The organism is Deltaproteobacteria bacterium HGW-Deltaproteobacteria-18, from assembly GCA_002841885.1.
GTDB lineage: Bacteria > Desulfobacterota > Desulfovibrionia > Desulfovibrionales > Desulfomicrobiaceae > Desulfomicrobium.
Genome location: PHBE01000021.1, coordinates 1 through 57,671, shown reverse-complemented (window position 1 = coordinate 57,671; position 57,671 = coordinate 1). Strand labels below are relative to the sequence as shown.

The following is a 57,671-nucleotide window of genomic DNA, read 5'->3' as shown; positions in this document are numbered from 1 at the left end:
ACGGACACGCCGGTCACGTCCTTGCCGTCGGCCAGGACCTTGCCTTTGGACGGGCGGTCAAGCCCGGCCATGATGCGCAGGAGTGAGGTCTTGCCGGCCTGGGTGCGGCCCAGCAGCACATAGCGCTGGCCAGTTTCGAAATTGAGCGAAATGTCTTTGAGGTGCATTTCGCCGTCCACAATTCTGTCAATGGAATCAAGCTGAAGCCCCATGCGGCTCCTCCGTGGCAGGATATGAAGTCCGGTTTCTGGATGAGGGCCGGATCGTGTTCAAGAGCCCATAACAGACGAATTTTTTTTTCTCAACTGAAAAAGAAAATTGGTCAGCCAACCTATTTTGTTCGTAAACGTTCAGTTTTCCGGCCCTTCATCGACGTGCAGTTTCACGTTCCCGCGTTTCATCTGATCGAGAACGCTTGCCGGCGGCGTCTTGTCCGTGAACAGGACGTCGATTTCCTCGATGTTGCCCAGGCGCACCATGGCGTTGCGCCCGAACTTGGTGTGGTCGGTGACCAGGAAAACCTGCCTGGAATTATCCATGATGGCTCTGGCGGCGCGCACTTCCCGGTAGTCGAAGTCGAGCAGAGTGCCGTCCATGTCGATGCCGCTGATGCCGATGATGCCGAAATCGACCTTGAACTGGCGGATGAAATCTATGGCCGCCTCACCGACGATGCCCCCGTCGTGATGACGGATCAGGCCGCCGGCCACGATGATCTCCACCTCCGGGTTTCCGGTCAGGATGGAGGCGACATTGAGGCTGTTGGTGATGACCCGCAGATTCTTGTGTCCGCCCAGGGCCCTGGCCACCTCTTCGGTGGTGGTGCCGATGTTGATGAAAAGCGAAGATTTGTTGGGGATGGCCTGGGCCACCATTTGCCCGATGACTCTTTTTTCGGACAGGCAGAGCACCTTGCGGTCCAGATAGTCCAGGTTTTCCGTGCTCAGGCATGGCCCCGCCCCCCCGTGATAGCGTTGCAGGAGACCCTTGGCGTTCAGGGTGTTGATGTCCCGGCGTACGGATTGGGGAGTGATGCCGAAATGATCGGCCAGGGACTGGATGGTGGCGAATCCCGTCTCCCGGACCATGCGGATCATTTCGGCATGGCGTTGACGGACCGTGACGTGCCTGGCTCCCGTGTCCTGACCGTCGGCTTTGCCGGCAGGAGCGTCATGCATAAATTCTCCTTTCGTTTTCGAAAAAAAAACTACGTGAAGTGTCGTTTTAAGAAAAAAAATCTGGCAGAATGCAACGGCTCATGCTAGAAAATCTCCCCAGAAGGCGGCATGCTCCGCGAAAGCTGTTAACATGGCTTGTTTCTCATTGCCAGCATGATTTCACCCGTCTCGGGCTGCAAGGCGATCGTGCGCACGGAACATATTGTTCTTTCGTTCCTTTTCGGTTTTCTTGATTTTGCAAGGACATTCATGACCATTCTCACAACCCGGGTTCTCATCATCGGCGCCGGTGTCACTGGCGCGGGATTGCTGCGTGATCTGGCCCTGCGCGGCGTGCAGGCTCTTCTGATCGAACAGCACGACGTCAATTCCGGTGCGTCCGGCGGAAACCACGGACTGCTGCACAGCGGCGCGCGCTATGTGGCTTCCGATGTCGAGGCCGCAGTGGAATGCAGGGAGGAAGGCGACATCCTGCGTCGGCTTGCGCCGCAATGCATCGAGGACACGGGCGGACTTTTCGTGGCCGTGCGCGGAGACAACGAGCGCTATGCCTCCGATTTTCCGGCTCTCTGCGCCAAAAGCGGCATTCCCTGCCAGGGCCTTGAGCTGCGTACCGCCCGTGTCATGGAGCCCGCCCTGTCGGAGAATCTCATCGCCGCCTTCGCGGTGCAGGACGGCGCGGTGGATCCGTTCATGCTCTCCCTCGACAACATCTCCCAGGCCTTGAGTCTGGGCTGCACCATGCGCCGCAATCTCGCCGCCGTCTCCATGGAAGTGACGGACAACCGTGTCACCCTGGTGCGATGCCGGGACATAACCACCGGCGGCGAAGTCCTGATCGAGGCCGAACTGGTGATCAACGCCTCGGGGGCCTGGGCCGGACGGATCGCGGCCCTGGCCGGTGCGCACATCAACATCCTCTATTCCATGGGCAGCCTCATCATCACCCAGGACCGCATCGCCACCCGGGTCATCAACCGGCTGCGCCCCCCTTCCGACGCGGACATCCTCGTGCCCGGCGGGACCGTGTCCATCCTCGGCACCACCTCCATCCGCGTGCCCACGCCCGATGGATGCAGGCCAAGCGTGGCGGAAACGGACCGCATCATCGACGACGCCCGCGCCATGCTGCCCATCCTGGACCGCACCCGCTACATCCGGGCCTACGCCGGGGTGCGGCCGCTTGTCTCCATGGGTCCGGCCGGTGATGACCGTGCGGTCAGCCGGGGCTTCTCGCTCATCGACCATGCAGGCGAGGGCGTTGAAAATTTCATGACCATCACTGGCGGCAAGCTCACCACGTATCGGCTCATGGCCGAAAAAGCGGCGGATCTGGCCTGTGCGAAACTAGGGGTTTTTGCGCGTTGCCGGACCCGCACGGAACCATTGCCGCCTTCCAGCATGGGCAAATGGACCGAGCCCGGGCGGGGTCCAAAGAGCTGGGTGGAGAGCCGCGCCGAAGACGACATCGTATTGTGCGAATGCGAGATGATCTCGCGCAGCGTCATCGATGCCATCGTGGACGAGGCCAAGGACATGCGCGGCCGCTCCATGCTCAAGGCCATCGGCATGCGCAGCCGGGTCGGCAAGGGTCCGTGCCAGGGCGGTTTTTGCGGACCGCGCATAACCGGCCATCTTTATGACCGCGAAATCTCCACCGGAACCCAGGGGCTGGCGGAGCTCAAGACCTTCACCGAGCGCCGCTGGAGAGGTTTTTCACCGATACTCTGGGGCGTGCCACTCATGCAGGCCGACCTGCAGGAGGCCCTGCATTGCGGGGCCATGGACCTGGAGTTCGGACCCGCCCCTTCGACCAGGGACGAGGATAGCGAAAAATGCCCTGCCCCGGCCTTCAAGGAACAGTCATGAAAACGTATGATGTCATGGTCATCGGCTCGGGTTTTGCCGGGATGGCCGCAGCGCTTTTCGCCGCCAGACGAGGACTGTCCGTGGCCCAGACAGGAGCCACGGGCGGCATTGACTTCAGTACCGGGTTCATCGATCTTTTGGCCGTGCATCCCACCGAAGAGCAAAAAGTCTGGGAGGATCCCTTTGCCGCACTGGCCGCACTGCGCCGTGATCTTCCGGACCACCCGTACTGCCGGGTGAGCGACGCGGAGATTTGCCGGGCACTGGAGGACTTCACCACTTTTCTTGGCGAACACGGGCTTTGCTATCGGGGCCGCGCCGGGAAGAACACCCTGACCCTGACCGCCGCCGGAACCATGAAGCCAACCTATCTGCTGCCCTGCACGGCCTGGAACGGGGTCGAGGCCTGGGAAATGAAGGCGCCCACGCTGATTGTCGATTTTCACGGGCTCAAAGGCCTGAGCGCAAAGCAGATCGCACAGGTGCGGAAAGATTCCTGGCCGGCTCTCAACGTGACGCGGGTAAAATTTCCCGGCATGAGCGGTGAACTCTATCCCGAACACATGGCCTGGAGCATGGCCGACCCGGCACGCCGGTCGGAGCTGGCCCAGACCGTCGCACCGCTCATTGCGGACGCGCAATACATAGGCTTTCCGGCCATTCTTGGCATGACCGACACCGTTGCCGTGCTGCGGCACATGGAAGAGCTGCTTGGCAGACCGGTCTTTGAAATCCCCACCCTGCCTCCTTCCATCGCCGGTCCCCGGCTGCGCGCCGCCTGCGATCGTGGCCTTCCGGCCCTCGGAGTGCGCACATATACGCAGAAAATGATCACGAAAGCTGCATGTTCCGACGAAGGATTTCATTTTACCGCCGGAAGCGGTTCGACGTCCGTTGAACTTTTCGCACACAACGCGATTCTTGCCAGTGGGCGTTTCTTCGGTAAAGGCTTGAGGGCGGACCGTCACCGCATTCATGAGTCGGTCTTCGATCTGCCCGTCTGCCAGCCAGACAACCGGAGCCTGTGGCATCGCCCCGAGTTTTTCGACCCGAAAGGACACGAGATCAATCAGGCCGGAATAGAGACTGATCAAAACTTGCGGCCATTGGATGCGCAGGGCCGGGTCTTTCATCCCCGCCTGCATGCCGCAGGAGCGATCCTGGCCCATCAGGACTGGATGCGCATGAAGTGCGGAGCCGGTTTGGCCATCGCCACCGCCTACAAGGCGGTATCCTCCTTGTAATTTCCAGCCACGGGAGCCTGCATGGACTTTTTTTCCATCGGTCTCGCCCTTGCCCTTGCCTGCGCCCTCATGGGCGCTCTTCGGCGGATGCGGGGATGGTTCAGACACGGGGCCGCCATGGGACGGCCGGAGCAAGGCAAGCCGCGCCCTGGCATGCTTGGCGTGCTCCGTGGCGGAATGGCAGACCTTGTCCTTTTGCGCCGCACCCTGCGCCAGAGTCCCTTGCGCTGGACCGGTCACATGCTCCTGATCCTTGGCTTTGTGCCTCTCATCGTTCTGCATGCCATGGACGGGGTCGTGACCCGTCCCCTCTTTTCCGGGTACGAGCCAACCCTCGATCCCTGGCAATTCCTGCGCAATCTTTTCGGCCTGATCTCCGTACTCGGCTTGACGATTTTGCTCCTGAATCGCTGCACAAAGCTCAAAAAATTCAGCAACCTGCAGGATTGGGCCCTTCTCGCCGTGGTCCTTGGCGTGCTCCTCTCCGGCTTTTTTCTGGAATCGTTCAAGATCATGTCCGCCGGGGATTTCAAACGCATGGCGGACGATTATTTTGTCGAGGCCGAGCCCGAGGAACTGATCTCCCTCAAGGCCTATTGGGCCAGGGAAAACGGGGTGCGCTTCAGCCAGTTTCTTCCGTCGGCCCCGGAATTGCTTGAACTTGGCGCCCAGCTTCACGAGGACCGCTGTGCCGGTTGCCATTCCCCCACGTCATCGGCCTTCGTTTCGCGCTCCATGACCGCGCTGGTGCCCGCCTCCCTGCATATTGCCGATCAGGGACGCGACTTGTTCTGGTATGTGCATGTCGGCCTGGCCTTTCTGGGCCTTGGCCTTCTGCCCTGGGGCAAATTCTTTCATCCGGCCGCGACCGGCATCAATCTGCTCATGCGCGCCGGATCACGGGACAGCGAAGCAGGCACGCCGCCACGCCCTCTTGCCCGGGGACTGGCCCTGGACGCCTGCACCCGCTGCGGGCAATGCAGCCTGCACTGCAGCGTGGCTCCCGCGCACAGGGTGCTTGGCAATCCGGACATCCTGCCCATGGACAAGCTGGCCGATCTGTGCAGTCATCTGGACGACAGGCTCTCGCCGATCCGTACCGCCACGCTGGTTGAAGGAAGCCACATCTGCACCGAATGCCTGCGCTGCACGCAGGTCTGCTCCGCCGGCATCGATCTTCAGGATCTGTGGATTGCCTCGAAAAAGGCTCTGACAGAGGCCGGCCGAGCCGGAGTGGACGGAGAGATGCGCAAGCGCACTGCCGGAGAATGGGCCAAGGAGCTGGCCTCAAGGGATCTGGGCAGGGTCGGCGGCACGGGGGCAGGCCTTGCTGATCGGGCCGAATCATTCTGGGGTTGCGTACAGTGCACAACCTGCACGGGCGTCTGTCCCGTGGTTGCGGTCAGCGAAGACCCCTCCAGGGATCTGGACCTCGCTCCGCAGCAGATCATGAACCTCCTGCGCATGGGCCTAAAAGCCCAGACTCTTGGCGCCCGCATGGTCTGGAGCTGCACCACCTGCTACAAATGCCAGGAGCACTGCCCCCAGGGCGTCCCCGTAGCCGACATCCTGTACGAACTGCGGCAACTGGGCGCGGAAACCCTGCGCAAAAAAGAGGGCCGGACATGAAATACGCCTACTTTCCGGGCTGTAAGATCGCCCATCATCTGCCGATGCATGGCCAGAGCGTTGAGGCCGTCTGTGCCCGCCTTGGAATTGAGCTGGTCAAACCCGAGTTCAACTGCTGCGGCTATCCCGTGCGCCACGAGAGCCGGGACGCTTCGGTCTATTCCGCCCTGCGCAACCTGGCCCTGGCGCAAAGTCTCGGCCTTGAGCTCATGACGCCCTGCAAATGCTGCTTTGGCAATCTTCAGCACGCACGGCATCAGGTCGACAATGATGAAAAGTTAAAGTGTCGCATGAAGGATTTGCTACGTGAAGACGGGCTCGATTTTCCCGGAAAGGTCCGGGTCCGGCATTTTCTGCAGGTTCTCGATGACTATCCCGGCGGCGTGACGAGCGCCGTGAGCCGCCCGCTCACAGGTCTGAAAGTCGCCTGCCATTACGGCTGCCATGCCCTGCGCCCCGAAAATATCACCCATTTCGACGATCCTCTGGCACCGACTATCTTCGAACGTCTGGTTGCCGCCACCGGCGCCTCTCCCCTACCCTGGGATCTGCGCCTTGAGTGCTGCGGCTATCCACTTCGCGGCCGTGACGAGACCATCGCGGATCTGCTTGTGGCGAAAAAAATGGCCGACGCGAAATCAGCCGGCGCGGACTTGCTGGCCACGGCCTGCACCTATTGCCAGCTGCAGTTCGGGAACGAGAACCGGAAAAGCCCCCAGACCATCCCGGCCGTCCTCTATTCCCGGATTCTGGGCCTGGCCCTGGGGCTTGACCCGGACGAGCTTGGCATCAAACCCGGCGACCTGCTGGCCCGCTTCGTGGTTTGAGAACACATGAAAATTCTGTAGGACGAACGAAACACCAGAGCAGGAGGAGAGCACATGGCCCGCTACGTAGGCGCAGTCGATCAGGGAACCACCAGCAGCCGCTTCATCATCTTTGACGAACGCGGCCGTATCGTCGGCATGGACCAGAAGGAGCACGAGCAGATCTATCCGAAGCCCGGCTGGGTCGAACACGATCCCATGGAGATCTGGAACAACACCCAGGACGTCATCCGGGGGGCCTTGGCAAAATCCGGGATCAAGGGCTCGGAGCTATCGTCCATCGGCATCACCAACCAGCGCGAGACCACGGTGGTCTGGGACCGCTTCACCGGCAAACCCTACTACAACGCCATCGTCTGGCAGTGCACCCGTACCCACGAAATCTGCAAGCAGCTCATCGCCGACGGCGGCCAGGACCGTTTCAGGGCCGTGACCGGGCTGCCGGTTGCGACCTATTTTTCAGGCCCCAAGATGCGCTGGATCCTGGACAACGTACCCGAGGCCCGTGCCGCCGCAGGCAAAGGCAACGCCCTCTTCGGCACCATCGAGACCTGGATCATCTGGTGGCTGACCGGCGGTCCCAAGGGAGGCGCGCACGTGACCGACGTGACCAACGCCAGCCGGACCATGCTCATGGATCTCAAAACCCTGGCCTGGGACGAGGAAATCCTCAGGATCATGGACATCCCGCTGCAGGGTCTGCCGCGCATCGTGCCGTCATCGGACAGCGACACCTGGGGCCCCACCAGCGAGGACGGTCCCATCGGCGCGCGCGTGCCGGTCTGCGGAGCCGTCGGCGACCAGCAGGCCGCCCTGGTGGGCCAGACCTGTTTTGCCCCCGGCGAAGCCAAGAACACCTACGGCACGGGCTGCTTTCTGCTCATGCACACGGGCCACGAGCCCATCCAGTCCAAGCATGGGCTCATCACCACCCTGGCCTACCAGTTCAGCGGCCGCAAGCCATCCTACTGTCTGGAAGGGTCCATCGCCATTGCCGGGGCGCTGGTGCAGTGGCTGCGCGACAACCTGCAGATGTTCTCTTCGGCACCGGAGATAGAGACCCTGGCCAGACAGGTCGAAGACACGGGCGGCATGTACATTGTCCCGGCCTTCTCCGGCCTCTACGCCCCCTACTGGCGACCCGACGCACGCGGCGTCATGGTCGGCCTGACCCGTTACATCAACCGCAACCACTTCGCCCGTGCCGTGCTCGAGGCCACCGCCTACCAGGCCAAGGACATCGTCCTGGCCATGAACAAGGACTCCGGCGTGGAGTTGAAAACGCTCAAGGCCGACGGCGGCATGGTCTACAACGAACTGCTCATGCAGTTCCAGGCCGACATCCTGAACGTTCCGGTCATCCGCCCCAAAGTGGCCGAGACCACCTGTCTTGGTGCGGCCTACGCGGCGGGAATCGCCTCGGGCTTCTGGTCCGGACGCGAGGAACTCTATAACAACTGGGAAGAGGACAAACGCTGGATCCCGGACATGGCTGAAGAAAAGCGCGCAGAACTCTTTGCGGGATGGCAAAAGGCCGTGACCAGGACCTTCGACTGGGTGGACTAGGATTTTGTGGGATCTGTGTGGGGGGCGTTGGGAATGGCGCACGGGTGCGCGTGGGTGGCGCGTGGGGAGGGCAAAATGTTTTTTGCCCCTACGCGATCAACTCTTGCATTCCTTGCAGGCGGTGACGATGAAGCGTTTCTGCAGCACCAAGCCAGTATCCGTCCTGAAGAAAAGCTTGCGGCCGCCGTTGCCGCCGACGCTGGAGGCGCTGACGGTCACGCCCTCCTCGGCCAGGACTTCCATGGCGACCTTGACGTTGCGGTTTCCGGCGGAGGTGTCGCAGTGCTGATGCAGCGGCGAGGCCCCGCCAAAAATCTTGCATTCGAGGCTTTTTGCTGAAATTCCCGATTTGGCGAATTCCCGGAGCAGACTCCAGATGGATGAATCGACGTAGCGATACTGATCCCCGGTTGCCCTGCTCCCTGAAAAATCTTCGATGCGCGGCAACAACGCGTGAAAAATTCCGCCCCAGCGATATTTTGCGCAGTACATTGTCACGGAAACGCACGAACCGAGCACCGTCTGTACCAAAGTCGGGCTGCTGTAGATCCCTCCCTGACCCACCAAAAGGTAGTCATGAGGAAGTTCCCGGCAATCTTCGAGGCCGTTGATGGCCTGTTCCGGGATGATCATCCTGTTTTTTGCGATTCTTTGCATTGCCGACTTGTAAACCTTGGGTGTAAGTTGAAACATCATCCACGTTCTAGGTAAAAGTAACCTTTCTCCATGCAGATGTCATCAGAAGAAAACACTTTTCGCTCAGGCCTGCGGCTGGAATTGCCTTATCTTGTCGATGCATTGGGCAAGGACCACGGCTTTCTGCACGACGCCCGGCAGTTTGAATTCCTGGCGGAAATCGTGGCCGATCATCATCGCCACGGGTCATCTCCGCTTTGCTCGTTCCTCGTGGCCGGATGTGATCGCGGGCTCGACGCCTACAGCTTGTGCATCACCCTGCTGGAAGAGGCCAAGGAGCACTCCGGGCTCGAATTCTCCATTCTGGCCACGGACTTCCTGCCCGCCAACCTGGACCAGGCCAAACGCGGCGTGTATCCTTCAGCCAGCGTCCGCAGCGTCCCGCCCGTTATGGCCAGGCGCTATTTCCTGCGCAGTCGCGATTCCGGCAAGGATCTGGTGCGCCTGAAGCCCGGGGTGCGCGAAATGGTCAATTTCAGGTGTCAGGACATTTTCGAATCCTTCTCCCTGCGCGAGCCGATGGATGTCATCGTCTGCCGTCAGGTGCTGCATCATTTTCATCCTGCCCTGGCGCTGGCCCTGGCCGGACGGCTGCGGCAATATCTGACCCCGGGAGGCATTCTGGTCCTGGGGGCGCGCATGCCGCGCATGCCGGGTTTTCGTCATCTGGATCATGCACTCTATCAAGCAGTCTAGGCACTGCGCTTTCATTTCCTGATTTACTCTCTGATCTTAACGGTATATAGATAAAAAATCCCGTTATTGTGTGTAAATCAGGAGTCCGCATGCATGAAAGATAAAATACGCATCCTCATTGTGGATGATTCGGCTCTGGTCCGCCAGACCCTCACTTCCATCTACGCTTCGGATCCGGAGATAGAGGTCATCGGCGCGGCGGGAGACCCTTTCGCGGCGGCCGAAATCATGCGCGACCATACGCCGGACGTCCTGTCCCTGGATGTGGAGATGCCGCGCATGGACGGGATCACGTTCCTCAAGAAGATCATGACCCAGCATCCCATCCCGACCATCATCTGCTCCACCCTGACCGAAAAAAACGCCGAAACAACCATGAAAGCCCTGGAATACGGGGCCGTATCCATCATTCAGAAGCCCAAGGTGGGTACAAAGCAGTTCATGGAGGAATCACGGATCATGCTCTGCGACGAGGTCAAGGCCGCAGCCAAGGCCAAGGTGCAGAAATACGTGCCCCGGACCCTGAAGATCAGCCAGAAACTGACGGCCGACGCCATGCTGCCCAAAGCCGCGTCCAACGCGATGATCCAGACCACGGAGAAGGTTGTCGTGGTCGGTGCCTCGACAGGCGGAACCGAGGCCCTGTTGACCCTGCTGCAGTCCATGCCGGTGGATTGCCCTGGCATCGTCATCGTCCAGCACATGCCCGAGAAATTCACGGCAGCCTTTGCCCAGCGCCTGAACTCCCTGTGCGACATCGTGGTCAAGGAAGCCACCGACAACGATACCGTGCTGCGCGGCCAGGCCCTCATCGCTCCGGGCAATCTGCATATGCTGCTCAAACGCAGCGGCGCCAGATACTACGTACAGGTCAAGGAGGGGCCGCTGGTCTCGCGGCACCGCCCCTCAGTGGACGTCCTTTTCCGTTCGGCCGCAAGGTATGCGGGCAAGAACGCCGTGGGAGTGATCATGACGGGCATGGGCGACGACGGCGCCAAGGCCATGCTCGAAATGCATCAGGCCGGAGCCGTAACCGTGGCTCAGGACGAGCATTCCTGTGTCGTCTTCGGCATGCCCGGCGAGGCCATCAAGCTGGGCGGGGTGGACAAGATAGTGCCACTGACCCAGATTGCCCCCCTGGTTTTGCAGTTGTGCCGATCCTGAACACCGGACCGGCACAAACGTATCAGACCAGACCCAGTTTACGCAGTTCCTCGATAATCTTGCGCCGTTCGATGGGTTTGACCAGATAGGCCGACGCCCCGCCCTGGAAAAAGGACTGGGTCACGTTCTTCACGTCGTCCAGCGCGCTGGTCATGATGACTCTCACCTCTTTTTGGGGCGTCACGCCGCGTTCCTTCTCCTTGTCCCTGATGATCTTCAGGGCCTCATGCCCACTCATGTTCGGCATCATGATATCCAGAAACATGACGTCGTAAGGCTGCTCCACCGCCCAGGCCAAGTCGAAAGCCTTGACGGCCTCGACTCCATCCACAGCGACATCGCACTCTCCGTATTCGAGCAGTAACTGGTGCATCACCTTGCGGCCGACAAAATCATCTTCCACTATCAGTATTCGCATTCAAACCTCTCCGTATTCTGCTGTATATCCATCGGGGTCGGCTTATTCAGCACGAGTGCATCCGGCTGAAAAGAACCGAAGTCAAGGTCAACTATCTCTAATCCGTGTCTCACTCCGTCCGCCATGCCCCCCTGCGCGGCAGGGAGATGACTCTGGCTATCTCCAGGTTGATTTTGCAAAGGTCAAAAGGCTTGCTCAAATAACCATCCATCTCGGCTGCCATGAATTTCTCCTGATCTCCGGCCATGGCATGAGCGGTCAGGGCGATGATGGGGATGTCCGACACGTGCGCGAAGGACGCGGCGTGCCGGATGGCCCGGGTAGTCTGGATTCCGTCGAGAACAGGCATCTGGATGTCCATCAGCACCAGATCGAACTCCTTGATCATGAGCACTTCAAGCGCTTCCTGACCGTCACGGGCAGTTGTGACCGCATACCCCGCCTTTTCAAGAAGCTTCTGACCGCAAAGCAGATTGACCGCGTCGTCCTCGACCATGAGCAGCCTGAGACCGGGAACCCCCTCGCACTTTCCGCACCGGGCGCGTTCCACTCCGGAGCGTCTGGGCGGCAGCTCGAACGGCAGGGAAACGTAAACAGCCGTGCCCTGGCCGGAGGCTGAATCCAGGCACAGGCTCCCGCCCATGCGCTGTACGAGCTTGCGCACTATGGTCAGCCCCAGCCCCACTCCCTGATGCTTCCTGGTGTAGGAGCCGTCGCTCTGGATGAAGGGTTCGAAGATATCCTTCTGGGTTTGCTGCGACATGCCGAGCCCCGTGTCGCTGACCGAAAAAAGCAGACGAAGAGGAGCTTTGGCCGTGAACGGCAGGACCGAGACTTCTACGCAGACGCGGCCCTGGTCGGTGAACTTCAGAGAGTTGCCGACCAGATTGAAAAGCACCTGGACCAGCCTCGCCTCGTCACCCAGGACCTGGCTAGGCAGGCAGGGGTCGCCCCTGAACTCGTAGGCAACGCCTTTTTCCTTAACCGCCTGCCCGAACAATTCCGTGAGTGCCTTGTCGACATCCTTGATGTCGAAGGCATGCTTGCGGAAAACCATTTTGTCGGCCTCGATTTTCGAAATGTCGAGGATGTCGCTCAACAGCCGGGTCAGACGCTTGGACGATTTGATGGCCGTGTGCAGACAATGGCTCTGCGTCTCGTCCAGTTTGCTGCTCTGCATGAGCTGCAGCATGCCGAGGATGCCGTTCAGGGGCGTGCGGATTTCATGGCTCATGTTGGCCAGGAATTCGGACTTGAGCTTGTTGGCGGCCTCAGCCTCGTCCTTGGCCCGGCGCAGGGAATCCTCGATTTTCTTCAGATGGGTAAGGTCGTTCAGGATAGCGTAATAGCCGCCTACGATCCCATGGTCCGAATAATACGGGATGAGGTAGACATCGACAAAGCGTTCACCCACGACCGGATACGTCAGGGTGGCTCCGTAATGCACGGTCTTGCCCTGGAAAACCTGATCAATATGCCCCCGTGTCGCCTCAAAGGCCTTTTCGCCGATGACTTCCGGGACGGTACGGCCGATGAATTTTTTGTCCGAAAAAAAGCTGGCGTACGCTGCATTGACGAAGCGATAGCAAAGATCCTTGTCGATATAGGAGACCAGCTGCGGCAGGATGTCCACGATTTTCTTGAAGTTGATGTCGCGCTTGCGCAATTCCTCTTCCGCATGGCGGCGCTGGGTGATGTCCTCCTTGATGGCCACATAGTGGGTGATCCGGCCTTCGGAGTCGAGGATGGGCGCGATGAGGGCGGATTCCCAGTAGAGGCTGCCGTCCTTGTGGCGCGGAATTCGCCCCGCCACTGCTGTCCGGATTCGATCGTGCTCCAGAGTTCCTGGTACTCTTCGCGTGATTTGTAGCCCGAACCGAGAATGCGGGGATTTTGCCCCCGGACTTCATCAAAGGAATATCCCGAAAGCTCCGTGAATTTGGGATTGACGTATTCGATGCTTCCTTGCGTATCGGTCATGACGATGCAGGCCGGGCTCTGCTCGACCATCTGCATCAGCGAGTGCATCCGCTCCTCGGTCTGCACGCGTTCGGAAATGTCCCGCACAATGCCCCATGCGTACTTGACGACGCCATGGTCGTCGTGGACCACGAAATCACGCAACTCCACCGGAAACACATGTCCGTCCCTGTGGATGTACTCCTTCCGGTAAACCCCGGTGTCACCGGACTTGAACAGCCTCGTCCATATCTGGTCCTTCTGCCAGTCATGCCATTTTTCAGGGGTGATGGCATAGAAATCGCCAAGGGCGCGCAGCTCCGGAAGCGAATAGCCCGTCATGTCGCAGTAGGCCTTGTTGGCGTCCAGAAAGCGGCCATCCGGGTCGGTCAGAATGTACCCGTCACGGCTCAGTTCGAAAAGCGCCCGGAAATGCTTCTCGCTCTGGCGCAACTGCCGTTCGGCCTCCTTGCGTCCGCTGATGTCCCGACTGAAGGCCAGTACGCAGGAGCGTCCGTCGATACTGGCTCCGGCCGTGGTCACCTCCACGTCGAAGGTCGAGCGGTCTTTTCTGCGATGCCTGGACTCGAAAACCGAATTGATTTGCGAAAAATCGGGATAAAGCTCTTTCACGATCGCTTCGGTCATGTTCGCTTCAAAGTCCCAAGTGTGCAAATCCAGCACCTCAGCCTGTGAATAGCCGAGCATGTCCGCAAAGCGTTTGTTGGCTTCGATGACGCGATGATTCTGGTCAATGATGACTATTGCGTCCAGACTTCGGTCCATGAGCATCCTGCGCATGTCGTCCATCTTCTGCCTTTCCCTCTTTTCCTCCAGAAGCATGGTCTGCTGGTAGGCTTTTTCGGACAGGGAGTTGGCGATGACAAAGAGGGCCTCGGCCACACGGCGGAATTGCCCTTCTTCCATGAAGGGCACCTGTTCCATGGCCTCGCGGTATTCCTGGGGGGCGACCCCGATGGTCCGCGCATAGCCGAGCATTGCGTCCTCGTCATCCAGGCTGGAGCGCACCTGCCCGATGAGCCAGTTGGCGACATGTCGTCCACCCACGGTGATGCTCACGCCCGCGTCCCACAATCCGCCGCTCATGCAGCGACTTATGTTCGGGCCATCCGGATTGTATCTTCCAAGGAAGGCGTCGGAGCGCATGCAGTTTTCAAGTCCCGTCCGGGAAGCACGGATGACCTCGCTGCATAGCCGCGTAAAATTGGTCGGCCGGGTCAGGGGACGACCATCGGGAGCGGTTATGAGGGCTGCCACGCCAGTGGCCAGGGCAAAATTGTCCTGAATCTTCTGGACTTCCTGCAGGTCGAAGAAGTCCTCGAAACGCAGCTCCGCGTTATTTTTCAGGCTCATTGTTCTGGTCATGGGTGGATCATTTCCAAAATTGATAAAAGACAGGGTTGACTCATGTTTTAACACCTAATGAACTCCAAGCCTGTCCAAAATGGCAAGCAGTTCGGTCGCGCTGACGGGCTTGGCTATATAGTCGTCCATTCCTGCTGCCAAAAAATTTTCCCGGTCGCCGCTCATGGCATAGGCCGTCATGGCAACAATGGGTATGCGCGATTTGTCGCCGAGAGAAGCATCTTTTCGTACCTGGGCAGTGGCCTGCAAACCGTCCATGATCGGCAGCTGCACATCCATGAGGATGAGATCGAAATCGGCTTCCCGCAGGCTCGGCACGACCTCGCTTCCATCGACGACCCCGGTGACCGTGTGTCCGGCTTTTTCCAGTACGCTCCGGGCTGCGAACATGCTCACGGCATCGTCCTCGACAAGAAGAATGTTCAATCCTCTGCCCAGACCTTTTGAAACAGCCGGCTGGGGAACACTGCTCGCCTTTGCAGTGGGATCTGCAGGCAGGGCAATGGAGAAACACATGACCGTTCCTTTTTCCGAGCTGTCCACGCAGAGGCAACCGCCCATCAGGCCCACTATACGCTTGACGATGGCCAGTCCAAGGCCGGCACCCTGATGGTTGCGCACGTAGGAGTTCTCGCCCTGCACGAAAGCCGAGAAGATTCCGTCCAGCTGATGGTCGGGGATGCCTGGTCCGGAATCACTGACGCAAAAAAGAATCTGTGATGACGAGCATCCCGGCACAGGGTTGACATCGACACGCACGAAACCGGTCTGGGTGAACTTGATGGAATTGCCCACCAGATTGAAAAGCACCTGCCGAAGCCTGGATTCATCGCCCACCAGTTTGTCGGGCAGATCCGGACTCAGGATAAACTCAAGCCGCAACCCCTTGCTGCCGGAAGTCGGGGCAAAAAGTCCCAGAGTTGATACCCGCAGCTCCTCAGGATCAAAAGGCGCGGCCTTGATGACCAGTTTGCCGGATTCGATCCTGGCCAGATCCAGGATATCCGACAGAAGACCGTTCAGGCGATCGGCCGAGGTTCCGGCCAGCTCGACAAACTTTTTAACATCTCCAGAAAGCTCCATGGACTCAAGCAATTGCAGGATGCCCACGATGCCGTTCAGCGGTGTGCGGATTTCGTGGCTCATGTTGGCCAGGAATTCCGATTTGGCCACGTTGGCGGCTTCGGCGGCTTCCTTGGCCTGACGCAGGACCTGCTCATTGCGCTTGCGCTCCGAGACATCCGAAAAAATGCAGGCGAATTGCATGGGTGCCGGGCAAAATGCGGTGACATGGAAAAATTTGTCCTGGGCTGCCGCGTATTCCTCGAACAGCGCCGGTTCGCCCGTCAGAGCCACCCGGCCGTAGGTGTCTATCCAGACCTGCTCGATGGCGGGCATGACTTCCCGTACGGTTTTGCCCCGGATGTCCTGAGCCAAAAGGCCGGTGTGGTGTTCAAAGGCCGGATTGACCTCAATAAAACGGTAGTCCACTGGGCGGCCTTCTGCGTCGCAGATGATCTCGTGCAGTGCAAACCCGTCCAGCATGTGCTGGAAGAGGGTTTCGTAACGATGCTCGAGACTTCTGCGCTCGGTGACATCTTCGAATATGCCGAGCACCTTGGACACCTTGCCATCTTCCTGGATGGCCTCGGCCCTGGTACGGATTTGCATTTGTTTTCCATTGACCGAGACGAAGGGGACGTCCAGATCAAAAGAAACGCCATGGTCAACGCATCTGGCGAAAGCGTCGAGTATCCTGACTCTGTCATCAGGTTCATAGCAGGACAGGCTCAGCTCGATATGCTCGGATGATCCAGGGGCGAGCTGCCCGGGAACCAGGCCGTGGAGATGATAGAGTTCCCGCGTCCAGAGCATGGTTTTTTGTTGGACATCCCACAGCCAGCCGCCCATCCCGCTCAGACGCTGGAGCATGTTGAGCAGGGCCTCGCTTTTAGCCAGCTCTTCCTGTGCGCGCTTGTATTCCAGGATTTCCCACAGCAGATTGCCAAGTTCCGAGAGGATCTGCACATCCTGATCGGTGTAATTTGTCTCCTTGTTGGCCAGTGCCAGAATGGCCACGATTTTCTTGGCGCGCAAGATGGGCAAAAGCACCACGCGGATCAAGGGAGGATGTCCGTCGGGCAAGCCTTTTTTGCGCTCACTCATGGTCTCGCTATTCAGGATGACGGGCCGACGGGTGCGCAGACACTCCGACCAGATCCCGGAATTCGGAATTTCCAGATTCGAATTCTGCGGCAGGACCGAAAAACCTGTCTGCAAGGTTTTGGTGGACCAGGCCTGCATGGACAGGATCCTCTGTTCCTCGTTCAGGAAATGCAGAAAACTCATAGCGCTTCCGGTCAGGCTCTCAGCCTCATCGAGAGCCATGCGCAGCAAATCGTTCAGGGAATGATTGATGGCGAATTCGCCGATCCGCTGGCGTGCGATGAGCAGATTCTCGCGCCTCTTGCGCTCGGTTATGTCCACCGCGAAGGTAGCAATTGCCGCCACCGAACCGTCGGCTGCGAGCACCGGGCTCAAGCTGTGCCGCATCCAAAGCCCCTGCCGTTCATCCTCGAAGACCAGGGGCTGCGCGTTGAGCACCAAGTCCTCGACTATGCGTTTGCGCGAAAGCGCGACTTCTGGGGGAATGAAATCATAAATGGATCGACCCAGACATTGTTCCACCGTCTTGCCGACCCGTTTGGCAAAGGTCTTGTTGGCTGTTATGACCCTGCCGTCCGGCTTCAAAAGCGCGGCGGATTCATCGATGGAATCGAGCAGCGAGGCCAGGTTTGCCTGGCTGACGTGCAGGGCACGGATGCTTTGGACCTGCTCCGTGATGTCCACATTGGTCCCCAGAATCCCGAGCAGTTCATCTCCCATGCGGACCGGGACGACAATGTCGCGGTAAAAACGCGTCTCGCCGGAGGGCAGGACGTATTCCTTTTCGCCCTGCACTATCTCGCCTGCGTAGGCCCGGGCATTGATGTCCCTCCATTTGTCCCGAATCTGATCCGGAACATCCGCCTCCTTGACCGTGGTCGCGGCCAGATCTCCCCACAAATTTACGGAAGCGTCGCTTTGCATGATGATCCTGCCATCAAGATCCCGAGCCCAGAAATCAAAAGGCAGGTTACGGAGGATGGCCTGCATCAGGGCGTCCTGACGAGCAAGCGTATCCTCGGCCTGCGCCGCCGCATGGGCCATGGCCTCCAGCTCGGCCACCCGGCTGCGCAGCGATTCAAGCTCGCTCAGCAATTTTGCGGACTCCTGAACCGGTTCGGAGCTGTTTTGCGAATCGTTTTCTTTTGCGACCATCATGCATCCTCGGGCTTTGGTTCCAAAGCGTCGTTTTCGGTCAGAGTGTCATCCACGAATGCGTTGCGCCCTTTTTTTTGGAAAACGACATCGGAAATGATTTCATAAAGAGTCGCACTGTCCAGCGGTTTGGCAATATAGCCGTCCATGCCGCCAGCAAGAAATTTTTCGCGGTCGCCGCTCATGGCGTAAGCGGTCATGGCCACTATGGGGATGCGTGATTTTTCCCCCAGGGTCTGATCACTGCGGATAGCTGCCGTGACCTCCATGCCGTCCTGGACCGGCATCTGCACATCCATGAGGACAAGGTCAAAATCCATCTCCCGGAGCAATTCAAGAGCCTGTCCGCCGTCCGAGGCCGGGGTGACAACATGCCCCGCCTTGCCCAGAATCCGCTGTGCTGCGAACATGCTCACCGGATCGTCCTCGGCGATCAGAATGCGCAGTTTCCTGTACCCGCTTTTACCGGGCCGCTCGTGTTCGACGGTTGTCTTGGCCGAGATCGCCGGGACCTTGAACCTCAGGGAAAAGCATATCGTCGTGCCAGTGTCCGAACTGTCGATGGCCAGCGATCCGCCCATCATGTGCATGAGCCGTCCGACAATGGCCAGACCAAGCCCCGCTCCCTGGTGGCTACGCACATAGGAACCCTCGCCCTGTACGAAAGGGTCGAAAATAACGGGCAAGAGTGAGTCGCTGATGCCTTCCCCGCTGTCCTCGACAGAAAAAAGAAGCAGGCATTCGTTGTCGGGCCGTCTGGACAGCATGCTGATCTGAGTGCGCACGAATCCCTCGCGGGTGAATTTGACCGCGTTCCCGACCAGATTGAAGAGGATCTGACGCAGCCGCAGATCATCCCCGATCAACCTCGAAGGAAGATCCGAAGCCAGCTCAACAATGAGCTCTACACCATTTTTTCGCGCCGGGATTGAAAAGAGGGTTACGATGGAATCACGCATTTCCTCAAGATCAAAATCGCGTTCAGTCAGCATGAGCTTGCCGGCTTCGATGCGGGAGATGTCCAGGATGTCGGACAGAAGCGCGGTCAGACGTCGGCCCGAAAGATCGGCCATGTGCACGAAGTTCTTCTGTTCCCCGCTCAGGGAGGAAGAATCAAGGAGTTGCAGCATGCCCATGACCCCGTTCAACGGCGTACGGATCTCATGGCTCATGTTGGCCAGAAAGGCGCTCTTGGCGACGCTTGCGGCCAGGGCCGCGTCACGTACGTTCACAAGTTCGAGCTCCATGGCCTTGCGTTCGGTGATATCCGCGTGCGACCCGGCCAAGCGACATGGCACGCCGTCCTTGTCGCGCAGGCAGGTGCCACGGCCCATGATCCAGCGGTAGGTGCCGTTCTTGTGCCGCAGCCTGTATTCAACGACGAAATGGGACGCGTCGCTTTCAAAGAACTGGTTGTTCACCGACAGCACCCGCTCCCTGTCCTCGGGATGAATCCTGCTTCGCCATTCCTCCAGGTCATTGTGCAGCTCGTGGTCCTCGTAACCGATGATCTCCTTCCAGCGCGGGGAAAAATAGACCTGATCGTCAACCCGGTCCCAATCCCAGATGCCGTCATTGCTGCCGGCAATGGCCAGGGACAGGCGTTCCTGGGTCTGGCGCAGGGCATCAAGGATCTGGCTGCGTTCGGTCACGTCCCGGAAAAGGCCCACGGCGCAGGACATTCCATCGTTTTCGAGCAGAAAGCTGCGGATATCGGCCAAAAAATGGCTCCCATCCCGTCGCAGGCAGGGCAGCGCTTCCACAGTGCCTTTTTGCCCCAGGGCCTGAACTCTGAAATTGCCGAGAACCTCATCAAGCTTGTCCTGCGGATGAATGTCATCCACCCTCAGCGCCCGAAATTCCTCCTCGGAGTAGCCGAACATCTGGCACACGGCAGGATTGGCGAAAACAAAACGCCGGGTAATGATGTCAGCGGCCAGTATTCCATCGGCATTGGCGTCGAAGAGCGCCCTGTAGCGCTTTTCGCTGTCCTTGATCCGGACCTGGGCGCGACGCAAACGGAATATCCGGCTGATCAGTGCCGCCACCAGTACCATCTGCACGGCCAGGGCCACGGCCGCGATGCCAATCTCTGCGCCATATTGGGAAAGGATGGAGAAAGGCTTGCCCCGGATTTCACTGCCCGGCGGCAGCAAGGACTCCTCGATGCCGAAGCGGGTCAGCACCGCATGGTCGAAGACATAACGGTTAGCCTCGCTGCCCTCGACCACCGGTATTGAATGGGCAGGCGTTCCCGCCAGAATTTTCAGGGCCAACCGTCCCGCTATGCGCCCCTGCTCCGTGTGCGAGATGATCCTGCCGCCAAGGATTCCTTGCCCGAGTCCATGTTCCCAGAGATGCACCACCGGTACGCGTGCGTGCTTCAGGATGAATTCCAGGGCATCTTCAAAAGACCTGGTCGCCAGATCCCGGTCACGGTATGCGGAAAGCAGCAGCACGGCCTCGTCCTGATTCAGGGCGGAAAGCCTGTCTTGAAGCCCGCTCCAGGTCATTGCATCAAGTGCGAGCACCCGAAGGCTTTTCCCGGGAAAAAACTCACGTTGCGCCAAATAGGTGCGCAGGTCTCCCTGGCCACCGGGCTCCCCGTCTGCCAACGCATAGATCGTTTTCAATCCGGGCTTCATGCGCCACAAAGCTTCGAGGGTCTCGCGCATTGAAATCGATTCAATGACCCCGGTCATGTCGGGGGTTCCGCTCAAGGAGTGAGCCAGATCCTGATTGTTGACGCCGCAAAAAATCACGGGCCTTCCGGCAAACAGGTCCTGGCGGTTGTCCAGGACGAATTGCAGCGCCGCGTCATCGGCGACGATGAAGGCGTCGTAGGCAGGAACTTTTCCAAGCTTGAAACGCAGGTTCTCCAAAAAATGCGCCTCATAGCCGGTTCCGGAAAAGCGCTTTGTGTCCATGAATTCGACATCGAGCGTGATGCCGGCCGGCACCAGTTCCGCGCGTAGCCCATCGGTCTGCTGGAAGAAAGTCGGAAAACCCGGATGATAGGAACTGATAAAGAGCACCCGTTCCCCTTCCGCCCGGGCGCAGAGAGGAAGCAGGCAGAACAGCAGGAGGGACGGCAAGAGCCGCACAACGCAACGCAGCACCGGCGTGAATACGTTGTCGGTCAATCTTGAAATATTCATCCAATCCCCCACAATGGCTTCGATCATGTCCTGTCGAATTGCACCACTCTGTCCATGGCTTCAAGCAGACTGTTCAAGTTCACGGGTTTTGGAATGTAGTCATCCATGCCCGCATCAAGAAAGCGTTCCCTGTCCCCGGTCATGGCGAAAGCGGTCACGGCGATGATCGGAATCCGGGCCTTGCGGCCAAGGGACTGATCCTCCCGAATGCGCCGGGTCGCCTCCACCCCATCCATGACGGGCATCTGAATGTCCATGAGGACAAGATCCATCTCCTCTTTTTCCAAAATATGCAGCGCTTCCAGGCCGTTGCCGGCCGGAGTGACGTCGCAGCCGAGCTTTTCCAGCAGGCGAGTCAACATGGCCATGTTCGTCACGTCATCCTCGGCGAGCAGAATATTCAGGTTCCGCCCTGGCTCCCGCACCACGTGCCCGACGTTTCGGGCTGCACTGTCGGTCTTGGTCCGCTCCGTCGACGGAAGGTTGACCAGGACGTGAAAACGGACCGTTGTTCCGACTCCCGGAGAACTCTCGATCCCGACATCGCCGCCCATGAGATGGACCAGGCGCTTGATGATGGAAAGCCCAAGACCGGTGCCCTGACTGGTGCGGACCAGTCCCTGCCCGCCCTGGATGAAAGGCTGGAAAAGATCCGGCAACTGCTCCGCACTGATACCGATTCCGGTGTCCGTGACCTCGAAATCAAGCCGTGCCGTTTCAGGGGGAAGGTCTTTTGTCGCTACGGAGATCCTGATCGAAACCGCGCCCTCGTGCGTGAACTTGACCGCGTTGCCGACAACATTGAGCAGCACCTGCCGGATGCGGCTCGGATCCCCCACGACCGTGCGCGGAACATCCGCAGCAATCACGATGGAAAGATCAAGTTTTTTGGCAAGGCTCTGTTCCTTGAAAATGGCCGGAATTGAGCGGCAGAGTTCATCAAGCGCAAAAGGAGTCTGGGCAATGTCGAGCTTGCCGGCCTCGATCTTGGAAAAATCCAGGATATCGTTGATGAGGGTCAGAAGACTCTGCAGGGCGGAGGAGCCTATCTGGACATATTCCTTTTGTTCGGCGTCCAGATCCGTGCCTTCCAGCAATTGCAACATCCCGTGCACCCCGTTCATGGGCGTGCGGATTTCATGGCTCATGGTCGCCAGAAACTGGGATTTGGCTATTGTGGCGGCCAGAGCCGCATCCTTGGCCTGAAGCAGATCGGCCTCAGCCTTTTCACGCCGGGCGATGTCGCGCACCATTTCTGCGTTCATGCGTTCAAGCTCTTCGGCCTGGGTCAGGATTCGCTCCCGCCCGCGCAAGAGATGGAAAATAAGCCCTGCGACAAGCACTCCGAGCATGGCGACTAGAAAGTATCCACCCTGGGCCACGCCCCAGAGATGGTCTTCCCGGGTCGAGACAGTCAGTAGCCACTCCCCTCCAGGAATGGGCAGGGATCGTGTCAGGGCAAGCTCTTCGACAATGTCTGCCTCGGATCGGACAATGAGCGTTTCGTCCTTGTCCGTCTGCAGCTTGCGGTTCAGAGTGTAGGAATAGCCATCCGCGTCCAATGACTTGAAGTCAAAAGTTTCAAGCACGGTTTCCCAGTGGATCAGGGCCACGACCATTCCCCAGAAATGCCGTTCTCCGTTGTCGTTCCAGAACACAGGCTTGCGGGCGAAAAGTCCGACCCCGCCCTGACGCATGTTCACCGGCCCGGCCAGAACCACCTGATTGGAGTTTATGGCTTCGAGGACCTCCGTCTTGCGCTCAGGGTCCTTGAGCAGATCGTGACCGATGGCGGCCTCGTTGCCTGCCAGGGGATAGGCGGTCGCGACCACGCCGTCCGGGACCAGAAAAAGGGCGCCGACAAAAGGATTCTCGTGCAAAAGGTGATTGGCGTACTTTTCGAATTCGTCGAATTTCCCGCGCCCGACGGTCAGGATGTCGGCCAAGGTAAAAAGCGGTGATTCGGCATTACGGAGTGCGGTCTGAATGGCGTTGAGTTGTTGCGACATTCTGTGGGTCAGGGCCAGCCGGTCGCTTTGCCGGATATTGTCCACAAGGATGCTCAAATAGCAATGCCCGAAAAAAAGAACTGCGATCAAGGCAATGGCTGAACATAGAAAGGGAATCTGTCGTCTAGTCATTGGGCTGTTTCCTTGGTCGAATACCTTATAACGTCAATGTCTGGCGCAAGGACGATTTCAAACAAATTTCAATACTCCGGCGTCACCGCAAAAAGTAGTCATCCCTTTAAAGAAAAGGACACATGCCTTTAGACTATCCGAAGAGCACGGATTTCGAGCCTGTTCGGAGTGATTCAGGCTGCGCGTCATCCGGTTCCATGATTCCGTCCTTGCTGCCGTGCAAACTGAAAATTCCGAACCTCTCATGGCTAGTATGAAGTAGCCACGAATTTGCGGTCAACATTTATTTCCAGACAATCCCAACTTGTCCGAATAAAAGATCAATTCAGCGCAGGCCCGGGGCTTTGGTCACACACCCCTGCCAAACCGGGAAGTTGAATGAGATTTTATCATTTGTCCGACAAGAGCCCGCTCAAAATATTTTAACTCTTGTTGCAGTCCTCCATATTCAAGAGCAGAAAAATAATATGCGTGTCCGACAAAAAAATACTTGCCTCAAAAAAACTGACTACCATATCATAGACACATGAGCGCACTAGGAAGTTATCTCACCGAGCGCAGAAAAGCACTCGCCGCCAAACATTCGGGGTATTCAATCCGCAGTGTGGCCAAGCGCATCGGCATTCATCATTCCTACCTGAGCAAACTGGAACGAGGCGAAAACGCGCCTCTGACCGAAGAGCGCATCCACGCCCTGGCCAGGCTCCTTGGAGAAGACCCCGACCTGCTCATGGCTCTTTCCGGCAAGTTGTCCGACCGCATCACCGGACTCATCCGCTCAAATCCCCTGCTTTTCCTGAGTAGCGTCGAGGCCCTCGAAAGACAGGGCAAAGACGCTTCCGATGTCGTGCCTCTGCGTCTGGACCAGCGCAAAAATGAACTCGAGGAGCTGACCCGCCTGCTGCGTGACGAAATCCGCGAACGCCAGGTCCTTGAATCCCAACTTCGTGAACAGCAGCGGGTGCAGCGGACCATCCTGGAAAATCTGCAGGATGTCTCGGTGACCCTTCTGGACTCCCAGTTCCACATTATGTGGTCAAACTCCCCGGTTACCGAAAACCCCGCTAATTTCCTGAATCACCATGGCATGGAAAGCACCGGTGCAGCGCTTCGAACTGATCGAAACGAAACCGAATCGGGAGCTTTCAGCACAGCCTGGCGGGCCATGAAGACCCGCACGGTGCAAAACGGGACCTACAGATCCCCGGACGGCAAGCACTGGCTGGTACGCAGCGCCCCGGTGCTCGACTCCCATGACGTCGTGACCCAGATCGTGCACATGCAGTTCGAGGTCACGGAACTGATGCATGCCAAGCAGGCCCTGGAGGCCAGCGAACAGCGCTGGAAATTTGCCCTGGAGGGGGCCCAGGAAGCTGTGTGGGATTACGATGTCCCCTCCGGCAGGCTGCAATGTTCGCCCACCTGGTACACGATGCTCGGCTACAGGGATGGCGACCTCGATCCGACCATCACGCAATGGGAAGCCCTGCTGCACCCCGAAGACCGAGTGCCGGCCTTGAACATGCTCTCGGCCCATTTTCGGGGGGAAACGGATTTCTATGATTTCGAATACCGTCTGCGCTGCAGCGATGGTTCCTACAAATGGATCCACTCCCGGGGCAAGCTCATGGAAAAGAGCAACATCGGGACACCCATGCGCATTATCGGCACGCACTACGACATGAGCGAGCGTAAGGCGGCCGAAGAGCAGATCCTTGCCAACGAGGCCTTTCTCGAAAATCTGCTCGGCAGCATCGAGGAGGGGATCAGCGTAATCGCCCCGGACATGACCGTACGCTACGCCAACCAGACCATGACACGCTGGTATGCCGAGGAAATGCCGGTCGTTGGCAGGAAGTGCCATCAGGCCTTTCATCGTCTGGGCGAGTGCTGCTCCCGCTGTCCGGCGGTCAAAACCCTGCGCACAGGACGCAACGAGTTCGAGATACTCGAGATCATGTCCTCGACGGCCTCGCGCGCCATCGAATTCAACGCATATCCCATCAAGGACGCTCAAAGCGGCCAGGTCACCGGCGTCATCGTCTTTGTGCGCGACATCACCTCCAAAAGACAGATCCAGCAGGCGCTGGCCGAAATTGAGAACAAGTATCACACCATCTACGAGGGTGCGCCCGTCGGCATGTGCACATTGGATGCCCGCGGCCGGTTCATGTCCATGAACCCAAGCTACGCCCGCCTCTACGGCTACGAGTCACCGGGCAAGTTGATGAACTCCGCGCGCTCGGCGTCCGAACTCTTCGAGTCAACCGAAGATTGGGAACGGCTAGGTCAGTTGATCCAGGAGCAAGACGAAATTTTTGGATTCGAATGCCGCATCCGCCGCGCCGACGGGTCCACGAAATGGACTTCGCGCACCATCCGCGTGATTCGGGACGCTCGGGGCCAACTTTTGCATTATGATGTTTTCGTTGAGGATATCGAAGCCCGAAAAACTCTTGAGCTGCTCACGGGCGGTTCAGAATGAGGTCCGGTTTCACTTTTTTCTGGCTTTTGATCAATAAATCCGTGTAGGAAGAGACTTGCGGCTTGGCATCGGCCGAGGACCCGTCAAGTCCATCCACCCGGAGCGTGGTGCAGCCTTGCAGGCGAATTTTCGCCGTTTCACTCACAAGGAGGGGGGAATGAAAAACATCAAGTTGGGGATCAAGATCGGCGGAGGTTTCGGAGTTCTGATTCTTATCGCATGTGCTTTGGGCGGATTGGCCGTGTTCAACATGAAAACCGTCGAGGGAGATTCCATCCGCCTGGCTCATGAGTATGTGCCTGAAGTCGGCGTCGCCAATGAGTTGGAACGTTCCTCCCTGCTGACCATGTACGCATGGCGTGGCTACGCCTTCACGGAACAGCAGTCTTTCCTGGATGAGGGGCGCAAGCAGCTTGCCGCAGTGCAGGGTGTTTTGGCCGATGCTGAAAAGCATTCTCAGGCCTATCCCTCTCTGGTCAAACTGAAAGAGCAGTTGGTGCAGGCCAAGGCAGTGGTCGCCTCATATGCAGCCCAGTCCGACCAGACCGTTGAACTGATCGAAGAGATGAATGCGGACCGCAGGACACTGGACCAGGGCGCGGCGTCCTATATGAAGAACTGCGTGGATTTTCTCGATAGCCAGAACGAGGCCATGAAGCGTGACCTCGCTGCAGGGGCCAGCCCCGAAGCACTGACCGAACGTCTCGAAAAGATCACGCTGGTCAACGACATAATCGACCTTGGAAACGATACCCGCATAAAGGTCTGGCGCGCCCAGGCGAACCGGGACCCGAAAATTATAGATGAAGCCTTGAAAAACTTCCCGAAAATGGACGAATTTTTCGACAAACTCAAAGCGATCACGAGGCTGGAAGCAAACATCAGGCAGATCGCAGGCACAAAAGATGCGGCCATACAGTACAAGATGGCCATGACCAGTCTGAACGAACACTGGAAAGAACTTGCCGAGCTTAACACCATGCGTACGAAAACCGGCACGGAGGTCCTCGCTGTCGCTCAGGATACGGCCGTGGCGGGCATGGAAGGTACTCAAAAGATCGCGGACCAGGCAGTAACCAACCTGAACTCGGCCTCCACGGTCATGATCGGGGGCCTGAGCGTTGGCGTCATCATCGGCATCCTCACCGCCATCTTCCTGACCAAGGGCATCACCGGCCCGGTGCAGTTGGGCGTGGAATTCGCCCGCAAGCTGGCCCAGGGCGACCTGACCGCCAAACTGGATGTGGAACAGAAGGACGAAGTGGGCATCCTGGCCCAGGCGCTGCGCGAAATGGTAGCCAAACTGCGCGAGATCGTGACCGAGGTGCAGTCGGCCTCCGACAACGTGGCCTCGGGTTCAGAGGAACTGAGCGCCTCGGCCGAGCAGCTCTCCCAGGGCGCGACCGAGCAGGCCGCCTCCGTTGAAGAGGTTTCGTCGAGCATGGAAGAGATGGGTTCCAACATCCGCCAGAACGCCGACAACGCTTCCCAGACCGAAAAGATCGCCCTCAAGGCCGCTCAGGACGCCGAAGCCGGCGGCAAGGCCGTGGTTCAGGCCGTGGGTGCCATGAAGAACATCGCCGAGAAGATCTCCATCGTCGAAGAGATCGCCCGTCAAACCAACCTGCTGGCTCTTAACGCCGCCATCGAGGCTGCCCGCGCAGGCGAGCACGGCAAGGGCTTCGCGGTGGTCGCGGCGGAAGTGCGCAAGCTGGCAGAACGTAGCGGCACGGCTGCGGCCGAGATCAGCGAGCTGTCCTCCTCCACCGTGAGTGTGGCCGACCAGGCCGGTCAGATGCTGACCAAGCTCGTCCCGGACATTCAGCGCACGGCAGAACTGGTGCAGGAGATCTCCGCCGCCTCCAACGAGCAGAACGCCGGTGCCGAACAGATCAACAAGGCCCTGCAGCAGCTTGACCAGGTCATCCAGCAGAACGCCTCGGCTTCCGAGGAAATGGCCTCGACCTCCGAGGAACTGTCCAGCCAGGCCGAACAGCTGCAGTCCTCCATCTCCTTCTTCCATCTGGGCGCAACAGCGGCCCGCGTCACCCGTCAGACTGCTCAGCGCGGACGGCCACAGCCCGCTCGCAAGGCAGCTCCCAAAGCTCTGGCTTCCAAGGGCTCGGCCAGCGGACTGGCCCTTGATATGGGGCGTGATGATGAAGACGATGAATTCGAACGATTCTAACCAAAGGTCGAGGTGACTCATGAGTGACAACACTACCCTGCAGTACCTGACCTTCGGTCTCGGCGAGGAGGTCTTTGCCCTGGAGACGGGTTCCGTGCGCGAGGTCATCGAGCTCGTGTCCGTGACCCGCATCCCCAAGACGCCGCCCTACATGCGCGGGGTCATCAACCTGCGCGGCCATGCCGTGCCCGTGGTCGATCTGCGCATCAAGTTCGACATGCCGAAGGCCCAGGACACGGTAAACACGTGCATCATAATAGTAGATGTGGAAGTTGAAGGCGAAAACTGCTACATGGGCGCGATAGTTGATTCGGTCCGCGAAGTATTCGAGATGACCAACGACCAGATCAACCCGCCGCCGCGCATGGGCACGTCCATCAGGGCGGACTTCATTCGGGGCATGGGCAAGCAGAACGAGGAGTTCATCATGATCCTCGATATCGGCAAGGTCTTCTCCCCCGAAGAATTGCAGGTTCTGCGCAGCACTGAAGAAATGGAAGCGTAAAACGAGAAACAACGCGGGCCGGAGTCCAGCTCCGGCCCGCATCATGAACAAGGACCGGTCCATGCCTGAAGACGAAAAAGCGTATCCTCTCCATGAACTTGGGTCTGTTATGGAGGAATGCGCCAACAGCCTGCCCGCCCTCCTGCCCCGCCTTGCCGGGGTCATCAAAGACAGGGAAGAGGAATTTCTCGGACTCGGGGCCACGATTTTCGGCATCAATTCAAAAGCCAACACATTTTCCGCCACGGCCTCGTCCATGGCGTCTTCCGTTGGCGAAGGCGCACTGCACGCAGCCATCGGCGAACTGCAAACCCGGGCTGACGAGGCAAGGGCCGTGTTTTCCTCCGTCTCCTCCACGGAGCAGCAGCAGGGCATGTCCGAGGTGCTTGGGCTCATCCGCAGCCTGGACCAGGCCATGGCCCAGTTTTTCAACATGGTGCAGACCTTGAAAGTGCTCGAAATCACCACGCGCATCGAGAGCGCCCGCCTGGGCAGCGCCGGCGCCGGATTCACCACCCTGGCCGACGATGTCAGGGCGCTGGGCAAGATCATCGACGAGCACACGGAAAAAATCAGCGAACATTCGCACCTGCTCATGAACCAGGTGGCATCGGCCAACGAGCGCAGCAAAAAACAGCTCGAATCGCAGAATCGGATCGTCGAGGAAATGTTCACGGAGCTCTTTGCCGGGATTTCCGAACTTGAGGACATGCGCAACCACTCGGCAGTCCTGGTCCAGGAGTTGGCCAAAGGATCCCGCCAGGTGACCGAGAGCATGGGACAGGTCATCGCGTCGGTGCAATTCCACGACATCACCCGCCAGCAGGTTGAACACGTCGAGGAAATTCTGGATCAGGCCGTCCGGGAAATCGGCGCCCGCGCAGAGGATGACGGGAATCTTGGCCTTGGAGCCTGGGTCAGGGACGTATTGCAGCTCCAGGCTCCGCAGCTGCGTCAGGCCCAGGAAATGTTCTCCGGGGCCGTGAACGAACTGATCGGCAATCTGCGCTCAATCGGGCACGGCATAGAGGATCTGCACGGCAAGATCACTGCCGTGGCCTATGCGGACCGAAAAGGCGGAATGTCCATTCTCGACGCCATCCGGCATCACATCAGCGATGTCATGAACGCCATGCGCACCACCAGCGGACACATCTCGGAGACATCCAAAACCATGTCGCACATGGCGGAAACCATCTCCACGGTCAGCACCTTCGTGCACGGCATCGAGGACATCGGAGCCGAAATCGAACTCATCGCGCTGAACGCCCGGGTCAAAGCCGCCCACACCGGAGATCTGGGGCGCACTCTCGGGGTCATCGCCATGGAAATCCAGAACCTTTCCGTGGACGCCCGTACTCGCACGGGCGCGGTGGCCGAAATCCTGAACCGGATTTCCACCGTGGCCGACAGGCTCTCCACGCTGGCCAGAACCTCGGATGTGTCCGAGATGGTGGACGGCATCCAGGGCCGCTTTGAAACAGTGCTCGACCAGCTGGGCGGTCTTGACGACGAACTTGGAAAAAACATCTCGCACCTGTCGGAGCTCGCAACGCAACTTGTGTCGCAAATCAGCGCCGTGACCTCTTCCATCCACTTCCATGAACTGGTATCGGATCAGTTATTGAGTTTGGAAAAGGAAATCACGGTGTTGAAGGACAGCTTCACCCCCTTTTCGGCCACACTCGACACGGCCAGACAGCCCGAGAAATTGCGGGAACAACTCTCCCGCTACACCATGGACAGTGAACGCCTGGTCCACCTGTCCGTGCTCGGTCACCATGGGGACGCACATGACGATGGCGAGGTGGACCTGTTCGGCGACAATGACGTGGAACTTTTCGGCGATGACAATGTCGACCTCTTTGCAGATGACAACGTGGAACTTTTCGGCGACGACAATGTTGAACTTTTTGACGGGCAGCAGGACGAGGCGGATGCGAACACGCAGCCAAAGGACGCTCCCGGGAAGAAGGCCGAGCCCGAAGATGATCTCGGCGACAATGTGGAACTTTTCTAAAACCAGGAGCCTTTCATGTTTTCATGCACCGTCCAGGGCCCCCCGGAACATCCGGTCATAAAACTCTCCGGCAGTCTTACCCTCGAAAATTCCAGGGAAATCCACGCCGAACTGCTGGCCCGCCTGCCCCAGGCCAGTGCCATCACCCTTGACCTGGATGATTCGGAAAAATCGGATCTTTCTTTTGTCCAGCTCCTGTGCTCCCTCCTGAAGGACCAGGACAAGAAAATCAGCTTCAAGCAACTGCCCGCCCATCTGCTCGAAAATGCTGCAAGTCTTGGAGCGGACAGTCTCATCAAAGAAATAACGAATCGAACAGAGGATAATATATGAGCAAAACCATAATGACGGTTGATGACTCGGCCAGCGTCCGTCAGATGGTCAGCCTGACCTTGAAGGACGCAGGGTACGCGGTCATCGAAGCCAGCGACGGCAAGGATGCCCTCAGCAAGCTGTCCGGACCGGTGGACATGATCGTGACCGATCTGAACATGCCCAACATGAACGGCATCGAACTCATCCGCGCCGTGCGCGCCACCCCCCAGTACAAATTCGTGCCCATCGTCATGCTGACCACGGAATCCCAGGCTTCCACGAAAGAGGAAGGCAAGGCGGCCGGAGCTACCGGTTGGATCGTTAAACCTTTCAAACCGGATCAGCTCCTGGCGGTTGCCAAGAAACTGCTGCGCTAACCCGCCACCCTCGGAGCAAAAATGTCCAGAGAAGAACTGAACCGTCAGGCATTTAAAGAAGAAGCCCTGGAATTATTGGGCGAGTTGGAAACATCCCTGCTTGAACTCGAAGAAGATCCCGCCAATGACGATGTCATCAACCGGGTCTTCAGAGCCATGCACACCATCAAGGGCTCGGGAGCTATGTTCGGCTTCGAGGACATAGCCTCCTTCACCCATGAGGTCGAGACGGTTTTTGATCTGGCGCGCAACGGCCAGATTTCGGTGTCCAAGGAGCTTCTTGACCTGACTTTGCTGGCCAGGGATCATATTCTTTCCATGCTCGAAGGCGAAGAACACGGGCTGGGCGAAAGGGCTGGAGAGGTCATCCGGGGGCTCAAGGCGCTGACTCCAAGCCGGAAGGAATCCGAAGCCGCCCCTGTGGACAAGGATGCAGCGCCGACCTGCGTCACGGGTTCATCCATGAACACCTGGCGCATCCGTTTCGCCCCGCCCAAGAATCTTTTCATGAGCGGAACCAACCCGGCCTCCCTTCTGGAAGAACTGTGCGAGATGGGCGAACACCACGTCATCATGCATGTGAAAGACATTCCCGCCCTGCCCCAGCTTAATCCCGAAGACTGCCTGGTCTGGTGGGACATCATCCTGACAACGGCCAGCAGTGAGGATGATATCCGCGACGTGTTCATTTTCGTGGAAGAGGATAGCGACCTGACCATACAGATGGTCGGGAGCTGCCAGGGCATCGACGAAGAATCCTACAAGCTCATCGGCCAGATCCTGGTCGAGAAGAACGACATTACCAAGGACGCCCTCGAACGCATCCTCCTCGAACGCAAGCCCATCGGGCAGCTTCTGTCCGAGGCGGGGCTTGTAAGCTCGAGTCAGATCGAGGCAGCCTTGGTCGAGCAGCAGGAAGTCAAACGCCTGCGTCAGACGGCAAGCGCCGAGACCCAGCAGGCCTCGAGCATCCGCGTTCCGGCACAAAAACTGGATTTCCTGGTCGACCTGGTCGGTGAACTGGTCACGGCCCAAGCGAGGCTGACCCAATTCGCCAGCGAGCAGAACGACGCAAGGCTGCAGGCCATCTCTGAAGAGATCGAGCGGCTCTCCGATGAGTTGCGCGACAACACGCTCGGTATCCGCATGCTACCCATCGGGTCGACCTTCAGCCGCTTCAAGCGCCTGGTCCGCGACCTCTCGCAGGAACTCGGCAAACGTATCGTGCTTGAAACCCGCGGCGAGGACACCGAACTTGACAAGACCGTCATCGAGCGACTGAACGATCCGCTGGTCCATCTGCTCAGAAACAGCATCGACCACGGCATCGAAGGTCCCGAGGAGCGCGTGGCCCAGGGCAAGAGCCCGGAGGGTCGGATAGAGCTTTCGGCCGAGCACTCAGGAGGCGAGGTGCTGATCCGCATCATCGACGACGGCGCGGGCATCAACCCGGAACGTATTCGGGCCAAGGCCGTGGAAAAAGGCATCATCGCCGCAGACACGCTCATGTCGGACAAGGATGCGCTCATGCTCATCTTCGCGCCGGGCTTCTCCACGGCCGACAAGGTCACCAGCGTCTCCGGGCGCGGCGTGGGCATGGACGTGGTCAAGCGCAACATTGACGCCCTGCGCGGCCGTGTCTCCCTGGAGAGCGTCCCGGGACAGGGCACCACGATTTCCGTCCGCATCCCGCTGACCCTGGCCATCATCGACGGCTTGCAGGTCCAGGTCGAGGACAGCTACTTCATCATGCCGCTGTCCGCCGTGGAGGAATGCGTGGAGCTTATCCGCAAGGACAGGAACCGCGCCGATCTCATCAATCTGCGCGGCCAGATGGTGCCCTATGTCAGCCTGCGCGCCGGTTTTGAAATCCCGGGACAGACTCCGGAGATCGAGCAGGTCGTGGTCTGCAACTCCCAGGGGCGACGCGTCGGCATTGTCGTGGACCGGGTTATCGGCGAGCACCAGACCGTCATCAAAAGCCTGGGCAAGGTCTATCAGGACGTTCGCGGAATATCCGGAGCCACCATCAAGGGCGACGGGAGCATGGCGCTCATCCTCGATATCGCTGCGCTCGTGGCCTGAACCATGTACGACGCGAACGGCCAGGCCGCTCCCCTCATGACCGACAAGGAACTCAAGCAGTTCAGCGAGTTCATCTATTCGGAGCTGGGCATCAAGATCACCCAAACCAAGAAGACCATGCTGCAGGCGCGCCTGCAGCGGCGGCTGCGTACACTGAGCATAAGGTCCTACGGGGAGTATCTTGACTATCTACAGACTTTGAAAGGGCTTGAGGTCGAGTTGCCCCAGATGGTCGACGCGGTGACCACCAACACGACCAGCTTCTTCCGCGAACCGAAGCATTTCGAATATTTGGCCCAGAACATCCTGCCGCAGTGGCAAAGAAAGCACCCCGGCCAGACCTTCGCCGTCTGGAACGCGGGCTGTTCCTCGGGGGAGGAACCATACACAACGGCCATGACGCTCATGGACTACCATGAACGGATAAACCCTCTGCGTTTCACCATAGTGGCCACGGACATATCCACGGATATTCTGAGAAAAGCCGCACGCGCCGTATATGAGGATGAAAGAATCGGGACCATCCCGGTGGAGTTCAGACGCAAGTATCTGCTGCGCAGCAAGGACAGAAGCAAGCGGGTCGTGCGCATCATCCCGGAATTGCGCGAAACGGTCAGCTTCAGACGGCTCAATTTCATGGATGATTTCCAGTTCCGCGAGAAAATGGACCTGATCTTCTGCCGCAACGTCATGATCTATTTCGACAAGAAGACCCAGCACGAGCTGGTCCAGAAATTCTGTAACCACCTCGAACCGGGCGGACATCTGTTCATCGGCCATTCCGAGAGTCTGGCCGGGTCGGACCTGCCGCTCAAGCAGCTGGCCCCGGCCACCTACATGCGTATCTGACCGCCCTCGTGTCAGCGCTGGTCATCCAGGGCAGGCAGTTTTACCCAGAAGGTCGTGCCTTTGCCTTCTTCCGATGAAACCCCGCCCTCCCCGCCAAGATAATTCTCCGTCAGCAATTTGATGGAATACGTTCCCAGTCCCCGATCACTCCCCTTGGTCGAGAAAGACCGCTTGAAGACCTGAAGTTTGACCGATTCGGACATGACGGCAGAATTCGAGACCCGGAACACCGCCATGCCCTCTTCGCGACGCAGGCCGGCGGTTACGATTCCCCCCGAAGGGCTGGCCTCCAGGGCATTGATGAGCATGTTGACCAGAATCCTGCGCAAAAGCGAAAAATCCGAAAACACGGTCACGTTGACGCTGTCCGCGTCAAGATGGATGTGCTTGTCGAGGGCCTTGGGATGGGGAGAAAATTCTCCGATCAACGATTGAACGATCTCAAGCCCCTGCAGCGTGATCCTGGAGATCGCGTATTCATTTCTCTCCAGGGACAAGAGCTGTTTCTGCTTCTGAATCTCGTCGACCAGGGCAAAGAGTGAGGACCGGGCCATGTGCGCGATCTCCCGGGCGTCCTCGGGGACTTCGTTCAGAAGGATGTCGACAAGGTTTCTGGCCCCTCCGGCGGAATTCAAAATGTCGTGAAAGAAAATCCGCTCCAGTGCCTGGCGCCGTTTCTCATCGCTGATGTCAATAATAGTCAGAACGAAGTATGTTCCCTCCCCGGTTTCCCAGGGTGACGCGAAAACCCGCAAATCCCGGGCCACGGTGGCGCCGTGCTTATCCTTGCACAGCAGCTGGCATTCGCGCTCGGCCTTTTCCCTGGTGGACATGGCCTCAAGCATCGCCCGCATCGCACCGCACTCACTGCAGTGCTGGGACGTTCCGCAGCCGCTTTTTCCGGTTTCGCAGTAGATGCAGGCCATGGCCTCGCCAGGACGTCTGGCCAGAAACGAACTCACATCCTTCGTGCCCAGAAGATCATAGAAAGCGCTGTTGCTGAAGACGATCTGGCGACAGGAGTTGTAGACCAGAAGCGGCAAAGGAAAGAAATTGAAATATTGTGAACCCAGATGACTGCCGATGCGGGCGTTCTGCGCCTCTATATCGCTAAGGGGCAAACGTTCGCCGGGAGCGCACAGGGCTTGACGTTCTTTGTTCATTGAAGACCGCTTGTGTGGAATGTTGACGCGAAATTACGCTGGATGTTTCAAGGTCGCGAATAATTGACAAGTGTTCTTTCACGTTCGACCATGCTCGCGGGTTTGGCAAGAAAATCGTCCATCCCGGCCCTATGCATCACCTTTCGCTGGTCAATGGTCATCATGAGCGGATGAGACATGATCAAGCTTTGGTGAAAAAGGCGAAACAGAAATCCCGTCAACAGGTCGATGATCCGCCGCTTCTATCCGCGACGGGGAGCGTGAAATAAAAAGTAGAGCCCTTTCCCGGGGTGCTTTCAGCCCAGATTGTGCCGCCGTGCTTCACGACAAATTCCTTGCACAGAATGAGGCCAAGGCCCGTGCTCGCCTCGCCCTCCGTACCGGGGCGCGAGATCTTTTTGTCGAGGGAGAACAGCGTGGACAGGGTGCTTTGATCCATGCCCACACCGTCATCACTCACCGCGACGATGATCATGTCCCCGCTTTGCCGGGCCGTGACAATCACCTCTCCTCCCCGGTTCGAAAACTTCAGGGCATTGGACAAAAGATTGCGGAGCACGGTGCCGATCATGGGCGGGTCGATATCCGCAATAAGATCGTCCGGGGTGTCATCACGCACGGTGATTTTTTTTTGTTCAGCAACTGAATGCTTGAAATCAACACTCGACTTTATGAGCTCCTTCAAAAGAAAAGGACTACGCGAACATGTCAGCATGCCCTGCTGCAATTTTGCCCATTCGAGAAGATTTTCAAGCAACGCAAAAACGCGCACGGAACTATTGTACAACGCATTAAGCGAGTTGTTGACTTCCTTCATGGTCAAGTCATCGAAATCCTCGACCAGAACCTTGGTCAGGGAAAGAAAAGCGGATATGGGTGATTTGAGATCGTGGGCAATGATGGAGAAAAATCTGTCTTTTTCCGCGAGTGCATTTCGAAGTTCCTCGTTGACCCGCCCTATCTCCTCTTCGGATTTTTTGCGCTCGGTGATATCGCGTACTGACGCCACGCGCATGGTTTCGCCGTTGATCTCGAAATTCCGGGCCTCAAGCTCGACAAAAAAGACTTCGCCGTTTTTCTTCACAAATCTGACTACGTAGGGCTTGGCGTATTCCTTGACGATATTCTCGCGAACAACGTCCCGATCCTCTTCATGGACAAGCAGTTCCAGAATGTTGCGACCGAGTATCTCCTGCGGTTCATAGCCGAGAATTCTGACCAGGGAGGCATTCAAATCCACGACGACACCCATTTTGTGAATGACGATTCCCTCCATGGTCAGATCGGAAAGCAATCGATAGCGCATTTCGCTCTCGCGGCATGCCAATTCCGCTGATTTGCGGTCGGAAATGGCGCGACAGAAACAGACAAACATGCCCCCGTGCTGGCTGAGGTAGGACACTGAGATTTCCACATCGAAAACACTGCCGTCCTTTCTGCGGTGTCTGCTTTCAAAAAGTTCGGAACCGTTTTCGACGATGCGCTCTATTCGCTCACCGGTCATGGCGCCATCTTCCGCTGCATCCAGGTCGCTGATGTTCAGTCCTTTGAGTTCCTCTTTCGTATATCCCGTCATGCGACAGTAGGCGTCGTTGACATCGGTCAAACGTCCATTTGCATCAATGACCCAGAATCCGTCCTGGGTAGTTTCCAGAATGGAAGTCAGGAAACTCTCCCGCTCAAACAAGGCCTTTTCCGCCCTGTCCTGATCAGTTATGTCGCTCAGAATCAGAAGCAGGCGACGCTTTTGGGCCGATTCCTGACGCTGGTTCTCGATTTTGCCCACGCAGCGCACCCGGCGATGGCTGCCCTGCAGGGTAAAGCTCAATTGCTTGCCTTCGGGATTCTTGAAAAATGCCTTGAATCGCCCCAGAAAAGACGAACGGTCCGCCGTGGCTATGAAATCAACCAGCGCCTTGCCGCCAAGCAGACGCGAGTCCCTCTCGACCATTCCGGCAAAGGTCTGGTTGGTCTGAACGATGATCCCGTTCTGGTCGATGGTCAGATATCCGACCGGGGCGTCATTGAAGAGACGTGCAAAGCGGTCCCGTGCGAGTTCAAACTGCTTCTGGGTGTCACGCAATTCCTCTATCTGAAGCTCAAGCTCGATCTGGTGCACCTGATACTCATGGAACAGGGCCTTGATCTCTTCCAGGGAAAGATTTTCGACGTTGCCGACTGAATTCGCCAGACGAGCCTCGGCCTGCTCGCGCAAAATCCTTTTCTTGGCTTCAAAAGTATCTGTCATATCCTACATGTCCTGATTGGCGGTTATCATTCACTCCCAAGAAATGAAGGCTTGATCAGGGGCGGCGAAGATGGCGAATTGGCTGCTGCCGGCTTTTTCGGCTTGCGGGAAAAATTTCTGGGCATTCAATGACCTCGTGAAGACTGGATTTCAAGGGGCTTCAAGAAAGCCGGAAGCATTGCAGCACAAAATTTTTTCTAAGGATCGCGGAGTGTTCTGATAAGCATGCTTTTCAAGCATCTCCTCCAGATTCTCCCGGCTGACCGGTTTGGAGAGATAATCATCCATGCCCGAATCAAGAAACTTCTCCCTGTCACCGGCCATGGCATAGGCGGTCAGGGCGATGATGGGAATATCCCGGTGCAAGGCCAAATCAGGTTCGCAACGAATGGCCCGGGTGGCCTCAAGACCGCCCATGACAGGCATCTGAATGTCCATGAAGACGATGTCGAAATCTCCCTCGCGCAGTAGGTTCAGCGCCTGGATGCCATTTTCGGCCAGCGTCACCGCATGGCCCGACTTTTCCAGCAATTTGCGGGTCGTGACCTGATTGGAAAAATCATCTTCAACCAGCAGCACGCGCAGCCCCTTTGCAGCTCTAACGGTCGTCTCGGCGCGCACCTTTGCGGGGGCAGCCCTCTCCAGGGACTTGAAAGGCAGGACCACATGCACCTCGGTACCCTCACCAAGAACGCTTTCCATGTAAATATGCCCACGCATGAGCTCGACCAGTCGGCGCACGATGGCCAGTCCCAGCCCGGCGCCCTGATACTTGCGGGTATAGGATCCCTCGACCTGCGCGAAAGGCCTGAACAGATCCTTGAGTTTGCCCTCCGGAATTCCGATTCCCGTGTCGTAAACGGAAAAAAGAAGTCGCTGCTCATGATCCTTTAAGGGAGCAAGCGGGACTATCTCCAGTCGGACCCGGCCCTTGTCGGTGAATTTCAGGGAGTTGCCGACCAGATTGAAGAGAATCTGGCGCAGCCTCGCCACACCGCCGACGAGAACAGACGGTAGCGCAGGATCGATGACATACTCAAGGGAGACGGTTTTTTCGACGGCATTGACGGCGAAAAGCTCGGTCACGGAATCACACAATTCGCGCAGGCTGAAGTCCTCTTCAACGACCTCCATCTTGCCCGCCTCGATCTTCGAGATATCGAGCAGATCTGTCAGTAACCGGGCCAGGCGCTCCGAGGACTTGATGGCCATGGAGACGAATTCGCGCTGCTCTTCGTCCAGGCGTGTGGTCTGCAAAAGCTGCATGAGGCCCATGACGCCATTGAGCGGTGTGCGAATCTCGTGACTCATGTTGGCCAGAAATTCCGATTTGGCCTTGTTCGCGGTTTCGGCGGCATCCCTGGCCTTGATCAACTCCATCTCGGCGTGTTTGCGTTCCGTGTCGTCCCTGAATTCGACGCTGCGGACCAGCTTTCCCTTGTAGGGGATGTTTCTGGCTTCAAGGCGCAAAGGATATTCCTCACCGTTCTTGCGCACGCCGAACGCATCATACGCTTTTTCGTACCCGGACAGGATTTTCGCCATGACCATTTCCCTTGATCTCTCGGCGATAAGCTCAAGACCGTTCATGCCGATCAATTCGTCAGTGCGGTAGCCGGTAATGGCGGACAGCCCCTGATTGCAATCTAGGATGACCCCTTTGTCATGAATTGTTATGCCTCCAAAAGAGGCATTGTGCAGGGCCTTGAAGCGGGCCTCGCTTTCCAGCAGCGATTCCTGGAAGCGCTTTTGGTCCGAGATGTCGCGTATCACCGACAGGTGCAACCCAGGCAGGAAATTCGCCACCGCGCTGTACTCGACAGTAAGATGCGCGCCGTCTTTCCGCTTGATCACATGCTGCGCAAGACGGGCCTCCTTGGATTTGAAACCCTGCCACAACTCTTTGATGCTCGATTCTGATTCATGCGCGGGCAGATCGAAAACGCTCAGCTCCAAAAGCTCTTCCCGGGAACGCCCCGTGAGACGGCAGGCGGCGGGATTCACATCAACGTACCGACCTTCATCGTCGGCAATCATGATGGCATCGAGGGAAGTGTCGAAGACGGCCTTGAACAGGACTCTGCTCTTGCGCAATTCCTCTTCGGTCTGCGTCCGGTCCACGACTGCCTGGATACTGTTCAAGAAGGCATTGATCTGCGCCACGTCGTCCTGACCGTAATCCGCATCGCGGTTGGCCACGGCGGCCACGGCAGTGATCTTGCCATGGGAAAAGAAGGGCACCACCAGAAGCCTGCTCAAAGGCACGTGGCCCCTGGGCAGCCCTTTTTTGGCGGGATGTTCCGACGCGTAGTCGTTGATGATGAGCGGGACCCGGTTGCGCACCGCCTCGCCCCACATCCCGGCTGCCGCAAACGAAAAGCACATCGGCCTGTCCTGGACAAAACAGTCCTGCATGGCGTTCTCCGACCAGGAATGCAGGGTCATGCTCTGCGCGGACTCATCGACAAAGCCGTAAAACCCGTGCTCGCTTCTGGTCATGCGCGTAAGGGATTCGAGGATGTGATCGGAAATACCCTTCAGGCCCACGCCGGAAAGCGAGGACACGCTCCAGAGCGCCGCGAGTCTGGCGTTGGCCGAGGAGATTGCCTCGTCGGCCTGCTTGCGGGCGGTGATGTCCGTGGTGAACCCTTGATAATGCGAAATTTTGCCATGGGCGTCGCGCACGGCCCTGGCGGTCCTGGACACCCAGACAATGCTGCCGTCCCGCCTTTTGAACCTGCTTTCGAAGTTGACCACTTCGCCATGAAGCTCAAGCAGCCGCTTGAACTCCTCCCTTTCGGCCGGATCCACGTAGAGCTGCGATGCGATGTCGGTGATGAAGGCCAGGACATCCTCGAGCGAATCGTAGCCGAACATCCTGGCCCAGGCGGGGTTTACGTACAGATATCGACCGCCGGGAGTGGAAGAGAACACGCCGATGGGAGCGCTTACCAGAAGGTCATCCACATCCTTTAAGCCATGAAGTTGCGAGGCCTGCCTTGCTGTCTGATCAGAAGCCATGAAAGACTCCGCAAAATAGCGACACTGCCATCAGAGGCTCCATGGTATGCTGGCAAAAAGTGGGGAATGGATTCAAAAATGCCTCGAGTAAAAAATAATTTCGAATTACGAGAATAATCTTGGAAGCACCTGCCGGTTGCATTTTTGTCCCACTTATCAGGGATTGATCTTGCATCAGGGGGGCAGGCAAACGCGAATCAAAAGCTTGATTCCAGCACTCACCTGCTATTTCCAAAATAACCGATTTTTCGGAGACAAGTCTTTTCGTAAGACATTTTTTCCCAGGATGCTTCGGAAGTCAAAACATTTGTCCAGGAGTTTTTTTTGAGCACTATTTTGGCAAGTTAAATAAATGTTGCGGCAAGACAATCCACTGCAGGTTCCTCGGACAATGCAGATGCTTGCCCAAAAAATATGTCATACAATAAACGTATGACAAAAATATACGGAATGTTGTTTTCGTCATGAATCGCGATCAAGACCATGTGCCTGCGTGTCGCATATCTCATGATCACGATTCGCCGTGAGAATTTTTTCATCAAACCGGGCGAGATGGCGCAGAAAGGGGCAGACCCCCATCCTTGAAATTCAGCGACTTCTCGACTACGTATCATGATCTCCACATTTCAAGCAGTTGGGAACAATTTTGTACACAGATCTCCTGCAGTTTATTTTCAGCGGCCTGACAGGCGGTGCCATCTATGCGCTCATCGCCCTTGGCTTCTGCGTGGTCAGCAACACCATGGGCATCGTCAACTTCATCCAGGTCGATTTCGTTACCCTGGGCGGAATGTTCATGTTCTCGGCGCTCTTCGCCCTGGGACTGCCGACCATCCCGGCGCTTGTGCTGGCTGTCTGCCTCGTGGCCCTGGTGGCCATGATTGTCGAGCGGGTAGGCTTGCGCCCGGCAAGATCGGACAACCATCTGGTGCTCATCTTTTTGACCGTGGGCCTGTCCATCATTCTGCGCGGAATCATCAAGATCGTGTGGGGCAAGAACCGCATGGCGGTCCCCCCGCTGACCCCTGATGTTCCGGTCCAGATCCTGGGCGCGAGCGTCTTGCCCCAGGCCTTGTGGATCCTGGGCCTGACCATGATTGCCATCGCTGTCCTGACCTGGTTTTTTCACCGGACCTCGCTGGGCCTGTGCATGCGCGCCGTGGCCTCCAATCCCACGGCAGCGGCCGTAGTCGGCATTGCATCGGGCCGCATCCGCCTGACCAGCTACGCCATCGCCGGAGCCCTGGGCGGCTTGGCCGGAGTGCTGGTCACGCCCATCACCACGCTCAACTACGATGTAGGAGTGCTGCTGGGCCTCAAGGGATTCGCCGCCGCCATCCTCGGCGGCTTCGGCTCATTCCCCGGAGCCATCCTTGGCGGCCTGGGCCTTGGACTTCTGGAATCACTGTCCGCAGGATATCTTTCCAGTGCCTACAAGGATGTTGTCGCCTTCGTGGTCCTGCTGCTGGTCCTCTTCGTCCGCCCCAAGGGGTTGTTGGGCAAGTGAGACTTTTCCCTGATTGATTTTAAGCTTTCCTTTTACATACAGCGCACAACCAAGGCTTGGCGGGATGGGATTTTTGATGGCCGACTGTTTGACTGAGCCAGGCATCGTTGGCTTGACCGTTGCCCGGCGAGTTTGGCAATGCGCGCGTCCTGCACGCGACGGCCAAGCCTTACGAGGCCCGCGAAGGAGTTTCGGCCAGCGACGATCCCATCCCGCCAGGCCGACGCCATAGATCGAAAATGGGCAGGCACGGGGGCATGCCCCTACGACGGCCACCCTCTCTTGCCGTTCTCGACTTCTTCACGGCAAAACACTAATTTACGCACTTTACCCCCGGCCAAATCGATTATACTTTCCCGGCCCAGACGACACCATTCTTCAAGGACGCTCATGACCGGCAGACAAAACCTACTCTACTTCCTCTCCCTGCACCGGACAGGAATCTTCGTATCCCTCATGGCCGCGGCCCTGATCCTCTTCCCCTACATCGAGGACAACCCCTACACCCTGGGCCTGACAAATCTCATCGCCATCAACGCCATCGTGGTCCTGGGCCTGAACCTGTTCATCGGCTATGCCGGACAGATCTCACTCGGTCATGCCGCTTTTTTCGGCCTTGGCGCCTATGGTTCGGCCATTGCCACCGTCACCTACGGGCTGCCCCCCTGGCCATCCATGTTTCTGGTCGCGGTGCTGGTGGGCCTGGTCGCCCTGGGCGTGGGCATCCCGGTCCTGCGCCTCTCGGGCCACTATCTGGCCATGGCCACGCTTGGACTGAACTACGTCGTGCACACCATCCTGCTGCAGTGGGACGAGGTCACGGGCGGCCCCAGCGGATTCGCGGGAATCCCCAGCCTGTCCGTGGCTGACGTGGTCTTCGATGATCCGGTCAGCCTGCACTATCTGTTGTGGGGATTCACCATGGCCTGCCTGCTGCTGTGCCTCAATCTGGTGCGCAGCGGCGTAGGCCGGGGCCTGGCCGCCCTGGCCGGAGACGAGACGGCGGCAGCGAGCCTGGGCGTCGATACCCGCGCCGCCAAGGTCAAGGTCTTCGTGCTTTCGGCCGTGCTCGCATCCCTGGCCGGGAGCCTTTTCGCCCACTGCTATTCCTACGTGAGCCCGGACACCTTTGGCATCTTCACCTCGACGGACATGGTCATCATGGTCGTGGTCGGCGGGATGGGCTCCATCTGGGGTTCGGTTTTCGGCGCGGCATTTCTGACCTTGCTCCCGGAATGGATGGAGGTCTTCGACACCTACAAGGATTTCGTGCACGGAGGCATTCTGGTGCTTGTTCTCATGTTTCTGCCGCAGGGCCTGATCACGGGCCTGACCGACATGATCCGGGTGCGGCTCGCCCTGTGGAGGCGCGACCATGCTGCGGCTTGACGGTCTGAGCAAATTTTTCGGAGGCCTGCCCGCACTGCAGAACGTTTGCATCAGCGTGCCCGCCGGACAGCTGACAGCCCTCATCGGCCCCAACGGCGCAGGCAAGAGCACGCTCATCAACTGCATGACCGGCGTGCTCTCCCCCTCAAGCGGGTCCATACGCTTCATGGACCAGGAAATCGCGGGGCTGCCGGCCCACCGCATCACGCGTCTCGGCATCCACCGCACTTTTCAGAACCTGCGTCTTTTCCCGCGTCTCTCGGTGCTGGACAACGTGCTGACCGGCCTGACCTGCGAAGGTGGCGAGTCCATGTTCATGGCCATGCTGCGCCTGCCCTATCTGCGGCATCGCGAGCGGCAGCTGCGGCTGCGGGCGCTTGAGGCAATGGATCAGTTCGGACTGGCCGACAAGGCCAACTGGCCCGCCGGAGTGCTGGCCTACGGTGACAAGAAACGGGTCGAGCTGGCGCGGGCCATTGTCGGCAAGCCCAAACTGCTCCTTCTCGACGAGCCCGTGGCCGGCCTCAACGCAGAAGAAACGGCGGCCGTGGGCGATCAGCTCAAGAACCTGCGCCGCGCAGGACACACCATTTTACTGGTCGAACACGACATGGACCTGGTCATGAACATCGCGGATCTGGTGGTGGTGCTGGACAGCGGCTGCTGCATCGCCACGGGCACGGCTGACGAAGTCCGCCGCAACCCGCTGGTGCTCGAAGCCTATCTTGGAAGAATGGAGGCCACGGCCTGATGCTGACCATAAAAAATCTGACGGCGCATTACGGAGCTGCCCAGGCCCTGTTCGGAATCGACATGGAGGTCGCGGCCGGGCAGACCGTGGCTCTGGTGGGGGCCAACGGCGCGGGCAAGAGCACCCTGCTCAAATGCGTGATGGGCCTGGTCAAGCCTACCGGCGGAGAGATCCTCCTCGACGGCAAGACCGTTACCGGCTCAAGCCCCGCGCGCATGGTCCGCCACGGACTGGCCCTGTCCCCCGAAGGGCGAGAGGTGTTCGCCCAGCTCTCGGTGCTGGAGAACCTGCAGCTCGGCGCGATCCCCTTGAGCCTGGCCAAGGCCGAGGAAACCCGGCGCATGGAAGAGATCTTCACCCGCTTTCCAAAGCTCAAGGAACGACGGCAGCAACTGGCCGGAACCCTGTCCGGCGGCGAACAGCAAATGCTGGCCATGGGCCGGGCGCTGATGGCGGCGCCCCGCCTGCTGCTTCTGGACGAACCCAGCCTGGGCCTGGCTCCTCTCATCACGGACGAAATCTTTTCCATTATCCACCAGCTCGCCCGGGCCGGCACGACCATCTTCATCGTCGAACAGAACGCCGCCCGCGCGCTGTCCGCCTCGGACACGGCCTATCTTCTGGCCGGGGGCCGCATCGTCGAGCAGGGCCAGAGCCGCGACCTGCTCCTGGACCCGTCCCTGCGCGCCGCCTTTCTGGGCGCGGCCAGTCACGACAACCCTTCCGCCAGCCGCCTTGGTGCGGCCGGGCTGACCAATATCCGTTTGGAGAAACCTCCCATGCACAAAAACTTCATGCCCTCCTTTAACTCTACGGAAGAACTCAAGACCCATCAGCTGCAAGGACTCAAATGGACGGTACGCCATGCCTTCGAAGGCTCCCCTGCCTACCGCGCCAAGCTGGAGGCGGCCGGGATCACGCCCGATTCGATCCAGAGCCTGGACGACCTGCAGCGCCTGCCCTTCACTACCACCGATGATCTGCGCGACGGCTATCCCTTCCCCTTGAGGAGCGTGCCCTTCGAGCAGCTGGTACGCGTGCATGCCAGCTCCGGCACCACGGGCAAGCGCAAGGTGCTCTGCTACACGCAAAAGGATCTCGACGACTGGACCGACATGTTCGCCCGCTGCTACCAGAGCGCGGGCGTCAATTCCCTGGACCGGGTTCAGATCGCCGTGGGCTACGGAGTCTGGACGGCGGGCATGGGCTTTCAGCTCGGCTGCGAGAAGGTCGGCGCCATGGCCGTGCCGGTGGGGCCCGGCAACATCGACATGCACATCCAGTTCCTGCTCGATTTCCAGTCCACGGTCTTCTGCTCCACGGCCTCCATGGCACTGCTCATGGCCGAAGAAATCCACAAGCGCGGCATCGCGGACAAGATCGCGGTCAGAAAGATCATCTACGGCTCCGAACGCTCCAGCCGATCCATGCGCAAGAAGATCTCCGAGCTCTTCGGCGGGGCCGAACTTTTCGACATCACCGGCCTGACCGAACTCTACGGCCCGGGCGCGGGCATCGAATGCTCCGATCACGACTGCATCCATTACTGGAGCGACTACTACCTGATGGAGATCCTCGATCCCCAGACGCTAAAGCCGCTGCCCGACGGCGAATGGGGAGAGATGGTCATCACCACCCTGTGCAAGGAGGGTTCGCCGCTGATCCGCTACCGCACCCGCGACATCACGCGCATCATCCCCGATGCCTGCACCTGCGGCAGCATCATGCCCAGGCATTCGCGCATCAAGGGCCGCTCCGACGACACCATCAAGTTCAGAGGCGTGAACATCTACCCCAGTTCCATTGACACCATCCTTTCGGCGGTGCCCGGCCTTGGCTCGGAATATCAGATCCACCTGACCCGGGACGACGGAGGGCGTGACAATCTGCGCCTCGTCATCGAACGCGCCGAAGGCGTGCCTTCGGGCCGAAGCCCCGAACTGGCGCATGAGGCTGGACATCAGATAAAGAAGCAGCTCATGGTCACGGTGGACCTCGAGCTGGTCGACTACGGCAGTCTGCCCCGTTCGGAACGCAAGAGCCAGCGGGTTTTCGACAGCCGGATTCAGGACGAGATCGTTTGATTCTGACAGGCCGCCCCAAAACGGCGATCTGCTGTGCCAACTTTTGAATTTTCAAGGCAGTCAGTTAAGACCGGGCCATCACGGCATCAATCAATCTGAAGAGGAGAAAATGACATGCGCAAGATTTTCGGTTTTCTAAGCTGTCTCATGCTGCTGGCTTCCCCGGTTCTGGCCGAGGACACCATCAAGCTGGGCGCGTTTTTCGACCTGTCGGGCCGGGCGTCTTTCATCGGCACTCCCAGCAAGCTTGTCGCCGAGATGCTCGTCGACAAGATCAACGCCGAAGGCGGGATCGGCGGCAGGAAGATCGAGCTGATCATCGCCGATACCGAAGGCGATCCGGCAAAATCCGCCAACATCGCCACCAAGTTCATCTTCAAGGACAAGGTCGTGGCCCTGGTCGGCCCGACTCTGACCGACACGGGCATGAACGTGAAGAAAATTGTCCACTCCGCCAAGATCCCCGTCGTCATGACCGTCGGCGGAGACCCGGTCATCATGGGCGGCAAGTTCGGCCCCTTTGATTGGATCTTCAAATCGCCCCAGCGCTCCAAGATCGCGGTCGAGCGCCTTTTCACCTATTTGAAAGACAAGGGCCTGACCAAGGTCGCCCTGCTTTCGGCCGATGACGGCTTCGGCAAGGACGGCCTGCGCTGGATGGAAGAGCTGGCTCCGACTTTCGGCATTGAAATGCTGATCAAGGAGTCCTTCGGCGCCCGCGACACGGACATGACCGCACAGCTGACCAAGGCCAAGAACGCAGGTCCCCAGGCCCTCATCGTCTGGACCACCGGTCCGGCCGGCGTCATCAGCGCCAAGAACGTGGCCCAGCTCGGCATCGACCTGCCCCTCTTCCAGTGCCACGGCCTGCCCGATCCCAAGTACATAGAGCTGGCCGGCCCGGCGAGCGAAGGCAATCGCATGCCCGCCACCAAGCTTATGGTCGTGGACGAACTGCCTGACACGGACCCGCAGAAGGCCGTAATCCAGGAATTCGTCAAGCTCTACATCGAGAAGGGCTATGACAAGCAGTTCCCCATCAATACCCACTCAGGCTACGCTTGGGACGCCATCATGCTCATCGCCAAGGCCATCGAGAAGGCCGGCACCGAACCCGAAGCCCTGCGCGCGGCCATTGAGAGCACGCAGAATTACGTAGGCATCTCGGGCATCTATAACCTGACCCCCGAAGACCACAACGGTCTGGACGTGGACTCCATGGTCATGGTTCAGGTCAAGGACGGCAAGTTCGTTCTGGCGGATTGATCGATCCTGCGCCATGAGAGCAGAAAAGCCTCTCCTTCACGGGGGAGGCTTTTTTTTTTGGAGGGGATCGGGAGGAATGGTCATTGGAAACGGGGATGCCCCCATATTTGATCGAGCTCACGTTACCTGATCGGGGCCGCCTCATGGCCGCAGATGTTTCAGGTCGGAGACGAAACGTTGCGCGTCTGACCCTAAATGGATATTTACATGTGACACCCAAACCCTTCGACAGGAAGAAAAATGAAAGAAATCAGCAAACTGCTTGATAACAACAAGATATGGGCCCAGAAAGTAGAAAAGAACATTCCCGGCTTCTTCCGCAAGCTGGAAAACCAGCACAAGCCCAAGTTCCTGTGGATAGGCTGCTCCGACAGCCGCGTGCCCGCTGACCAGCTCATAGGCGTCATGCCCGGCGAAGTCTTCGTGCACCGCAACATCTCCAACCAGGTCATAAATACCGACATAAACCTGATGTGCGTCCTGCAGTACGCCATCGACGTGCTCAAGGTGAAGCACATCATCGTCTGCGGTCATTACGGCTGCGGAGGCATCGACGCGGTCATGAAGGATCAGACCCCTGGCCTTTTGGCCCATTGGCTGGAAAACGTGCACGACCTGATGGAACGCAAGGGGCGGCCGAACCTCGATGACATGTGCGAACTCAACGTCAAGCTGCAGATCCGCAATCTGGCCCTGAACAGCATCGTTCGCAAGGCGTGGCAGCGTGGCCGCAACCTCTACCTGCATGGCTGGATCTATTCCGTGTCCAACGGCCTGATCCACGATCTGTGCATCACGCGCGGCCCGGACAAGCAGGAAAAAGAAGACATTGAAGCGGCGCTGCTTCTAAAACAACAGGGAACGCTGTAATGAATAAACTGATCCTGGTGGCGATTTCCGTCTGCATGACGCTGTGGGGCTGCGTGCATTCGCCAGAAGGGCATTCCAGCCGCGATTCGCTGGATTGGGCCGGAATTTACGCCGGCATCCTGCCCTGCGCCGACTGCCCCGGCATTCACACCACCATGACCTTGAACCCGGACCAGACCTATGTACGTGTGACACGTTACGAAGAGAGGAAGGACGGGACCTTTGAGCAGAAGGGCGTGTTTTCCTGGAGTCCGGACGGATCCGCCATTATCCTGGACGATGAAAAGTCCCCTGCCTACAAGGTTGGGGAAAACGCCCTGTTTCACCTCGACATGGCCGGTCAGGTCATCATCGGCGATCTGGCCGAGAGCTACGTGCTGCGCAAGCAGCCCGCCATGCCTTTGGACCTGACGGGCAAATGCATTCTGGACACCCGCTGGAGACTGGTGGAACTTTTTGGAAAACCCGTGGCAGAGAATACGCGCTTTCCATTCATACTCCTCGATGCCCAGGCGGGGCGCATTTCGGGTTTCGGGGGGTGCAACAGTATCAGCGGCTCCTACGAACTCAAGGCCGGCAAGCGAATCCGATTCACGAACATGGCCAGCACCATGATGGCCTGTCCTGACATGGACACGGAACAGGAGTTCTTCAATGTGCTGGCCATGACGGACAATTTCGCCTGCAACGGAAAAACTCTTTTCCTGCACAAGGCGCGCATGGCTCCCTTGGCCAGATTCGAGGCCGTTCCCTGACCCTCTGATACCAGGGTTCCTCATGGAGCCCTGGATTTTCAGCTCCAATGCGCCTTTTTGCTTGCTCTGTTCCCACGATCTTCCTATTTGTTCGCCCATGCCAGAAAACAGCCCCATTCGTTTGAACAAATTTCTTGCCGATGCCGGCATGGCCTCCCGTCGCGGAGCAGACGCCCTGATCCAGGGCGGACGAGTCTGCGTGAACGGACTCATCCAGCGCGAGCCCGGGACCAGGGTCATACCCGGCCAGGATACGGTGCTCCTTGACGGCGCCCCGATCTCGGCCAAGCAGGACGCCTCCTGCGCCTATATCATGCTGCACAAGCCCGTGCACACCGTGACCACGGTCAATGACCCACAGGGCCGCAAGACCGTCGTGGATCTGCTGCCCGAAGAGCTTCGCACACAGCGACTCTTTCCCGTGGGACGGCTTGATTACATGTCGGAAGGTCTGCTGCTGCTGACCAATGACGGCGAGGTCACACTGCGCCTGACGCATCCAAGCTACGAGCATCCTAAAAAATATGAAGTGCTGGTGCGCGAGGCGGTGACGGAGAAATCCCTACGCATCATGCGGCAGGGCATGCGCCTGCAGGAAGGGGAACGGCTGGCGCCGGTGGAGGTCGAGACAACGATGGACGCCAATGGGGCAACGCTCATGCGCATGACCCTGCGCCAGGGCGTGAACCGTCAGATCCGCCGCATGTGCCGCGACCTTGGGCTGACCATCCTGCGCCTGCGCCGGGTGGAATTGGGACCGTTGTTCCTGGGTAATCTTGAGCCCGGGAAATGGCGTGCCTTGACGGAGGCCGAAATCCAGACCCTGAAATCAAGCCTTGGTCTGAACTGACCATGGAGACACATGAATAGCCTCGCAAGCAAACCAATTACCGGATTTTTGTGCTCGGTCCTGCTGTTGCTGCTACTGGAGGCGGGAGCGGCCTTGCTGCTCGTGAGCGGGGTCAGCACGGCCGATGACGGCGCGACCCTGCCGCGCATGACCCTCCTTGGAGACCTGCACGGGACTTTTGCCGATCTTGAAGGGAAAAGCGTTGCCTTTGAAGACCTGCAGGGCAAGGTCGTGGTCATCAATCTGTGGGCCACCTGGTGCCCGCCGTGCCGGACGGAGATGCCGTTTCTGGAGAATCTGTGGAAGAATTTTCAGGACGATGACAGGGTCCGGGTGCTCTGCATCAGCAAGGAAACCGCAGCGGAAGTGCGCAAGGACCCTCTGGCTGAATCCCTGACCATGCCCCTGTACGTATTTACCTCGTCCGTGCCGCCGGAACTGGATGCCGAGGCTTTGCCCACGACGTACATATTCAATCGCGAAGGCCGCGTGGTCTTCGCGCATACGGGCATGGCCCAGTGGGATGCGCCGGAGATCGTGGCCTATCTTGATGCCCTGTCCAAAGCGAAGGTCGATTAGGAACGGGTGTGGGCCAGAACCTTGCGAAACGATTCCCGGTTGGAATCCCAGTGCAGATGGGCACCGACATCCTGGGCGTCAAACCAGTAATACGCGATATGCTCCACGGAGAGGACCACCTTCTCGGTTCTTACCCGCGCCAGATAGATGGGCTTGCGCAGCTCGATACGCGCGTCGGGAATGCAGAAGGAGAACTCGGGGATGACCACCTCCAGCTGCTCCTCCGTCAGCGCAACGCCCGTCTCCTCCAGAACTTCACGCAGACAGGCCTCGGTGCAGGGCTCGTCGGGGCCTCGGCCTCCGGTCACGGGTTGCCAGTATTCGTCGTGGCGATGGGTAACGGGGCAGCGCAGCAGCAGAAATCGGTCTTCCAGATCGTTGTAAAGCCAGCATTCGATACTGTATTTTATCATGGGACAACTCTTTTGCACCACCGCCAGCCCCAGTCAAGTAAAACAAGCCCCAGTCGAGCAGGGATGCGCCGATGAGCTTCGCGACCCTTGCGGAATATGGCCGCGACTATTGTGTCATCGACACGCACAATCTCTTCGTAGGCACCACCCTTGAGGATGAAATCCTGCTTCTTGGAGCGGACGACGGAATTTTTTCCACCATCGCCCGGGAGTGCTCGCGCTTCGGCCTGGAGCTGGAACACGGCCGCAAGCTTTCGTCCTATTCAGGGGGTGAGCAGAGCATCATCTGCTGCCTGCTGCTCATGAACCTGCTGCCCAAGGAAAAGCTTTCCATCCTTCTGGTCCATGTGCTCGAGACCCTGTCCCCCCGCAATCGAGACCTGCTTCTGGACAGATTCACCGCCCTGCTTCCGGCCGCCTCGCTTTCATCCCTGACGGAAAAAGGACCCAAACTCGTGACCGACCATGCTTGAACTCGCCGCACAAACCTTTCCTGTCACGCATGCAGGGCTGAACTTCGTCCTCGACCGCCCTCTTGAATTGCCGCAGCACAGCTGCCTTTATCTGAGCGGGGACAACGGCGCGGGCAAGAGCACCTTTCTGGAGCATGTCCTCATCCCGAACCTGCGCAGGAAACACAGCCTGCTCTATCTGGCCCAGGACATGGACCTGCAGCAGAACACCATCCGCACCACCCTGGCGCTGCTCGGGCACGATGTCCCCGAAACCCTGGCGGACATGACCGTGGCCTGGGTCAGGACCAGCGGATGCCGGGAAATCATCATCCTCGATGAATTCGACAAATACGTCAGCGACGAGCAGATGCAGGCCCTGAACCTGCCCGGGTTCAGCTGGGTCATACAAGTCTCGCATCTGCCGCGCCGTGAGATATGCACCGAATTTCCCCACGGCTTCGAACTGGTCTTCGACCGACAGCAGGGAAAGAACGTAACCTTGAGGCTCACACAGTTATGGCCACGTTGAAGCTGCTCGTTATCTTCGGTCTGCTCGGAACCTATTTCCGGTTTTTCGTCTTCGGGGCCGGGTATGAGCAGGTGGATTTGCAGGCCGGGCTGCTGCTTGCTTTCCTGGCTGTCAGCATCTGGAGGAATGGCCTTAGGGGAACCATGCAGGCCGTGTGGTTCATCCTGCCCTTTGTGCTGTCCCTGACCCTTTTCGGTGCGATTTTTCAGTGGGCCGAGCTGCTTGGTCGCAACGACTGGATTCATGATTCGCTCATAAAGGCCGTGGTCTTTCCCAACTCCTTCCTGGCAGTGAAGCTCGGCCTTGAAGCCATCACCTTCCGCGATCTCGTCCATCTTCCGCTCGGCGCGGGGGGGCGACGCAACGCCATCGTCTTGAAGGCCGTGATGGAAAAATGTACTCCGCTGCTACACCGTTACCGCTTTTTCATGGACCTGACCCCGCATTTCGAAGGCCGCCGCGGAGCCAGGTTCCAGCGGCTCTGCGCGGTCATCGTGGCCGCCTACATCAGCATTTACAGCCATGCCGAAAAGACCCAGGCCCTGTTTGACCACCGCACACTACATCTGAGGAAAGAAAAATGAAAAATATCAAGATCGCCGCCCTGTCCATCGTGGCCCTGACCTGTCTGACCACCCTCTTCGTACGCATCCCGCTGCCAAGCCGGGGGTATTTCAACGTGGGAGATGTGGCCGTGGTCTTCGGCGGACTGGTCCTTGGCTTCATGAATCCGAAACAGGGAGTGGTATGGGCGCTGGCCGCGTGCGGCATCGGTTCGGCCCTGGCCGACATTCTGGGCGGATTCGCGGTCTTCGCCCCCCTGACGCTCGTCGCCAAGGGCGCGGAAGGCGCGCTGGCCGCCGTGGCCGCAAGCAGGGTCGGAGTCGCTCGCTACATCATGCTCGGCCTTGGTGGACTGGCCATGGTCGGAGCGTACTTCATCGGCGAGGTGATGATGCCCAACATCGGTCTGCAGGGCGCGGTGGCGGAGATTCTGCCCAACGTGATCCAGGCCGCGGGCGGCGCATTAGGCGGCATGTTCGCGGCCACGGCACTCAAGAAGACGGGAATGATCTGATTTTGTCCTACTCGGCAGCGACGTCCCGGAGCAAAACATGGGCCGGGTCGTCGCTATCGGGCCTAGAAAGTTCCTCGCCCTGCCCCGACTCCTGCTTTCGCAATTTGTATGCTCATTGCACGTAAAGCTATCTATCGTTGACTTTTCAAAAACAAAAAAAAGCAAAACCGCGGGCCGCCACCAGGCAGACCGCGGTTTTGCGTTTGGAGGGAGAATTCTATCGTTTTTCGTGCACTTCCCAGTCCGCCACTTCACCATCTTCCACTTCTTCCCAGCCGCTGAACATGGCCGAGATGTGGCTGGTCAGGGTGTGCCCGGTGGTGGTCATGTAGACGTGGATTATGATGAAAGCCAGGATGGCGAAGGCACAGGCCAGGTGGATCAGCGCCAGCAGGCGCAGGTCCAGGAAGGTCAGGTCCCAGATGGCCCAGTCGTTGTAGAGCCAGTAGAGAAGGCCCGTGCCCATCTGCAGCGTCAGCAGGATCGCCGTGAGGCCAAGGTAGGTCAGCCGCTGCAGGGGATTGTGCTTGGCTTGTTTGGACTTCTTGACCGGGTGGGGAAGGCCTTTGAAAATGCCCGATGAATAGTAGCCTATGACCTCGAAGAGCTTCTTGGTGGTAGGGATGTACTGCCGCCATTCACCCGTGGTCACGACCCAGAAGACGATGAAGATGAAGAGGATGACCCAGGTCAGGCCAAGGTAGTTGTGGTACTCCACCGCTTTCTGAAAACCGAAGAGCGTGAAGGCGCCATGAACCTCGAAGCCGGTCAAGAGGAGCAGGAAAATGAGCAGGGACTGCACCCAATGCCAGAACCGCTCGAATCGCGTGTACAGGTAGATTTTCTTTTTTGTGCTCATGTCATTACTCCTTGCGACGTCCGACGCTGCTCAAGAAACGCCCCAGTCCGTGCAGCACGACACCCAGGGCCGAGGCCGCAACCATGGCCCAACCGCCCATGTTCAGCAGTTGCACCGAATCGCGGCCAGGCATGTAGAAGCCTTCGAGGTGTTCGAGCCTGCCGCCCTTGGCATGACATTCCACACAGGCCACGGCCTGTTCCTTGGGCGCGACCATGTGGGTAATGGGAAACACGTATTCCGTATCCACGAAATCATATTCGCCGCTGTAGGGAAGTTCGTTGTATTCCTGTCCGATTGCGATGGCCCTGTTCCAGTCGGAGTCGGCCCAATAGGCGCCCGATCCCTTGGGGCCGAAGAGCTTGGGGATGACCATGGTCTTGTTGACCTTGTCGTAAGGGGTCTTGCCGGTGTGCACCTTGAAAGGGAAGATGCGCGAATTGGGGTCGCTGATGTCGCCAATGGGCCAGGAAACACGCACCGTGGAGGACGGATCGATCACGTCCCGGGCCGTGGTGCCCCGGATGGAACCGTTGAACCATTCGTAACGCGGAACCATGTTCTTGCCCCAGATGAAGGAGCCTTTCTTGGGATCGTAATCGGACTTGCCGAACTCGTCCTTCTTCACTTCCCGTTTCTTGTCCCCGGCCGCGGACCAGTCCCAATGCATCTTGGTCGGGTTGATGCGGGCATACGTCGGGATGTGGCAGGCCTGACAGGAGACCTTGTCGGTGTGGTCATTGGCCTTCTGGTTCGTCTTGTGCGGCTGGGCCCCGTGGCAGGATTCGCACATGATCTTGGGTGTCAGATCGTCTTCCAGGAGACTCTTGCGTTCCTTGGAAGCCGGAGTGGCATAGATACGGCCGGCGATGTTGTGCGCATTGGTGGTATGGCAGCGGCTGCAGTCGAAGTTCTGACCATCCGTACCCATGTGCACGTCGAGCTGTTTGTTGGGCATGGCCATGGACGAGTCCAGATCACCGTGCTTCACCGCGTCACCGCCGCCTCCGTAAAAATGGCAGGTGCCGCAATTGTCGCGACCCGGCCGGCCCACCGACTGCGCCACAGCGTTGTAATCCGGAGGCAGGAACTCCGTCTTGCCGTCGAACATGGTCGCTTCGGTGACGGGATATCCGGCCTTGGTCGGAAATTTTTTATAGGTGCCGGTCTGCTCGTGGCAGACGAGACAGTCCACCGTTTCGGCCTTGCTGAAATCGAAATTCTTATCCTTCCACCCGTAGCCGATATGACAGGAAGTGCAGCGAGGCTCGTTGGACCCCACGCTGATGCAGAAATTGTTGACCGAAATTCCGCCCTTGCCCGTATCACCGCTGGGGTCGGCCGGATCCTTCCAGGTCCAGTGAATGGTTTTGTGAAGCTGCATGGCGGCCTGATTGTGGCAGGTCAGGCAGGCCTTGGTCACATCCTCGGGACTCGCGAATTCCTGTTTCAAGATGGGATGTTGAGAGTGGTCGGCGGTGATCCATTTCTGGGCGTCATTCTTGACGGTCTGCCGCGCCAGCGCCCGGCCCGGCGCTTCGCTGTCATCCTCCTGCTGGGCCCAAGATCCAACGGGCCAGAGACAAAAGGCAAGAGCACCGCAAAGGACTGCCTTCCATAACGTCTGATTCATAGTTCCTCCATAAAAACTGAAGTGGAAAACAAGGAGAAATTCATTTCAGACAATTTTGTACCATAAAATACAATTCAGGCAACCCAAGAACTCATTGTTCAAAACAAATCGGACTTAAAACGTCAGAATTATGCCGAAAAAAACAATACACAAACTGATATTGTGAAAAAAATGCAAAGGAAAGGATGGGAATTCAGGCGTAAAAGGCGGGAGCTTTATAAAGAAGGAGCCTAATCTGTTTTGAGCAAAGACTTCAGGCTTGCGTGCAGCGTCGAAGCCTTTTTGGGGCCAAGGCCCGGCAAGGACGCCAGCTCTTCGACCTCGGCGCGGATCATGGCCTCGACCGAACCGAAATGCTCCCATAGGAGCCGGGCGGTTTTGGGACCGACTCCCGACAACTTGTCAAGCTCCGATGAGAGTTGCGCGGCGCGCTTGTGGCGGCGCAGACGGGAGATGATGTAGCGGTGGGCGGTGTCTCGGACATGTTGCAAAAGCAGCATCTCCGGGCTGCCGGGACGAATGGCCAGAGGGTTTTTACGGCCAGGGCGGAATATGACGTCGCCCAGTTCCCCGGCCCGGCGGCTCTCGCCCTTGGCGATGGCGGCCAGAGGAATGTCCACCGCCCCGTTGTCGGCCATGGCTCGCTCCACACTACTCAACTGGCCCTTGCCGCCATCGATCAGGAGCAGGTCCGGCCAGGGCGGGCCGGACTTGAGACGACGGGCGACAAACGAGGCCAGGGCCAGGTAATCATCGGCAGTGCCCTCCAGTTCCGGAAAGGAATACGTGCGGTAGGCGCTCTTCTCCTCGCGGCCGTCAACAAAGACGACCATGCCCACGCGCATGCCTTCGCCCTGGATGTGCGAGGCGTCCACGCACTCGATCCGCTCCACGACCCCGTCCATGCCAAGCGCACGTCCAAGCTCGGCCGGAGTTGTCGTGGTGCGCCGCGTGCGGGTCGCCTGGGCCTTGGCGTTGGTTGCGGCGATATCGACCAGACGCCGCTCCTGATCACCGCGCGCCTTGGCCAAACTCACCCTGCCACCGCGCATGTCGGCCAGGGCGTCTTCCAGGGCCGGGTCCAGAGCGCCAAAAGCCGTGATGATCCGGGACGGAATGAAACGCTCGGGCGTGTAGTACTGCATGGAAAACGAGTCCGTAAGACGGGTCTGGTCTTCGGGCGTCTCCACCGACGCATCCGGAAACCAGAAGCTCTGGCCGTCAATGATGCGTCCCTGGCGCACAAAGACTATGGCCAGAGCCGCGCCGTTCTCGTTGCCATGCACGCCGATGACATCCAGATCGCGCCCGTCGGAGAGCACTGCCGCCTGACGCTCCACGGTTTCACGCAGGGCGCGGATGCTGTCCCGAAGCCGGGCCGCGCCCTCGAAATCAAGGGCATCGGCCAGGGTCATCATCTGGGTTTGCAGCCCGGCCATCAGTTCGTCGGATTTTCCAGACAGGAAAAGCTCGACCCTGCGCACGACCTGTCGGTAGTCCTCTTCGGAGACGGGCAGGCAGCACGGCCCGAGACAACGCCCGATGTGGTACTGCAGGCAGGGCCGGGTGCGGTTTGCAAAGACCGTGTCCCGGCATTTGCGCAACGGGAAAAGGCGATCAATGACCCGTTTGGTTTCGCGCGCGGCAAGGGCAGAGGTGAAAGGGCCGAAAAAGACGGATCCGTCGCGCAGCACCTTGCGGGTCAAACGCAGGGCCGGAAACGGATGATTCCTGGACAGGCAGAAAAGGACGTACTCCTTGTCGTCGCGCAGGACGATGTTGTATTTCGGACGGTGCTTCTTGATCAGGCTCGCCTCAAGCAGCAACGCCTCCTTTTCCGTGGCCGTGCACAGATAGTCGATAGTCTCAACCCTTGGCATCATGATCCGCACCTTGGGCGGCATGCGATGGTCCGGCTGAAAGTAGGATGCCAGGCGACGGCGCAGATGCTTGGCCTTGCCCACATAAATGATTCTGCCCGCGGCGTTCTTCATCAGATACACGCCCGGGCAGGTGGGAAAAGTCGGCAGGATTTCGCGGGAGATCATCTGCGGCGTTTGCGCGGCGGGCGCTTCCGGGGCGGCCGGCCCTGCTGTCCCCGGGAATCCGTGCGCAGGGCCTGGGGATTTTCGGCTTCGACTTCAC

The 57,671-nt window shown here is 58.5% G+C and carries 44 protein-coding genes (1 of these 44 running past the window's edge); 28 read left to right on the top strand and 16 right to left on the bottom strand.

Annotated elements, in window-relative coordinates:
- Positions 1 to 212, bottom strand: partial view of an ABC transporter gene (locus CVU60_16190; protein ID PKN40373.1) — the 5' end (the start) only. 892 nt of this gene lie to the left of the window's left edge; 212 of the gene's 1,104 nt are visible here — the first part of the coding sequence; its start codon is at positions 210 to 212; its stop codon lies off the left edge, out of view.
- A gap of 138 nt (positions 213 to 350) precedes the next feature.
- On the bottom strand, positions 351 to 1,178 hold the full coding sequence (locus tag CVU60_16185) for a DeoR family transcriptional regulator (protein PKN40372.1): 828 nt from the start codon (positions 1,176 to 1,178) through the stop codon (positions 351 to 353).
- 249 nt (positions 1,179 to 1,427) lie between these two features.
- On the opposite strand from CVU60_16185, the gene CVU60_16180 reads away from it, so the two are divergent.
- Genes CVU60_16180 through glpK form a run of 5 tightly spaced genes read left to right on the top strand, consistent with a single transcriptional unit; the run spans position 1,428 to position 8,313 of the window.
- Complete coding sequence (locus CVU60_16180; protein ID PKN40418.1) at positions 1,428 to 3,047, top strand: anaerobic glycerol-3-phosphate dehydrogenase subunit A; 1,620 nt, start codon at positions 1,428 to 1,430, stop codon at positions 3,045 to 3,047.
- On the top strand, positions 3,044 to 4,291 hold the full coding sequence (glpB, locus tag CVU60_16175) for an anaerobic glycerol-3-phosphate dehydrogenase subunit B (GenBank protein ID PKN40371.1): 1,248 nt from the start codon (positions 3,044 to 3,046) through the stop codon (positions 4,289 to 4,291). Before CVU60_16180 ends, glpB begins: the two co-directional genes overlap by 4 nt.
- 21 nt (positions 4,292 to 4,312) lie before the next feature.
- Positions 4,313 to 5,920, top strand: a complete 1,608-nt coding sequence (locus tag CVU60_16170) for a hypothetical protein (protein PKN40370.1) — start codon at positions 4,313 to 4,315, stop codon at positions 5,918 to 5,920.
- Positions 5,917 to 6,747, top strand: coding sequence for a CoB--CoM heterodisulfide reductase (locus tag CVU60_16165; protein PKN40369.1), 831 nt, complete (start codon positions 5,917 to 5,919; stop codon positions 6,745 to 6,747). Before CVU60_16170 ends, CVU60_16165 begins: the two co-directional genes overlap by 4 nt.
- Before the next feature lie 54 nt (positions 6,748 to 6,801).
- Positions 6,802 to 8,313 carry a glycerol kinase gene (gene glpK, locus CVU60_16160; protein ID PKN40368.1) on the top strand — a complete coding sequence of 504 codons (1,512 nt, stop codon included), beginning with the start codon at positions 6,802 to 6,804 and terminating at the stop codon, positions 8,311 to 8,313.
- 96 nt (positions 8,314 to 8,409) lie between these two features.
- Here the strand turns inward: glpK and CVU60_16155 are convergent, their stop codons facing one another.
- Positions 8,410 to 8,946 carry a chemotaxis protein CheD gene (locus CVU60_16155; GenBank protein PKN40417.1) on the bottom strand — a complete coding sequence of 179 codons (537 nt, stop codon included), beginning with the start codon at positions 8,944 to 8,946 and terminating at the stop codon, positions 8,410 to 8,412.
- 93 nt (positions 8,947 to 9,039) lie between these two features.
- Between CVU60_16155 and CVU60_16150 the strand changes: the two genes are divergently transcribed.
- The gene (locus CVU60_16150) at positions 9,040 to 9,705 is read left to right on the top strand and encodes a hypothetical protein (GenBank protein ID PKN40367.1); all 666 of its coding nucleotides are present in this window, start codon (positions 9,040 to 9,042) and stop codon (positions 9,703 to 9,705) included.
- Between the two features lie 93 nt (positions 9,706 to 9,798).
- Positions 9,799 to 10,869 carry a chemotaxis response regulator protein-glutamate methylesterase gene (locus tag CVU60_16145; protein ID PKN40366.1) on the top strand — a complete coding sequence of 357 codons (1,071 nt, stop codon included), beginning with the start codon at positions 9,799 to 9,801 and terminating at the stop codon, positions 10,867 to 10,869.
- Positions 10,870 to 10,891: 22 nt separating this feature from the next.
- Here the strand turns inward: CVU60_16145 and CVU60_16140 are convergent, their stop codons facing one another.
- The 6 genes from CVU60_16140 to CVU60_16115 all read right to left on the bottom strand — a co-directional run bounded on the left by CVU60_16140 (position 10,892) and on the right by CVU60_16115 (position 23,252).
- The gene (locus CVU60_16140) at positions 10,892 to 11,287 is read right to left on the bottom strand and encodes a response regulator (GenBank protein ID PKN40365.1); all 396 of its coding nucleotides are present in this window, start codon (positions 11,285 to 11,287) and stop codon (positions 10,892 to 10,894) included.
- Between the two features lie 109 nt (positions 11,288 to 11,396).
- Positions 11,397 to 13,100, bottom strand: coding sequence for a hybrid sensor histidine kinase/response regulator (locus CVU60_16135; protein ID PKN40364.1), 1,704 nt, complete (start codon positions 13,098 to 13,100; stop codon positions 11,397 to 11,399).
- On the bottom strand, positions 12,713 to 14,632 hold the full coding sequence (locus tag CVU60_16130; protein ID PKN40363.1) for a hypothetical protein: 1,920 nt from the start codon (positions 14,630 to 14,632) through the stop codon (positions 12,713 to 12,715). The genes CVU60_16135 and CVU60_16130 overlap by 388 nt, the downstream gene beginning before the upstream one ends.
- 54 nt (positions 14,633 to 14,686) lie before the next feature.
- Positions 14,687 to 17,956: a hypothetical protein gene (locus tag CVU60_16125; protein PKN40362.1), complete on the bottom strand. Its 3,270-nt coding sequence runs from the start codon at positions 17,954 to 17,956 to the stop codon at positions 14,687 to 14,689.
- Positions 17,953 to 21,138: a histidine kinase gene (locus CVU60_16120; protein PKN40361.1), complete on the bottom strand. Its 3,186-nt coding sequence runs from the start codon at positions 21,136 to 21,138 to the stop codon at positions 17,953 to 17,955. The genes CVU60_16125 and CVU60_16120 overlap by 4 nt, the downstream gene beginning before the upstream one ends.
- Positions 21,135 to 23,252 carry a hypothetical protein gene (locus CVU60_16115; protein ID PKN40360.1) on the bottom strand — a complete coding sequence of 706 codons (2,118 nt, stop codon included), beginning with the start codon at positions 23,250 to 23,252 and terminating at the stop codon, positions 21,135 to 21,137. Before CVU60_16115 ends, CVU60_16120 begins: the two co-directional genes overlap by 4 nt.
- A gap of 526 nt (positions 23,253 to 23,778) precedes the next feature.
- On the opposite strand from CVU60_16115, the gene CVU60_16110 reads away from it, so the two are divergent.
- The 8 genes from CVU60_16110 to CVU60_16075 all read left to right on the top strand — a co-directional run bounded on the left by CVU60_16110 (position 23,779) and on the right by CVU60_16075 (position 34,076).
- Entirely contained in the window at positions 23,779 to 25,737 is a 1,959-nt protein-coding gene (locus CVU60_16110; GenBank protein ID PKN40359.1) for a hypothetical protein, read from the top strand.
- A 157-nt stretch (positions 25,738 to 25,894) separates the two neighbouring features.
- Positions 25,895 to 27,925, top strand: a complete 2,031-nt coding sequence (locus CVU60_16105; GenBank protein ID PKN40358.1) for a chemotaxis protein — start codon at positions 25,895 to 25,897, stop codon at positions 27,923 to 27,925.
- Positions 27,926 to 27,944: 19 nt separating this feature from the next.
- Positions 27,945 to 28,430 (top strand): chemotaxis protein CheW, encoded by a 486-nt coding sequence (locus tag CVU60_16100; GenBank protein ID PKN40357.1) that lies wholly within the window; start codon positions 27,945 to 27,947, stop codon positions 28,428 to 28,430.
- Positions 28,431 to 28,473: 43 nt separating this feature from the next.
- Positions 28,474 to 30,450: a hypothetical protein gene (locus CVU60_16095; GenBank protein PKN40356.1), complete on the top strand. Its 1,977-nt coding sequence runs from the start codon at positions 28,474 to 28,476 to the stop codon at positions 30,448 to 30,450.
- Between the two features lie 15 nt (positions 30,451 to 30,465).
- Positions 30,466 to 30,783 (top strand): hypothetical protein, encoded by a 318-nt coding sequence (locus CVU60_16090; GenBank protein PKN40355.1) that lies wholly within the window; start codon positions 30,466 to 30,468, stop codon positions 30,781 to 30,783.
- Complete coding sequence (locus tag CVU60_16085; protein PKN40354.1) at positions 30,780 to 31,142, top strand: two-component system response regulator; 363 nt, start codon at positions 30,780 to 30,782, stop codon at positions 31,140 to 31,142. Before CVU60_16090 ends, CVU60_16085 begins: the two co-directional genes overlap by 4 nt.
- A 21-nt stretch (positions 31,143 to 31,163) precedes the next feature.
- Positions 31,164 to 33,227 carry a chemotaxis protein CheA gene (locus tag CVU60_16080; protein PKN40353.1) on the top strand — a complete coding sequence of 688 codons (2,064 nt, stop codon included), beginning with the start codon at positions 31,164 to 31,166 and terminating at the stop codon, positions 33,225 to 33,227.
- A gap of 3 nt (positions 33,228 to 33,230) precedes the next feature.
- Positions 33,231 to 34,076, top strand: coding sequence for a chemotaxis protein CheR (locus CVU60_16075; protein PKN40352.1), 846 nt, complete (start codon positions 33,231 to 33,233; stop codon positions 34,074 to 34,076).
- 11 nt (positions 34,077 to 34,087) lie between these two features.
- On the opposite strand, the gene CVU60_16070 is transcribed toward CVU60_16075, so the two are convergent.
- From CVU60_16070 to CVU60_16060, 3 genes are all read right to left on the bottom strand, one after another.
- Entirely contained in the window at positions 34,088 to 35,239 is a 1,152-nt protein-coding gene (locus tag CVU60_16070) for a histidine kinase (protein PKN40351.1), read from the bottom strand.
- Positions 35,240 to 35,456: 217 nt separating this feature from the next.
- Complete coding sequence (locus CVU60_16065) at positions 35,457 to 37,487, bottom strand: hypothetical protein (protein PKN40350.1); 2,031 nt, start codon at positions 37,485 to 37,487, stop codon at positions 35,457 to 35,459.
- Positions 37,488 to 37,637: 150 nt separating this feature from the next.
- On the bottom strand, positions 37,638 to 40,508 hold the full coding sequence (locus tag CVU60_16060; GenBank protein PKN40349.1) for a hypothetical protein: 2,871 nt from the start codon (positions 40,506 to 40,508) through the stop codon (positions 37,638 to 37,640).
- 643 nt (positions 40,509 to 41,151) lie between these two features.
- On the opposite strand from CVU60_16060, the gene CVU60_16055 reads away from it, so the two are divergent.
- From CVU60_16055 to CVU60_16015, 9 genes are all read left to right on the top strand, one after another.
- Entirely contained in the window at positions 41,152 to 42,015 is an 864-nt protein-coding gene (locus tag CVU60_16055; GenBank protein PKN40416.1) for a branched-chain amino acid ABC transporter permease, read from the top strand.
- Positions 42,016 to 42,405: 390 nt separating this feature from the next.
- Entirely contained in the window at positions 42,406 to 43,404 is a 999-nt protein-coding gene (locus CVU60_16050) for a branched-chain amino acid ABC transporter permease (protein ID PKN40348.1), read from the top strand.
- Entirely contained in the window at positions 43,391 to 44,155 is a 765-nt protein-coding gene (gene livG / locus CVU60_16045; protein ID PKN40347.1) for a high-affinity branched-chain amino acid ABC transporter ATP-binding protein LivG, read from the top strand. Before CVU60_16050 ends, livG begins: the two co-directional genes overlap by 14 nt.
- Positions 44,155 to 46,239 (top strand): ABC transporter, encoded by a 2,085-nt coding sequence (locus tag CVU60_16040; protein ID PKN40346.1) that lies wholly within the window; start codon positions 44,155 to 44,157, stop codon positions 46,237 to 46,239. The genes livG and CVU60_16040 overlap by 1 nt, the downstream gene beginning before the upstream one ends.
- Positions 46,240 to 46,353: 114 nt before the next feature.
- Positions 46,354 to 47,505, top strand: a complete 1,152-nt coding sequence (locus CVU60_16035) for an ABC transporter substrate-binding protein (GenBank protein PKN40345.1) — start codon at positions 46,354 to 46,356, stop codon at positions 47,503 to 47,505.
- 240 nt (positions 47,506 to 47,745) lie between these two features.
- Positions 47,746 to 48,375 carry a carbonic anhydrase gene (locus CVU60_16030; protein ID PKN40344.1) on the top strand — a complete coding sequence of 210 codons (630 nt, stop codon included), beginning with the start codon at positions 47,746 to 47,748 and terminating at the stop codon, positions 48,373 to 48,375.
- Positions 48,375 to 49,130 carry a hypothetical protein gene (locus CVU60_16025; GenBank protein PKN40343.1) on the top strand — a complete coding sequence of 252 codons (756 nt, stop codon included), beginning with the start codon at positions 48,375 to 48,377 and terminating at the stop codon, positions 49,128 to 49,130. Before CVU60_16030 ends, CVU60_16025 begins: the two co-directional genes overlap by 1 nt.
- Positions 49,131 to 49,227: 97 nt before the next feature.
- A complete protein-coding gene (locus CVU60_16020) occupies positions 49,228 to 49,980 on the top strand; it encodes a pseudouridine synthase (GenBank protein ID PKN40415.1) in 753 nt (250 codons plus the stop codon).
- A gap of 12 nt (positions 49,981 to 49,992) precedes the next feature.
- The gene (locus tag CVU60_16015) at positions 49,993 to 50,559 is read left to right on the top strand and encodes a hypothetical protein (protein ID PKN40342.1); all 567 of its coding nucleotides are present in this window, start codon (positions 49,993 to 49,995) and stop codon (positions 50,557 to 50,559) included.
- Here the strand turns inward: CVU60_16015 and CVU60_16010 are convergent.
- Positions 50,556 to 50,972: a hypothetical protein gene (locus tag CVU60_16010; GenBank protein ID PKN40341.1), complete on the bottom strand. Its 417-nt coding sequence runs from the start codon at positions 50,970 to 50,972 to the stop codon at positions 50,556 to 50,558. The two genes, CVU60_16015 and CVU60_16010, sit on opposite strands and share 4 nt — an antisense overlap.
- Positions 50,973 to 51,043: 71 nt before the next feature.
- Here CVU60_16010 and CVU60_16005 point away from each other — a divergent pair, with 71 nt between their 5' ends.
- The 4 genes from CVU60_16005 to CVU60_15990 are packed head-to-tail and all read left to right on the top strand — an operon-like array spanning position 51,044 to position 53,034.
- Entirely contained in the window at positions 51,044 to 51,445 is a 402-nt protein-coding gene (locus tag CVU60_16005) for a hypothetical protein (GenBank protein PKN40340.1), read from the top strand.
- Positions 51,438 to 51,956, top strand: coding sequence for a hypothetical protein (locus CVU60_16000; protein ID PKN40339.1), 519 nt, complete (start codon positions 51,438 to 51,440; stop codon positions 51,954 to 51,956). Before CVU60_16005 ends, CVU60_16000 begins: the two co-directional genes overlap by 8 nt.
- Positions 51,944 to 52,540 (top strand): hypothetical protein, encoded by a 597-nt coding sequence (locus tag CVU60_15995; GenBank protein PKN40338.1) that lies wholly within the window; start codon positions 51,944 to 51,946, stop codon positions 52,538 to 52,540. The genes CVU60_16000 and CVU60_15995 overlap by 13 nt, the downstream gene beginning before the upstream one ends.
- Positions 52,537 to 53,034 (top strand): hypothetical protein, encoded by a 498-nt coding sequence (locus CVU60_15990; GenBank protein ID PKN40337.1) that lies wholly within the window; start codon positions 52,537 to 52,539, stop codon positions 53,032 to 53,034. The genes CVU60_15995 and CVU60_15990 overlap by 4 nt, the downstream gene beginning before the upstream one ends.
- 217 nt (positions 53,035 to 53,251) lie before the next feature.
- Here the strand turns inward: CVU60_15990 and CVU60_15985 are convergent, their stop codons facing one another.
- From CVU60_15985 to uvrC, 3 genes are all read right to left on the bottom strand, one after another.
- Positions 53,252 to 53,893: a cytochrome B gene (locus tag CVU60_15985; GenBank protein PKN40336.1), complete on the bottom strand. Its 642-nt coding sequence runs from the start codon at positions 53,891 to 53,893 to the stop codon at positions 53,252 to 53,254.
- Between the two features lie 4 nt (positions 53,894 to 53,897).
- Positions 53,898 to 55,526 (bottom strand): cytochrome C, encoded by a 1,629-nt coding sequence (locus CVU60_15980; protein PKN40335.1) that lies wholly within the window; start codon positions 55,524 to 55,526, stop codon positions 53,898 to 53,900.
- Positions 55,527 to 55,756: 230 nt separating this feature from the next.
- Positions 55,757 to 57,574, bottom strand: coding sequence for an excinuclease ABC subunit C (gene uvrC, locus CVU60_15975; protein ID PKN40334.1), 1,818 nt, complete (start codon positions 57,572 to 57,574; stop codon positions 55,757 to 55,759).
- Positions 57,575 to 57,671: the final 97 nt, after the last annotated feature.

What these genes read in the sequence shown, in the direction of transcription:
- CVU60_16120 (PKN40361.1), bottom strand. Translation starts at nt 21,138, where the DNA reads ATGATCGAAGCCATTGTGGGGGATTGGATGAATATTTCAAGATTGACC.
- CVU60_16005 (PKN40340.1), top strand. Translation starts at nt 51,044, where the DNA reads ATGAGCTTCGCGACCCTTGCGGAATATGGCCGCGACTATTGTGTCATC.
- CVU60_16040 (PKN40346.1), top strand. Translation starts at nt 44,155, where the DNA reads ATGCTGACCATAAAAAATCTGACGGCGCATTACGGAGCTGCCCAGGCC.
- CVU60_16180 (PKN40418.1), top strand. Translation starts at nt 1,428, where the DNA reads ATGACCATTCTCACAACCCGGGTTCTCATCATCGGCGCCGGTGTCACT.
- CVU60_16095 (PKN40356.1), top strand. Translation starts at nt 28,474, where the DNA reads ATGAACAAGGACCGGTCCATGCCTGAAGACGAAAAAGCGTATCCTCTC.
- CVU60_15995 (PKN40338.1), top strand. Translation starts at nt 51,944, where the DNA reads ATGGCCACGTTGAAGCTGCTCGTTATCTTCGGTCTGCTCGGAACCTAT.
- CVU60_16145 (PKN40366.1), top strand. Translation starts at nt 9,799, where the DNA reads ATGAAAGATAAAATACGCATCCTCATTGTGGATGATTCGGCTCTGGTC.
- CVU60_16100 (PKN40357.1), top strand. Translation starts at nt 27,945, where the DNA reads ATGAGTGACAACACTACCCTGCAGTACCTGACCTTCGGTCTCGGCGAG.
- CVU60_16155 (PKN40417.1), bottom strand. Translation starts at nt 8,946, where the DNA reads ATGATCATCCCGGAACAGGCCATCAACGGCCTCGAAGATTGCCGGGAA.
- uvrC (PKN40334.1), bottom strand. Translation starts at nt 57,574, where the DNA reads ATGATCTCCCGCGAAATCCTGCCGACTTTTCCCACCTGCCCGGGCGTG.
- CVU60_16015 (PKN40342.1), top strand. Translation starts at nt 49,993, where the DNA reads ATGAATAGCCTCGCAAGCAAACCAATTACCGGATTTTTGTGCTCGGTC.
- CVU60_16130 (PKN40363.1), bottom strand. Translation starts at nt 14,632, where the DNA reads ATGACCAGAACAATGAGCCTGAAAAATAACGCGGAGCTGCGTTTCGAG.
- CVU60_15980 (PKN40335.1), bottom strand. Translation starts at nt 55,526, where the DNA reads ATGAATCAGACGTTATGGAAGGCAGTCCTTTGCGGTGCTCTTGCCTTT.
- CVU60_16085 (PKN40354.1), top strand. Translation starts at nt 30,780, where the DNA reads ATGAGCAAAACCATAATGACGGTTGATGACTCGGCCAGCGTCCGTCAG.
- CVU60_16025 (PKN40343.1), top strand. Translation starts at nt 48,375, where the DNA reads ATGAATAAACTGATCCTGGTGGCGATTTCCGTCTGCATGACGCTGTGG.
- CVU60_15985 (PKN40336.1), bottom strand. Translation starts at nt 53,893, where the DNA reads ATGAGCACAAAAAAGAAAATCTACCTGTACACGCGATTCGAGCGGTTC.
- CVU60_16075 (PKN40352.1), top strand. Translation starts at nt 33,231, where the DNA reads ATGTACGACGCGAACGGCCAGGCCGCTCCCCTCATGACCGACAAGGAA.
- CVU60_16165 (PKN40369.1), top strand. Translation starts at nt 5,917, where the DNA reads ATGAAATACGCCTACTTTCCGGGCTGTAAGATCGCCCATCATCTGCCG.
- CVU60_16060 (PKN40349.1), bottom strand. Translation starts at nt 40,508, where the DNA reads ATGGCTTCTGATCAGACAGCAAGGCAGGCCTCGCAACTTCATGGCTTA.
- CVU60_15990 (PKN40337.1), top strand. Translation starts at nt 52,537, where the DNA reads ATGAAAAATATCAAGATCGCCGCCCTGTCCATCGTGGCCCTGACCTGT.
- CVU60_16000 (PKN40339.1), top strand. Translation starts at nt 51,438, where the DNA reads ATGCTTGAACTCGCCGCACAAACCTTTCCTGTCACGCATGCAGGGCTG.
- CVU60_16170 (PKN40370.1), top strand. Translation starts at nt 4,313, where the DNA reads ATGGACTTTTTTTCCATCGGTCTCGCCCTTGCCCTTGCCTGCGCCCTC.
- CVU60_16065 (PKN40350.1), bottom strand. Translation starts at nt 37,487, where the DNA reads ATGACAGATACTTTTGAAGCCAAGAAAAGGATTTTGCGCGAGCAGGCC.
- CVU60_16035 (PKN40345.1), top strand. Translation starts at nt 46,354, where the DNA reads ATGCGCAAGATTTTCGGTTTTCTAAGCTGTCTCATGCTGCTGGCTTCC.
- CVU60_16090 (PKN40355.1), top strand. Translation starts at nt 30,466, where the DNA reads ATGTTTTCATGCACCGTCCAGGGCCCCCCGGAACATCCGGTCATAAAA.
- glpB (PKN40371.1), top strand. Translation starts at nt 3,044, where the DNA reads ATGAAAACGTATGATGTCATGGTCATCGGCTCGGGTTTTGCCGGGATG.
- CVU60_16185 (PKN40372.1), bottom strand. Translation starts at nt 1,178, where the DNA reads ATGCATGACGCTCCTGCCGGCAAAGCCGACGGTCAGGACACGGGAGCC.
- CVU60_16030 (PKN40344.1), top strand. Translation starts at nt 47,746, where the DNA reads ATGAAAGAAATCAGCAAACTGCTTGATAACAACAAGATATGGGCCCAG.
- CVU60_16105 (PKN40358.1), top strand. Translation starts at nt 25,895, where the DNA reads ATGAAAAACATCAAGTTGGGGATCAAGATCGGCGGAGGTTTCGGAGTT.
- CVU60_16110 (PKN40359.1), top strand. Translation starts at nt 23,779, where the DNA reads ATGAGCGCACTAGGAAGTTATCTCACCGAGCGCAGAAAAGCACTCGCC.
- CVU60_16150 (PKN40367.1), top strand. Translation starts at nt 9,040, where the DNA reads ATGCAGATGTCATCAGAAGAAAACACTTTTCGCTCAGGCCTGCGGCTG.
- CVU60_16020 (PKN40415.1), top strand. Translation starts at nt 49,228, where the DNA reads ATGCCAGAAAACAGCCCCATTCGTTTGAACAAATTTCTTGCCGATGCC.
- CVU60_16125 (PKN40362.1), bottom strand. Translation starts at nt 17,956, where the DNA reads ATGATGGTCGCAAAAGAAAACGATTCGCAAAACAGCTCCGAACCGGTT.
- CVU60_16080 (PKN40353.1), top strand. Translation starts at nt 31,164, where the DNA reads ATGTCCAGAGAAGAACTGAACCGTCAGGCATTTAAAGAAGAAGCCCTG.
- CVU60_16140 (PKN40365.1), bottom strand. Translation starts at nt 11,287, where the DNA reads ATGCGAATACTGATAGTGGAAGATGATTTTGTCGGCCGCAAGGTGATG.
- CVU60_16050 (PKN40348.1), top strand. Translation starts at nt 42,406, where the DNA reads ATGACCGGCAGACAAAACCTACTCTACTTCCTCTCCCTGCACCGGACA.
- glpK (PKN40368.1), top strand. Translation starts at nt 6,802, where the DNA reads ATGGCCCGCTACGTAGGCGCAGTCGATCAGGGAACCACCAGCAGCCGC.
- livG (PKN40347.1), top strand. Translation starts at nt 43,391, where the DNA reads ATGCTGCGGCTTGACGGTCTGAGCAAATTTTTCGGAGGCCTGCCCGCA.
- CVU60_16070 (PKN40351.1), bottom strand. Translation starts at nt 35,239, where the DNA reads ATGAACAAAGAACGTCAAGCCCTGTGCGCTCCCGGCGAACGTTTGCCC.
- CVU60_16115 (PKN40360.1), bottom strand. Translation starts at nt 23,252, where the DNA reads ATGACTAGACGACAGATTCCCTTTCTATGTTCAGCCATTGCCTTGATC.
- CVU60_16010 (PKN40341.1), bottom strand. Translation starts at nt 50,972, where the DNA reads ATGATAAAATACAGTATCGAATGCTGGCTTTACAACGATCTGGAAGAC.